This window comes from Brevundimonas sp. GW822-FHT03E11, assembly GCF_058801445.1.
This window is the reverse complement of sequence record NZ_JBXANG010000007.1, coordinates 108,597-152,483: the sequence shown is the minus strand read 5'-3', so window position 1 is coordinate 152,483 and position 43,887 is coordinate 108,597. Positions and strand designations below refer to the sequence as shown.

The 43,887-nt window shown below is 67.8% G+C and carries 40 protein-coding genes, 1 tRNA gene and 1 riboswitch (1 of these 42 cut by a window edge); of the genes, 14 read left to right on the top strand and 27 right to left on the bottom strand.

The annotated features are described in order from the left end of the window. Window positions 1-109: 109 nt before the first annotated feature. The 5 genes from ruvC to AC1RKE_RS12610 form a co-directional block, all read right to left on the bottom strand. Window positions 110-628: a crossover junction endodeoxyribonuclease RuvC gene (gene ruvC, locus AC1RKE_RS12630; protein ID WP_191555016.1), complete on the bottom strand. Its 519-nt coding sequence runs from the start codon at window positions 626-628 to the stop codon at window positions 110-112. A gap of 80 nt (window positions 629-708) precedes the next feature. Next, window positions 709-1,284, bottom strand: coding sequence for a hemerythrin domain-containing protein (locus AC1RKE_RS12625; protein WP_348683857.1), 576 nt, complete (start codon window positions 1,282-1,284; stop codon window positions 709-711). A gap of 38 nt (window positions 1,285-1,322) precedes the next feature. Beyond that, entirely contained in the window at window positions 1,323-2,018 is a 696-nt protein-coding gene (locus tag AC1RKE_RS12620; RefSeq protein ID WP_054766826.1) for an MgtC/SapB family protein, read from the bottom strand. Between the two features lie 58 nt (window positions 2,019-2,076). Next, on the bottom strand, window positions 2,077-3,429 hold the full coding sequence (locus AC1RKE_RS12615) for a hypothetical protein (RefSeq protein WP_348683859.1): 1,353 nt from the start codon (window positions 3,427-3,429) through the stop codon (window positions 2,077-2,079). A 123-nt stretch (window positions 3,430-3,552) separates the two neighbouring features. Continuing rightward, window positions 3,553-4,326 (bottom strand): YebC/PmpR family DNA-binding transcriptional regulator, encoded by a 774-nt coding sequence (locus tag AC1RKE_RS12610; RefSeq protein ID WP_182714877.1) that lies wholly within the window; start codon window positions 4,324-4,326, stop codon window positions 3,553-3,555. Window positions 4,327-4,472: 146 nt separating this feature from the next. On the opposite strand from AC1RKE_RS12610, the gene AC1RKE_RS12605 reads away from it, so the two are divergent. Beyond that, window positions 4,473-4,670 carry a hypothetical protein gene (locus tag AC1RKE_RS12605; RefSeq protein WP_054764699.1) on the top strand — a complete coding sequence of 66 codons (198 nt, stop codon included), beginning with the start codon at window positions 4,473-4,475 and terminating at the stop codon, window positions 4,668-4,670. Between the two features lie 85 nt (window positions 4,671-4,755). On the opposite strand, the gene AC1RKE_RS12600 is transcribed toward AC1RKE_RS12605, so the two are convergent. Continuing rightward, on the bottom strand, window positions 4,756-6,132 hold the full coding sequence (locus AC1RKE_RS12600) for an aminotransferase-like domain-containing protein (RefSeq protein ID WP_348683862.1): 1,377 nt from the start codon (window positions 6,130-6,132) through the stop codon (window positions 4,756-4,758). Between the two features lie 124 nt (window positions 6,133-6,256). Here AC1RKE_RS12600 and AC1RKE_RS12595 point away from each other — a divergent pair, with 124 nt between their 5' ends. Continuing rightward, window positions 6,257-7,117 (top strand): DMT family transporter, encoded by an 861-nt coding sequence (locus AC1RKE_RS12595; RefSeq protein ID WP_348683864.1) that lies wholly within the window; start codon window positions 6,257-6,259, stop codon window positions 7,115-7,117. Between the two features lie 41 nt (window positions 7,118-7,158). On the opposite strand, the gene AC1RKE_RS12590 is transcribed toward AC1RKE_RS12595, so the two are convergent. Next, the gene (locus AC1RKE_RS12590) at window positions 7,159-7,593 is read right to left on the bottom strand and encodes an acyl-CoA thioesterase (RefSeq protein ID WP_348683866.1); all 435 of its coding nucleotides are present in this window, start codon (window positions 7,591-7,593) and stop codon (window positions 7,159-7,161) included. A gap of 156 nt (window positions 7,594-7,749) precedes the next feature. On the opposite strand from AC1RKE_RS12590, the gene AC1RKE_RS12585 reads away from it, so the two are divergent. Together AC1RKE_RS12585 and AC1RKE_RS12580 are read left to right on the top strand one after the other, a co-directional pair. Next, window positions 7,750-8,880, top strand: a complete 1,131-nt coding sequence (locus AC1RKE_RS12585; RefSeq protein ID WP_348683868.1) for a zinc-dependent alcohol dehydrogenase family protein — start codon at window positions 7,750-7,752, stop codon at window positions 8,878-8,880. Window positions 8,881-8,958: 78 nt separating this feature from the next. Then, window positions 8,959-9,579: a hypothetical protein gene (locus AC1RKE_RS12580; protein WP_191558743.1), complete on the top strand. Its 621-nt coding sequence runs from the start codon at window positions 8,959-8,961 to the stop codon at window positions 9,577-9,579. 4 nt (window positions 9,580-9,583) lie between these two features. Here AC1RKE_RS12580 and AC1RKE_RS12575 read toward each other — a convergent pair whose 3' ends face one another. The 3 genes from AC1RKE_RS12575 to AC1RKE_RS12565 all read right to left on the bottom strand — a co-directional run bounded on the left by AC1RKE_RS12575 (window position 9,584) and on the right by AC1RKE_RS12565 (window position 13,981). Beyond that, window positions 9,584-12,046, bottom strand: a complete 2,463-nt coding sequence (locus tag AC1RKE_RS12575) for a S9 family peptidase (RefSeq protein ID WP_348683870.1) — start codon at window positions 12,044-12,046, stop codon at window positions 9,584-9,586. A gap of 127 nt (window positions 12,047-12,173) precedes the next feature. Next, the gene (locus AC1RKE_RS12570; protein WP_348685261.1) at window positions 12,174-13,019 is read right to left on the bottom strand and encodes a ribokinase; all 846 of its coding nucleotides are present in this window, start codon (window positions 13,017-13,019) and stop codon (window positions 12,174-12,176) included. Beyond that, window positions 13,016-13,981, bottom strand: a complete 966-nt coding sequence (locus AC1RKE_RS12565; protein WP_348685262.1) for a nucleoside hydrolase — start codon at window positions 13,979-13,981, stop codon at window positions 13,016-13,018. The genes AC1RKE_RS12570 and AC1RKE_RS12565 overlap by 4 nt, the downstream gene beginning before the upstream one ends. Before the next feature lie 127 nt (window positions 13,982-14,108). After that, window positions 14,109-14,218, top strand: a riboswitch (TPP riboswitch). 74 nt (window positions 14,219-14,292) lie between these two features. Between AC1RKE_RS12565 and thiC the strand changes: the two genes are divergently transcribed. Then, the gene (thiC, locus tag AC1RKE_RS12560; protein WP_492897178.1) at window positions 14,293-16,311 is read left to right on the top strand and encodes a phosphomethylpyrimidine synthase ThiC; all 2,019 of its coding nucleotides are present in this window, start codon (window positions 14,293-14,295) and stop codon (window positions 16,309-16,311) included. A 25-nt stretch (window positions 16,312-16,336) separates the two neighbouring features. Here the strand turns inward: thiC and AC1RKE_RS12555 are convergent, their stop codons facing one another. After that, window positions 16,337-17,608, bottom strand: coding sequence for a hypothetical protein (locus AC1RKE_RS12555; protein ID WP_395942297.1), 1,272 nt, complete (start codon window positions 17,606-17,608; stop codon window positions 16,337-16,339). A 443-nt stretch (window positions 17,609-18,051) separates the two neighbouring features. Here AC1RKE_RS12555 and AC1RKE_RS12550 point away from each other — a divergent pair, with 443 nt between their 5' ends. The 4 genes from AC1RKE_RS12550 (at window position 18,052) to AC1RKE_RS12535 (ending at window position 21,129) form a co-directional block, all read left to right on the top strand. Further along, a complete protein-coding gene (locus AC1RKE_RS12550; RefSeq protein ID WP_348685522.1) occupies window positions 18,052-18,231 on the top strand; it encodes a hypothetical protein in 180 nt (59 codons plus the stop codon). A 153-nt stretch (window positions 18,232-18,384) separates the two neighbouring features. Further along, entirely contained in the window at window positions 18,385-19,275 is an 891-nt protein-coding gene (locus tag AC1RKE_RS12545; protein WP_348685520.1) for a hypothetical protein, read from the top strand. A gap of 59 nt (window positions 19,276-19,334) precedes the next feature. Beyond that, window positions 19,335-20,765 carry a metalloprotease TldD gene (tldD, locus tag AC1RKE_RS12540; protein WP_152949466.1) on the top strand — a complete coding sequence of 477 codons (1,431 nt, stop codon included), beginning with the start codon at window positions 19,335-19,337 and terminating at the stop codon, window positions 20,763-20,765. A 61-nt stretch (window positions 20,766-20,826) separates the two neighbouring features. Beyond that, window positions 20,827-21,129, top strand: coding sequence for a hypothetical protein (locus tag AC1RKE_RS12535; RefSeq protein WP_182714927.1), 303 nt, complete (start codon window positions 20,827-20,829; stop codon window positions 21,127-21,129). Window positions 21,130-21,143: 14 nt separating this feature from the next. Here AC1RKE_RS12535 and AC1RKE_RS12530 read toward each other — a convergent pair whose 3' ends face one another. Beyond that, on the bottom strand, window positions 21,144-22,115 hold the full coding sequence (locus AC1RKE_RS12530) for a TraB/GumN family protein (protein ID WP_395942298.1): 972 nt from the start codon (window positions 22,113-22,115) through the stop codon (window positions 21,144-21,146). 144 nt (window positions 22,116-22,259) lie between these two features. On the opposite strand from AC1RKE_RS12530, the gene AC1RKE_RS12525 reads away from it, so the two are divergent. Continuing rightward, on the top strand, window positions 22,260-24,332 hold the full coding sequence (locus tag AC1RKE_RS12525) for a TonB-dependent receptor plug domain-containing protein (RefSeq protein WP_492897174.1): 2,073 nt from the start codon (window positions 22,260-22,262) through the stop codon (window positions 24,330-24,332). A gap of 70 nt (window positions 24,333-24,402) precedes the next feature. Here AC1RKE_RS12525 and AC1RKE_RS12520 read toward each other — a convergent pair whose 3' ends face one another. Next, complete coding sequence (locus AC1RKE_RS12520) at window positions 24,403-26,166, bottom strand: peptide MFS transporter (RefSeq protein ID WP_054764683.1); 1,764 nt, start codon at window positions 26,164-26,166, stop codon at window positions 24,403-24,405. Between the two features lie 271 nt (window positions 26,167-26,437). Here AC1RKE_RS12520 and AC1RKE_RS12515 point away from each other — a divergent pair, with 271 nt between their 5' ends. Next, window positions 26,438-27,574 carry a GNAT family N-acetyltransferase gene (locus AC1RKE_RS12515; protein WP_054764682.1) on the top strand — a complete coding sequence of 379 codons (1,137 nt, stop codon included), beginning with the start codon at window positions 26,438-26,440 and terminating at the stop codon, window positions 27,572-27,574. 457 nt (window positions 27,575-28,031) lie between these two features. Here the strand turns inward: AC1RKE_RS12515 and mscL are convergent, their stop codons facing one another. From mscL to aroA, 7 genes are all read right to left on the bottom strand, one after another. After that, window positions 28,032-28,448: a large-conductance mechanosensitive channel protein MscL gene (gene mscL / locus AC1RKE_RS12510; RefSeq protein ID WP_152949462.1), complete on the bottom strand. Its 417-nt coding sequence runs from the start codon at window positions 28,446-28,448 to the stop codon at window positions 28,032-28,034. A 23-nt stretch (window positions 28,449-28,471) separates the two neighbouring features. Further along, window positions 28,472-28,762 (bottom strand): integration host factor subunit beta, encoded by a 291-nt coding sequence (locus AC1RKE_RS12505; RefSeq protein ID WP_054766822.1) that lies wholly within the window; start codon window positions 28,760-28,762, stop codon window positions 28,472-28,474. Between the two features lie 359 nt (window positions 28,763-29,121). Then, entirely contained in the window at window positions 29,122-30,825 is a 1,704-nt protein-coding gene (gene rpsA / locus AC1RKE_RS12500; RefSeq protein WP_348685072.1) for a 30S ribosomal protein S1, read from the bottom strand. Between the two features lie 160 nt (window positions 30,826-30,985). Then, on the bottom strand, window positions 30,986-31,630 hold the full coding sequence (gene cmk / locus AC1RKE_RS12495) for a (d)CMP kinase (protein ID WP_395942300.1): 645 nt from the start codon (window positions 31,628-31,630) through the stop codon (window positions 30,986-30,988). Continuing rightward, window positions 31,630-31,938: an addiction module antidote protein gene (locus AC1RKE_RS12490; RefSeq protein WP_348684418.1), complete on the bottom strand. Its 309-nt coding sequence runs from the start codon at window positions 31,936-31,938 to the stop codon at window positions 31,630-31,632. The genes cmk and AC1RKE_RS12490 overlap by 1 nt, the downstream gene beginning before the upstream one ends. Beyond that, window positions 31,928-32,254, bottom strand: a complete 327-nt coding sequence (locus AC1RKE_RS12485) for a type II toxin-antitoxin system RelE/ParE family toxin (RefSeq protein WP_182714920.1) — start codon at window positions 32,252-32,254, stop codon at window positions 31,928-31,930. The genes AC1RKE_RS12490 and AC1RKE_RS12485 overlap by 11 nt, the downstream gene beginning before the upstream one ends. Window positions 32,255-32,258: 4 nt before the next feature. Beyond that, on the bottom strand, window positions 32,259-33,578 hold the full coding sequence (aroA, locus tag AC1RKE_RS12480) for a 3-phosphoshikimate 1-carboxyvinyltransferase (RefSeq protein ID WP_348684417.1): 1,320 nt from the start codon (window positions 33,576-33,578) through the stop codon (window positions 32,259-32,261). A gap of 124 nt (window positions 33,579-33,702) precedes the next feature. Here aroA and AC1RKE_RS12475 point away from each other — a divergent pair, with 124 nt between their 5' ends. From AC1RKE_RS12475 to AC1RKE_RS12465, 3 genes are all read left to right on the top strand, one after another. Continuing rightward, a complete protein-coding gene (locus AC1RKE_RS12475) occupies window positions 33,703-34,164 on the top strand; it encodes a TIGR02300 family protein (RefSeq protein ID WP_054766821.1) in 462 nt (153 codons plus the stop codon). A gap of 221 nt (window positions 34,165-34,385) precedes the next feature. Continuing rightward, window positions 34,386-34,461: transfer RNA gene (locus AC1RKE_RS12470), tRNA-Ala, on the top strand. A gap of 147 nt (window positions 34,462-34,608) precedes the next feature. Next, window positions 34,609-36,366 carry a hypothetical protein gene (locus AC1RKE_RS12465; protein ID WP_152949455.1) on the top strand — a complete coding sequence of 586 codons (1,758 nt, stop codon included), beginning with the start codon at window positions 34,609-34,611 and terminating at the stop codon, window positions 36,364-36,366. A gap of 89 nt (window positions 36,367-36,455) precedes the next feature. Here the strand turns inward: AC1RKE_RS12465 and AC1RKE_RS12460 are convergent, their stop codons facing one another. The 7 genes from AC1RKE_RS12460 to AC1RKE_RS12430 all read right to left on the bottom strand — a co-directional run. Beyond that, window positions 36,456-37,532 carry a protein-glutamate methylesterase/protein-glutamine glutaminase gene (locus tag AC1RKE_RS12460; RefSeq protein WP_054764674.1) on the bottom strand — a complete coding sequence of 359 codons (1,077 nt, stop codon included), beginning with the start codon at window positions 37,530-37,532 and terminating at the stop codon, window positions 36,456-36,458. A gap of 4 nt (window positions 37,533-37,536) precedes the next feature. Continuing rightward, on the bottom strand, window positions 37,537-38,391 hold the full coding sequence (locus tag AC1RKE_RS12455) for a CheR family methyltransferase (RefSeq protein WP_152949454.1): 855 nt from the start codon (window positions 38,389-38,391) through the stop codon (window positions 37,537-37,539). Window positions 38,392-38,431: 40 nt separating this feature from the next. After that, complete coding sequence (locus AC1RKE_RS12450) at window positions 38,432-38,944, bottom strand: chemotaxis protein CheW (protein WP_336969196.1); 513 nt, start codon at window positions 38,942-38,944, stop codon at window positions 38,432-38,434. After that, window positions 38,944-40,779, bottom strand: a complete 1,836-nt coding sequence (locus AC1RKE_RS12445; RefSeq protein WP_492897167.1) for a methyl-accepting chemotaxis protein — start codon at window positions 40,777-40,779, stop codon at window positions 38,944-38,946. Before AC1RKE_RS12445 ends, AC1RKE_RS12450 begins: the two co-directional genes overlap by 1 nt. Window positions 40,780-40,878: 99 nt before the next feature. Further along, window positions 40,879-42,936, bottom strand: coding sequence for a HAMP domain-containing methyl-accepting chemotaxis protein (locus AC1RKE_RS12440; protein ID WP_395941891.1), 2,058 nt, complete (start codon window positions 42,934-42,936; stop codon window positions 40,879-40,881). Window positions 42,937-42,959: 23 nt separating this feature from the next. Further along, window positions 42,960-43,472 carry a chemotaxis protein CheW gene (locus AC1RKE_RS12435; protein WP_182715202.1) on the bottom strand — a complete coding sequence of 171 codons (513 nt, stop codon included), beginning with the start codon at window positions 43,470-43,472 and terminating at the stop codon, window positions 42,960-42,962. Next, window positions 43,469-43,887, bottom strand: the end of a protein-coding gene (locus AC1RKE_RS12430; protein WP_395941892.1) for a chemotaxis protein CheA. The gene runs 1,627 nt beyond the window's last position; the window shows 419 of its 2,046 coding nt (coding positions 1,628-2,046); its start codon lies beyond the right edge, outside the window; it ends in the stop codon at window positions 43,469-43,471. Before AC1RKE_RS12430 ends, AC1RKE_RS12435 begins: the two co-directional genes overlap by 4 nt.

Sequence of the window (43,887 nt, the reverse complement as noted above, 5' to 3'; positions counted from 1 at the left end):
CCCGAAGGGTGGTGGAGGGGGCCTGCCGCGAACAGGGTGTCTGGGGCAAGCCCCCTCCACCGCTTCGCGGTCCCCCTCCCCCAAGGGGGGAGGATTTCAATGTCGCGCCTCACGCCGCCCCCCGGTGCATGGCTTCCAGCAAGGACCGTTTCCTCAGTTGCGCATGGGTGATCGCCACGGCCAGGGCGTCGGCGGCGTCCGCCTTCACATCCCCGGCTGTCGGCAGCAGTCGTTTGACCATGAAGCCGATCTGGCCCTTGTCGGCGTGGCCGGCGCCCACCACGGCCTTCTTGATCAGGTTCGGCGAATATTCAGCGACCCTTAAGCCCCTTTGGGCCGGCGCCAGCATGACCGCCGCCCGGGCATGGCCCAGCTTCAGGGTCGAGGACGGGTTGACGTTGACGAACACCTCTTCCACCGCCGCCTCCTCGCAGCCGTGGTCGGCCAAGATGGTCCCCAGCGCTTCGAACAGGAACAGCAGACGTTCGGAAAAGGGCGCGGCCTCGGGCGGGGCCACCACCCCGTGCGCCACCCAGCGCAGGCGCGCGCCGTCGGCTGTGATCACGCCCCAGCCGGTGCGTCGCAGACCGGGGTCCAGGCCGATGATTCTGACTGTTTCGTTCGCCATCCGTTCCCCTCATGCCGCAAAGAGGGTTAGCGGGCAATGAACAGCTTGATCTGCGGGTCAGAAACCCGGCCCCATCGACCTCAGCCGTGGGCCTCCACATAGGTTTCCGGGTCCTTGTTGACCGGCTTCACCCCGGTGATGTGTTCGGCCTCAAAGGCGGCGAACCTGACCGCCAGGTCGTGGCGGAGGTCAAGGTCGGCGTTCAGGCGGAAGTCGGTCAGCCCCTGCCGCTCCTCCTCGCCCATATGTTTGGAGTTGACCACATTGGCCCGGCCCACCGCGTCGAACCAGGCCGGGCTGCCGACCGGATGCTGTTCCACCGCCTTGACCGCATCGCGCAGCTTGTTGTGGTCTTCGATGGCGTCTTCGGTCTCGCCCTCTGCCGTGCCGTCGTCGGCGTCATTGGCCCCTTCGCCCAGCTTGATCAGGTCGGGATAGAAGAACCGCTCCTCGGCCTCGGCATGGACGTCCAGAAAGGCCGACAGCCTCAGCCAGACCGCGCTCAGGGCGTCCACGTCGGTCGGGTCGATCTGTTCGATGATCGAGAACAGGCGGCGCTGTTCGGCGTGGTCGTCCAGGATCAGCTGGGTGATGTCCATCGGGGTCTGCATCCTTCGACCGGACCGGCGCCGGGCGTGGCGGGTCTGACGGTCCACCCGCTAATCCGCGCGGCCCGCGACGGTTCCCGCCCCGCTCAGCCGTCGCGCGGATTCAACCGATAGGCGGCGACGCCCGGCGCGGCGCACAACAGGGCGGCCAGCCGCTCCAGCTCATCGTCCGTCGCCGCCTTCAGCCGCCAGGATCGCCGGATTCGGCGCCCGTCATGGATCAGCTCCAGCCGCCCGGAATGGGCCTGGGGGTCGATGGCGCGAATGGCGGCCTGGACCTGATCCTCCGGCGACGGCGCCGCCCGGTCCCAGGCCACGACCACATCCACCACCTTGCGGTCGGGCAGGCGCAGGTCGATCAGCCGCAGCCCGCCCAGGATCAGGGCCGTCACCCCGGTCCCCAGGGCGCCCAGGCCGTAAAGCCCCGCCCCGAACAGCAGCCCTATGGCCGAGGTGATCCACAGGGAGGCGGCCGTGGTCAGGCCGTGCACTGAAAATCCGGTGCGGAAGATCACCCCGGCGCACAGAAAGCCGATGCCGGTCAGCACCCCATGGGCCATCCGCGTCGGATCGGTGACGATGTTCTCATCCGGCAGGGCGCGGAACGCCCAGTCGGCCTGGCGCATGGCCGCCAGCATCAGAAGGGCCGAGGCCAGACTGACCAGGATGTGGGTTCTGAACCCGGCCGCGCGGCCGCGCCATTCGCGCTCCAGCCCGATCGTCCCGCCGGCAACGACCGCCCCGAGGATCGGCCAGAGCGCGCCGTTCAACAGGTCGCTCATCATGCCGATCAAGCGACGGGAGCGCCCGAACGTTCCGGGCGCGTCCTATTTCGGACGATCAGCCGACGATGGCCTGAAGCTGGGCGGCGGCGTCGGCGATGCTGGGACGGCCGCCCCGGCCCCGACGGGCGGCGTCCAGGGCGGCGGCCGACATGGCGGCCTCGGCCCGCACGCTTTCCAGATCTTCGCGCAGGGCGCTGATCTGCTGGTTCAGGGTCTGGACGCGCTTCTCATGCTCGTCCTGGGCCGCGCTCAGCTTGGCCTGCAGCTTGACCATCCGGTCCTCGGCCCGGGCGATGGCCTTGTCGTGGCCGGCGGCCGCCTTGGCCAGGGCGTCGGCGCGGTCCACGGCCGCCACGCGGGCGACCTCCATGGCGGCCTGACGCTGACGCGCCTCCTCGATCTCGCTCTCCAGGGCGCGCACCCGCTCCACGGCGCGGTCCAGATTGATCTGCAGCGTGTCCGCCCGGCGCTCGGCCGCATGGCCCCCGGTCTGAAGTTCGCCCAGCCGCGAGGTCAGTTCGCTGTTCAGCACCTCCAGGCCGTTGGCCCGGGCCGTGGCCGTGTCCAGGCGCGCGGTCAGGGAGGCGGCCTCGGCGCGGGCGGCCTCGACCTGGCTTTCCAGAGTGCGGATGGCGCGGGCGGCCTCGGCCTGTTCGGAGGCGGCGCGGGCGCGTTCGGTCGCCAGCTGGCCCTCGCCGGTCGCTGCGGCCCGCGCCAGGGCGGCTACCTCGGTCCCCACCTCGTCCACGCGGCGGCGCAGCACGGTGTTCTCTTCCAGCACCAGGGCGTGGTCGCGCTGGATCTGGGCGCGGGCGGCCTCCAGCTCGGACCGCGCCGTCTCGGCCTGGGTCAGCTGTATGCGCAGCGACTCCTGGTCCTGCTCCAGTTCGCGGATGCGCTGGACGGCGGCGCGATCGACCGCCTCGAACCCTTCGATCCGGGTGGCAGACTGGGCCAGGTCGGCGCGCAGCCGGCCGATCTCGACCCGGGCCTCCTGCAGATTGGCCGCGCTCTCGGCGCCGCGCGCCTCCAGATCGTCCACCTTGGCCTCGGCCTCCGCCAGGGCCTCGGACAGGCGGCGCACCTCGGCGTTGGCCAGACCCAGCTGCCGGGCCGCCTCGTCATGGGCGTTGCGCAGATTGACCAGTTCGACGTGGTTGTCGCGTCGCGACCGGAACTCGGCCTCCAGCGGATCGCGCAGCTGGCCCAGCAGGGTCTCGAAGGTCCCGAACCGCTGGGCCATTTCGGCCAGCTGATCCAGACTGTCCTGGATGGTTTCGAACCGTTCGCCGATCAGGCCGGCGACGTCCTGCTCCTCCGCCCGCGAAGCGGGGGCGGCGGCCGGGGCCTCATTGCCCTGGGCCTTGCCGCTGCGGGACAGAACCCGGTCTATTCTGGTCAGCTTCATGATCGCGCCCCTCGTCCTCGCCCCAGAGCGGCGACGCGACCTCAGGTCGAATCAGCCGCTCCCCAAACGTTGACGAAAGGTTAATCCGAGGGAGCCGTCCAAGTCGAGACCCGCGTTCGCCGATCAGCCGGCGTATTTCGCCGCATCCTCGTCGGAAATATCCTCATTGGAATAGACGGCGGACACGTCGTCCTCGGCGTCCAGGGCGTCCAGCAGTTTGAACAGGGTTCCGACCGCCTCGCCCGTCACCGTCACTTCCGACTGGGGCTTCCAGACGATGGCGGTGGACTTGGGGTCGCCCAGCACCTTGGACATGGCCTCGGCCACCTCGTTCAGGTCCTCATAGGCGGTCCAGATGGTGTGGCCCGGCGCGTCCTCATAGATGTCCGGCTTGACCAGATCGCTCTCGACGTCCTGGGCGCCCGCCTCGATGGCGGCCTCCATCACGGCGTCCTCTGTGCCGGCCTCGGCCGGATAGACGATCTTGCCCACCTTGTCCCACATGAAGGCGACCGAGTTCATCTCGCCCAGGGCGCCGCCGTTCTTCTTGAAGGCCGTGCCGATGTTGGAGGCCGCGCGGTTGCGGTTGTCGGTCAGGGCCTCGACGATGATGCCGACGCCGCCGGGGCCCCGGCCCTCGTAGCGGACCTCTTCCATCGTATCCACGTCGCCGCCCGAGGCCTTGTTGATCGCCCGCTGGATCACGTCCTTGGGCAGGCTTTCGGCCTTGGCGTTGTTGATGGCCAGGCGCAGGCGCGGATTGGCGGCCGGGTCCGGCAGGCCCGACTTGGCCGCCACGGTGATGTCGCGCGACAATTTGGAGAACAGTTTGGAGCGCTGCGCGTCCGCGCGCCCCTTGCGGTGCATGATGTTCTTGAATTTCGAGTGGCCGGCCATGGGGATCGTCTTCGACAGTCTGAAACCTGAGCCGCGCTCCCTAGCCGATGCGCGGCAGGCTGTCACGCCGCCGCGACGGCGTCGAAGCGCAGTGGAACCTCAACCATTTGGGGGTATTGATCCCTGAAGCCGATAAGGAGCCCCCGATGAACGCGACCGACATCTATGAAGCCGAGGGCCGCGCCGACGACGACCTGCACGAGGCCGACATCGTCGAATGGTACGAGGCCCGCCCCGTCACCGTCCCCGCCGCCGTCGCCGCCGGCTCCATCATCGCCGCCTTCACCCTGGGCGCCCTGACGGCGGTGGGCGTGCTGTTCCTGACGGGACAGCTGGACGACTGAAGTCCTCCTCCGCTCATCCCGGCGACAGCCCGCCCCCTTCTCCTTGAGCGCGCCGCACGGAGGTCTGGTCGACAGGCTCGGCCCCTCACCCGGCCATGGCGCGACGAAGCGTGTCGAAGATCCGCGCGTCGCCCATATGCGCCACATTGAAGCGGAGGAAGCCGGCCGCCGACTGGGACACGCTGAAGGTGTCGCCCGGCGCCAGCATGACGCCTTCGGCCAGGCACCGGCGCGCTATGAGGCCCGAATCCTGCCCCTCGGGCAGGCGGCACCATAGGTAAAAGCCGCCCCGCGGCCTGACCCAGGGCTGAAGGCCCAGCGGCACCAGTCGCGCGATCGCCTCTGTCCGGGCGCGAACCAGACGGCGGCGCACCTCGTCCATATGTTTGCGATAACCGCCGCCGCCCAGGACGGCCGCGACCAGTTCCGCAGCGAGCGGGCTCGGACCGCCGAAATTCGTCGCGATCTGCAGATCGACAAGTCGCTCGATCAAATCCGGCCTGGCGGCCACATAGCCGCAGCGCACCGAGGCCGACAATGTCTTGGAGAAGCTGCCGATCCTGATCACGCGGTCCAGCCCGTCCAGAACGGCCAGGCGCGGCGACGGCGTGGGCTCGAAATCGGCGAAGATGTCGTCCTCGACGATTGTCAGCCCGTGGGCTGCGGCGGCGCGCAGCACCTGATGCGCGACCTGGGGGGACAGGCTGGCCCCCGTCGGATTATGCAGGGCGGAATTGGTGATGTAGAGCTGGGGCCTGTGCTCGACCATCCTCTGCTCGAACACGGCGACGTCGGGGCCTGCGGCCGTATAGGGAACGCCGACGACCTGAACGTCGTGAGCCTGCAGAAGCGCGCGAAAGTTGAAGTAGCAGGGGTCGTCGACCAGGACGACCGCGCCGGGCCGCACCAGCAGGCGACAGATCATGTCGATGGCCTGGGTGCCCGAACCGGTGAGCAGAAACTGGTCAAGGCCGGCGGCCACCCCCTCGTCGGCCAGCCGGGCCTGCAGCAGCCGCCGCAAGGCCACGGCCCCGCGCGTGGACCCATACTGGGTCAGGACCCGTTCAGGAGCGCGGCTCAGTCCCCTCAACCCCCGCCTCAGCGCCAGATGCGGCATCCAGTCGGACGGAAGCCATCCGCAACCCGGCGCAGCGAGCGACGGATCGGCGTCGAGCGACTGTTTCGAAATCCAGAACGGATCGAGGTCGCGCTCGCGCGTCTCCTCTATGGGCGCGATGACCAGGGGCTGGGCGTCCGCTCGCGCGACATAGAAGCCGGACCCCCGGCGCCCCTGGATGACGCCCTCGGCCTCCAGCCGGTCATAGGCTTCGACCACGGTGGAGGGGGACACGCCCAGGGACCGCGCGCAGCCTCGGATCGAAGGCGCCCTGTCCCCGACCCCTAAAGCCCCGCTGGCGATCTTGGCGCGGATCGCCCCCATCACCGCCTCCGTGCGTGTCATTGCTTTGCACCCCGAAACTGTCTGGCCACACAGCCCCATACAGTTTGGTCGAATTGTACTGGGCTGTATATGGGCGCGACCGCCGCGCCGCCCTAGTCAGGAGGCGATACGGAGGCGGAACGTCATGGAACAGAAATCAGCGGGCTGGGGCTCCGGCCTCTTGGGGGTGATCATCTTCAGCGGCTCCCTGCCGGCCACGCGCGTGGCCGTCGCGGACTTTTCCCCTCTCTTTCTGACCTCGGCCCGCGCCGTCCTGGCTGCGCTGCTCGCCCTGGCCCTTCTGGCCGGCTGGCGCCAGAGACGCCCGGGCCTTTCCGACATGCCTCGCCTCGGCGCCGTCGCCCTGGGCGTGGTCGTCGGTTTTCCGCTTCTGACCGCCCTGGCGCTGCAACATATGACGGCGGCGCGTTCGATTGTCTTCATCGGACTGCTGCCGCTCGCAACCGCCCTGTTCGGCGTCTTGCGTGGGGGCGAACGCCCGAAGGTGGTCTTCTGGCTGTTCGCCGTCCTGGGCGCCGCGACCGTCGCCGCCTTCGCCCTGTTTCAGAGCGAGGCCGGATCCCTGGCGGGCGATCTTCTGATGGTCGCCGCCGTCGCCGTCTGCGGCATGGGCTATGCCGAAGGGGCGACCCTGTCGCGTCAGCTGGGCGGCTGGCAGGTCATATCCTGGGCGCTGGTGCTGTCGCTTGCGCCGATGACGGTCCTGGCGGTCTTCACCCGCCCGTCCGTCTGGAGCCACATCCACCTCTCGGCCTGGATCGGCCTGGCCTATGTCTCCATCTTCAGCATGTTGGTGGGGTTCGTCTTCTGGTATCGCGGCCTCGCCCTCGGCGGCATCGCCAAGGTCGGACAGTTGCAGCTGCTCCAGCCCTTTTTCGGCCTGTTGCTGGCCGGCGCCCTGCTGCACGAACCGATCCGCTGGACCATGATTGCAGCCGCGCTCATCGTCGTGCTTTGCGTCGCCGGCTCGAAGAGATTCGGCTGAACCGACCCAATCCCCCGGGAAAGGCCCTCAGCCGCCGCCCCTCACCCCGCCTTCAGATTCTCCACCACCGCCCTCAGCTTGGCGGGCAGGGGCTTCGGCCGGCGGGTTTCGGCGTCGACATAGACGTGGACGAAATGGCCGACGGCGGCGGGGATGTCGACGCTGCGCTTGAACACCGCAAAGCCGTAGGTGACGCTGGAGGTGCCGATCCGGTCGACCTTGATCCCGACCTCGATCACATCGGGGAACTTCAGGGCCGAGGTGTATCGGCAGCCGCTGTCCACCACCAGGCCGATGGACTCGTTCAGGGCGTCGGCGATCAGCAGATGGGCGTTCACCGCCGAGTCCACGAACTCGTAGAATTTGGCGTTGTTGATATGGCCGTACTGGTCGTTGTCGGCCCAGCGGGTCGAGACCATGTGAAAGGCGCGATAGGTCGCGCGTTCGGCCAGGGGGCCCAGGTCCTGTTTCGGCATCGTCGTCATCCTCCCCGGCGATCGTCCGTGTCGCCGTCCAGGTGACGCTCGGGCTTGGACGACGTGGCGTCAAGCGCCTATCGGTAGGCGGACGATCACAAGCGCTCAAGCGGCTGACGACCGCGTCCTCGGCGATAGCGCAAGGAGAAGCTTACTATGAGCATCACGACCCGCGCGGCCGTTTTGTCGAGGAGCGGCGCCGCCCTTCCCTACGCCGACAGCCGACCCCTGTCGCTCGAGACGGTGACGCTCGACCCGCCCGGCCCCGGCGAGGTGCGGGTCGCCGTCAAGGCCGCCGGCCTGTGCCACTCGGACCTCAGCGTCATCAACGGCGAGCGTCCCCGCCCCCTGCCCATGGCCCTGGGGCATGAGGCCGCAGGCGTGGTCGAGGCCCTGGGCGAAGGGGTGACGGATCTCGCCGTCGGCGATCATGTCGTCATGGTCTTCATGCCGTCCTGCGGCCATTGCGACCCGTGCGCCGGCGGCCGTCCCGCCCTGTGCGAGCCGGGCGCCGCCGCCAACGGCCGGGGCGAGCTTCTGTCCGGCGCCCGGCGCCTCTTTCGCGAGGGCGAGCCGGTCAACCACCACCTGGGCTGTTCCGCCTTCGCCGAGCGGGCCGTGGTCTCGCGCCGGTCCCTGGTCAAGATCGACCCGGAGCTGTCGTTCGAAGAGGCGGCCCTGTTCGGCTGCGCCGTCCTGACCGGCGTCGGGGCCGTGGTGAACACCGCCGGGGTCAAGGCGGGCCAGAGCGTCGTGGTCATCGGCCTGGGCGGCGTGGGCCTGGCCAGCGTCCTGGGCGCCCTGGCCTGCGGCGCCTCGCCCGTCGTCGCCGTGGATCTGTCGGAAGAGAAACTGGCCCTGGCCCGCACCCTGGGGCCCGTCCACACCGTCCAAGCCGCCGATCCCGGCGCCGTCGACCAGGTCCGCGCCCTGACCCACGGCGGCGCCGACTTCGCCTTCGAAATGGCCGGCTCGGCCCGCGCCCTGGAGAACGCCTGGAAGATGACCCGGCGCGGCGGAACCACCGTCACCGCCGGCCTGCCCCCGCCCGAGGCGGCGCTCGCCGTCAACATCGTCTCCCTGGTCGGGGAGGAACGCACCCTGAAGGGCTCCTACATCGGAACCTGCGTCCCCAGCCGCGACATCCCCCGCTACGTCGCCCTGTACCGCCAGGGCCGCCTGCCGGTGGACCGTCTGATGAGCGGCGTCATCCCCCTGGACGAGATCAACGCCGGCTTCGACCGGCTTCACGCCGGGGAGGTGGTGCGGCTGATCGTTCGCCCGTGAAGAGACGGTAATTCCGGCGCCCGTTTTCCGCCGCAAAGCCGAGCGCCAATCCCGGCCCAAGCTTCAGCGGAGATTACCATGCGCCTGTCCCGCCCGTCCTTGGCCGCCGCCATGTCGGCCGTCGTCCTCGCCTTCGCCGCCCCGGCCTTCGCCCAGGACGCCCCATCCGACAACGCCCGGGGGCAGGACAATGCCGAAATGGCGGCCATCTTCGCCGCCGACCAGGCCGTCCGCCAGAACATCGACCCCCAGAAGTTTCGCGACCGCGCCTTCGTCGAGCAGATGCACGCCGCCGACGCCGCCCGGCGCGTTCAGACCCGCGCCCTGCTGGACGCCGGGGCGCTGAAGACCGGCGCCGACTATCGCGCCGCCGCCTTCGTCTTCCAGCACGGCTCGACGCCCGAGGACTATCTGCTGGCCCACAGCCTGGCCGTCGCAGCGGTGGCCAAGGGCGATGCGGACGCCGCCTGGATCGCCGCCGCCACCCTGGACCGCTATCTGCAGATGACGGACAAGCCCCAGATCTACGGCACCCAGACCCGCAAGACCCGCGACGCCCCGGCGACCCTCGAACCCTACGACCGCGCCCTTGTCCCCGACAGCCTACGCGCGGTCTTCGGCGTCCCGCCCCAGGCGGAACAGGACGCCCGGCTCGCCGCCGTCAACGCCGCGACCGAAGCCGCGACGCCAAAGCCCTGATCGCTCAGTTCGCCGCCGGTTTCGGCGGCGCGTTCTTCACATACTGGTCCAGCCAGCGGGTCATCTCCCACAGCGTATGGCCCACCGATTCCCGCGCCCGGTATCCGTGCGCCTCCAGCGGCAGGGTGACGTAACGCGCCGTCGCCCCCAGCCCCTTCAGCGCCGCATAGAAACGCTCGGACTGGACCGGGAAGGTGCCGGAGTTGTCGTCCGCCTCGCCGTGGATCAGCAGGATCGGCTCAGTCATCCGGTCGGCGTAGGTGAAGGGCGACATCTCCGTATAGACCTCGGTCGCCTCCCAATAGTTGCGCTGTTCCGACTGGAAGCCGAACGGGGTCAGGGTGCGGTTATAGGCGCCCGACCGCGCGATCCCGGTCCGGAACAGGTCCGAATGGACCAAGAGGTTCGCCGTCATGAAGGCGCCGTAACTGTGGCCGCCGACGGCGATCCGGTCGCGATCCGCCACCCCCATGCCGACCACCGCATCGACCGCAGCCTTCGCGTCGGCGACCAGTTGTTCGACATAGGTGTCGTTCGGCTCGGCCCCGTCCTTGCCGATGATGGGCATGGAGGGATTGTCGAAGATGGCATAGCCTTGCGTCAGCAGGAACAGATGGCTGGACCCGCCCGGCCGCACGAACCGGTTCTGCACATCCACCGTCTGGCCCGCCACCGCCGCATCGGTGAACTCGGCCGGATAGGCCCACATCAGCATGGGCAAGGGCCCGTCGCGGTCCTTGTCATAGCCGGCCGGCAGATACAGGGTTCCCGACAGCTTGACCCCGTCGGCCCGCTCATAGGTCACCAGCTGGCGCGTCGCCCCGGCCAGCTGCGGCGCCGGATCGGGGAAGTTGGTCAGGGCCGTGGTCTGGCCCGTCGTCAGGTCGCGGATCTGCAGGTTCGGCGGGTCCAGCCGCGTCTCGCGCTGGGTCACCACCCGCTTGCCGTCCGCGTCCAGGAAGCCGACCACAAATTCGTAATCGCCCTGGGCCGAGGTCCACAGGCGCTGGCTCTGTCCCGTCGCGGGGTCCAGGGCGGCCAGGAAGGGGAATTCGCCCTGGGGCGTGGCGCCGGCCCCCTGCATCAGGATCTTGCCGTCGGGGGTGAAGCGGATCACCGGACGTCCCGCCGCATTGGGCTGGGTCACCGGCTGGCCCGGATTGTCGTAGCGGGCCTGATAGTTCCGCTCCAGCAGCAGCCGGCCCTCGCCGGGCTTGGACGGATCGACCACGAAGCGGCTCTCATGCCGGGTGTTGAACCAGCGGCTGTTGACGACGGCCAGGTCATCCTTGCCCCAGACGATGCCGGCGTACCGCTCCTTCAGGTCGATCAGCTTGACCGGCTCGGCCGTGAAGGGGGCGGCCTGCATGAAGACCCGGTCGCGGAACTCGGCCTGATTGCGGATGTCCCCGCCGTCCAGGGCCTCGACCCAGGTCAGGGTCGCCGGCGCATCGGCCCGCCAGCCCACGGACCGCGGCCCCGGCGCCACGGCGTCGAAGGCGGTCGGCACATCGTCCCTCAGCGGCAGGTCGGCGACGGTCCGCACCACCCGCCCGGCCATGTCCGTCACCACGATCTCGGTCGGGAACAGGCCCGCCGGCACGGCGTAGGAATAGGGCCGTTTGGCGATCTCGTGCAGAATGTATTTCCCGTCGGGCGACAGCGAGGCGTCCAGATAGACGGCCGGGGCGCGGATCGTCCGTGCACGGCCGTTCAGCGGAACCAGGGTCAGCTGGCTGGTGAAATAGTGGTCGAACAGGGCCTCGTCGCCCGGATTGGACAAGAGGTCCTGATAGGTCCGGACCGGCGCGGCGCGCCCGGCCGTCTCCTCGATGTTCGGCCCGGTCGGCGCCGCCGTCACGTCCGGCGCAGCCCCCCGCCCGGCCGGAACCGCCTCGACCAGCAGGCCCGAACTGTCCGGCAGCCAGTCATAGCCGGCCCCGCCCGTCATATTGACCACCGGCTCGGTCAGCTTGCGCGCCTGCGCGCTCGCCACGTCCACGACCCACAGCTCCAGCCCCGTCGGCCGGTCCATGACGAAGGCCAGGTGTTTCGCATCGGGCGAGAAGCGGGCCCCCGTGAACCGCGCCCCGGCCGGCAGGGCCACGACCCGGGGCGATCCTCCATCCACGGCCTGAAGCGTCAGCCCCGTCAGCCACGAGACCCGGCTCTCGGCCGGCCCGTTGTTGCGCGGATTGATCCGCGACCCCGCCAGCCGCAGCATCGGCTCGGCCAGGGCCTGGATGCTGGGCAGGTTCGACCGGTCCATCAGGACCAGGGTCTTGCGGTCCGGGCTCAGCATCGACGACGGCGTAGGCTTGGCGTCCAGAATGTCCGCGATCGGCTGGGGCGGTTGCTGATAGGTCGTCTGACCGGGCGCCGCGGACTGGGCCAGGGCCCCGCTCGCCGTCGTGGCCAGCAACACCGCCGCCAGCGCAAGGCCGGAACCGCGAACACGCATCATCATCGTCTGAAGTCCCCACTGATTTAAGTGTCAGACTAACGACAGCCGCAACACGGCGGCAACCCCAATCCTCCCCCCTTGGGGGAGGTGGCTCTGAGCGCAGCGAAGAGACGGAGGGGGCCCGCCCCCCTCACCCTCCCAGCAGCGCCTCGACCTGATCCCGTTCCGGCGCCGACGGCTGGGCCCCCGGCCGCGTCGCCGCAAAGGCCCCGGCCGCGCAGGCGAAGCGCAGCGCCTGCGCGGGCTCCATCCCCTCCAGCAGGGCCACGGTGATCGCCGCCACGAAGGCGTCGCCGGCGCCGGTCGCATCCACAGCCTCGACGGCGGGCGGCCTGGCCGATGCCGTCTCCACCCCGCGCTGATACATCACCGCCCCGCGAGCGCCCTGGGTCACCACCACCCGGCCGCCGCCCCGATGCAGGGCCTCGCCATAGAAGGCGGCCTCGGTCTCATTGACCACGATCAGGTCGGCGCGACGCAGCAGGGCCTCCGACACCGGGGCGGCCGGCGCCAGATTGGCGCAGACGAAGCCCGTGGCCCGACCGACCGCCGCCTCCACCGTCTCGATCGGCAGCTCCAGCTGCACGATCAGGGCGCCCTCAATCCGCTGGGGCAGCTGTTCGGGCGTGACCAGATGATTGGCCCCGGCCGCCACCACGATCTGGTTCTCGCCGGTCGGATCGACGGCGATCAGGGCGACGCCCGTGGGCGCCGCCACATCGACCTCCACCCCCGCCAGATCGACGCCAAGCTCGGACATCAGGGCCAAGGCCTCGCCCGCCATGGCGTCGTTTCCGACCCGGCCGATCAGGCTGACCTCGGCGCCCAGTTTCTCGGCCGCATAGGCCTGGTTGGCGCCCTTGCCGCCGGGATAGCGGGCGAGCGCCGCCCCCGTCACCGTCTCGCCCGGCGCCGGCAGCCGGGGCGCCGTCGCCACCAGGTCCAGATTGATCGAGCCGACGACGGTGATCCTCATCCCCCGCGCGCCCTTTCAGCGCCCTTCAGGGTTTCGGCGATCAGGTCGAACACCCCTTGAGCGTCCGCCGCGACCGCCCAGCGATGGCGGGCCGTCTCCGGATCGACCCGGAACTCCACCGCCGTATGGCCGCGGGTCAGGTCCGATCCCGTCTCGACCTCGATCCGGCAGGGCTTCAGGCTGAACAGGTCGGGCTTCATCAGCCAGGCGATCGGACAGGGGTCGTGCAGGGGGGCGCCCCAGTCCGGGCTGGGCCAGCCGACCAGGGTCCGTTCAGTCCTCTGGGAAAAGCGCAGCAGGGCGGCCATGGTGCGGGCCGGTTCGGTGCGGATCGTCTCTATGGCGCGGATGCGGGCCTCGGTGGCCCGCACCTGATGCGTCGCGTCCAGGCCGAAGGCGATCACCTGACAGCCCGAGCCGAAGACCACGGCCGCCGCATCCGGGTCGGCCCAAATGTTGAACTCGGCGGAAGCCGTGATGTTGCCGCCCTCCGACCGCGCCCCGCCCATGACCACGACCGGGCCCAGGTGTTCGGCCAGCCGCCGTTCGCGCTTCATCGCCAGGGCCAGATTGGTCATCGGCCCCAGGACGGCGATCGCCACCGATCCGGCCGGGCGCTTCATCACCAGGTCGACGATGGCGTTGGCCGCCGGGCCGTCGCCGATGATGCCGTGAGGCTCGAACGGCTCCAGGTCGCCCAGCCCCTCCGCCCCGTGGAACTCGCCGGCGCCGGCGGGCGGGCGTTTCAGCGGCCGTTCGGCCCCGCCGAAGACGGGCACGTCCTCGCGGCCGGCGATCTGGCGGATCATCCGCGCATTGCGCTGGGTCAGGGCGCCGGGGACGTTGCCGCCGACGGTGGTGACGGCCAGCAGCTCCAGCTCGGGGGCGGCGAAGGCCAGGAAGAGCGCTGCGGCGTCATCCACGCCGGGGTCGCAGTCGATGATCAGGGATTGGACAGTCACCCCCGTGGTTTGGCCGTCCCGACGCCGGGGGGCAAGTCCGTTTCATGGCTAAGCCTGTGGGAAGGGGCGCCTTTTTCCGGCCCCGCCCGCCCGGCTTGACGTCCGCCTCCCCCGGCGTCACCCTGAGCCTCGTTCTCCGGGGGGTCGCAATCGAGCGGCTGAGATAGAGGTTCCTCCTCTGACCCGTCGAACCTGATCCGGGTCATGCCGGCGAAGGGATGAGAGTCGTCATTCCCGCGAAGGCGGGAACGGTCCGCGCCACAGGACCCTCGCGCCCGACGTCGGCGGACCTCAAACCGTTTGAGGCCGCCATGAACATCCAAGTCACCCCGCCCGTCCTGCCCGAAGAGCCCAATGTGGATCTGGCCCTGGCCGAGGCGCGCAAGGCGGTCGAGGCTGAGACCGGCCGTATCCCGACCGGCGAACGGGCCGGCAGCCGCAAGGTCTATGTCCAGGGCGTCCTCTATCCCGACATCCGCGTCCCCTTCCGCGAGATCGCCCTGCATCCGTCGGCGAACGAGCCGCCGGTGACGGTCTATGACTCCTCGGGCCCCTATACCGACCCGAACGTCACGATCGACATCAAGAAGGGCCTGCCGCATGTGAAGACCAGCTGGCAGCTGGACCGCGGCGACATCGCCCCCGTCCTGAACCCGCGCGAGGTCAAGCCCGAGGACAACGGCCATGCCTCGGGCCGCCACCTGGCCCCCCGCTTCGACACCTCCAACCACCGCGTCTTCAAGGGCGTGGAGGGCCGCCCGGTGACGCAGTACGAATACGCCAAGGCCGGGATCATCACGCCCGAGATGGAATATGTGGCGATCCGGGAGAATCTGCGGCGGGAGGCAGTGGCGAGTGGCGAGTGGCGAGTGGCGAGTGACGTCGCCTCCACCATCACCCTAGCCGACGGCACGACGGTCCCTGTCCCCTCTTCCTCCTCGCCACTCGCCACTCGCCACTCGCCACTGGAGCGCGACGGCGAATCCTTCGGCGCCTCGATCCCCGACTTCGTGACGCCCGAGTTCGTGCGCTCCGAGATCGCCCGCGGCCGGGCCATCATCCCGCACAACATCAACCACCCGGAGGTCGAGCCGATGATCATCGGCCGGAACTTCCTGGTGAAGATCAATGCTAACATCGGCAACAGCGCGGTCCTGTCCAGCGTGGACGACGAGGTCGACAAGCTGGTCTGGGCCACCCGCTGGGGCGCCGACAACGTCATGGACCTGTCGACGGGCAGGAACATCCACAACATCCGCGACTGGATCATCAGGAACTCGTCCGTCCCGATCGGCACCGTCCCCATCTATCAGGCGCTGGAGAAGGTGGGCGGCATAGCCGAGGATCTGACCTGGGAGGTGTTCCGCGACACCTTGATCGAACAGGCGGAACAGGGCGTCGACTATTTCACCATCCACGCCGGAGTGCGCCTGCCCTTCGTGCCGATGACGGCGAAACGCGTCACCGGCATCGTCAGCCGGGGCGGCTCCATCATGGCCAAATGGTGCCTGGCCCATCACAGGGAGAGCTTCCTGTATGAGCATTTCGAAGACATCTGCGACATCATGCGGGCCTATGACGTGTCGTTCAGCCTGGGCGACGGCCTGCGCCCCGGCTCGATCGCCGACGCCAATGACGAGGCCCAGTTCGCCGAGCTGCGGACGCTGGGCGAACTGACCAAGATCGCCTGGTCCAAGGGCTGCCAGGTCATGATCGAAGGCCCCGGCCATGTGCCGATGCACAAGATCAAACAGAATATGGACGAGCAGCTGAAGCACTGCCACGAGGCGCCCTTCTATACGCTGGGGCCGCTGACCACCGACATCGCGCCGGGCTATGACCACATCACCAGCGCGATCGGGGCGGCCATGATCGGCTGGTTCGGCACGGCCATGCTCTGCTACGTCACGCCCAAGGAGCATCTGGGCCTGCCGGATCGTCAGGACGTCAAGGACGGCGTCATCACCTATAAGATCGCCGCCCACGCCGCCGACCTGGCCAAGGGCCACCCCGCCGCCCGCCTGCATGACGACGCCCTGTCACGCGCCCGGTTCGAGTTCCGCTGGGAGGACCAGTTCAACCTGGGTCTGGACCCCGAAACCGCCCGCAAATACCACGACGCCACCCTGCCCAAGGAGGCCCACAAGACCGCCCACTTCTGCTCCATGTGCGGCCCGAAATTCTGCAGCATGAAGATCAGCCAGGACATCCGCCGCGATGCGATGGCGCAGAATGATGCGGGGGCCTCGCTGGCGGAGGCGGAGGCCGGGATGGCGGAGATGAGCGCGAAGTTCCGCGCCGGGGGCGGGGTGGTGGAGGTGAAGGTGTAGTACGCGCCCCAATCATGCCAGCCGATTACAGCGTCCAAATCTTTGCGTTTTGGTACCAGTCCGGCTCCTCGAAAGAGGCCGCGCCAGGCATGCTAGACAACATCAGCCGGATAATTCTGACAGCTTGGAAAATTCGCTTCATTAGCTCGCGCTGCTCTTTGATGTAATCCAAGTCAAATTCGTCTACGCTGACTGAGTGAGCGGGCCTTTGCCTTAATTTGCGGACGTCTTTTAAAACTTTCAGCGCTTGATCGACTTCCTCCTTGGTCTTCGGCGACGGAGAGAAGTTTCTCTCTATCCAATCACTGAAAATCGCCAAGGTCCCTCTTGGTATTTTAACGACTGTGCCGTCATCCTTGGTTGCTCTTTCTGCAATAGTCACTTCATCACGAAAAAATTTTACATTAATGTCGTCTGACAGAAGTTTGTCGACCATGTGCACAAAGCCGTCAAACTCTCGTCTGGTTGGCCGTATAAGAAACGACAACTCTCGAGGTCGGTTACTGTCCGTGTAATCAGTTCGGAAGAAAGGCGGCCGCCCCAGAATGACTGATAGCTCGTTTATCATTCGCCTCTCTTGCAGAACGGCGTCATATAAAGACAGGCCCTCGGACCAGTGACCGGCTACGTTAGCGGCGAAATCAGGATGAAGATAAAATTTTCCGGGAAGCTCGTGCTGCTTCCACCACACCTGTTGCTGCGCCGAAAGCTTGTGCAAATCCCAGTTACTAACCGCCACAGCCGGATGTAGTTCATCGTCGAAAGAAACTCCGAACCGAGGCAACGATAAACTATCGATTCCTTCAGAATTTGAGTCCCAACTATCATCCTTCACATAAATTTGCCCCCTAACACCATCCATGTTGTAGTAAAATCGAGGGTCATTTCGATACCATTCAAGAGTAGTTAGGCTGAAGTGGCGGAATGTTAGCTGCTCTTCGCCCTGAGCAAGATCGACGTCGAAAGGCTTTCCGTTGTATTTATCCGGCACCGACCGAATTTGCAGCGCTTCTTTTGTCGGATAAAGGCAAGAGTGACCCAATCCGTGCTGCTCAATCTTCGCAATTTGATCTTCGATGGGATCAACCGGCAAGGCCTTGATGTGAGGATTTGGATGTCTGTCGCCCCTCACCACATCAATGTGGCGGGCGCGCACTGCGGCAATGACTATGGGGACTAGATCGCTAGATTCAGCCTCGATCCGATAGACAGGAAGCCCGTTGAAATCAGCCGAACTCCAGTAAAATTCGACAACTTCTTCTGTCAGAGATTCAATGGTGAGGGTGGACGAGGACATTAGCGAGCTCAACCTTGACTAGAGTCCCAGCCTATAACTGCCCGACATCTGGGTGCCTAGAGGGAGCGACAGCGGGGTGCCGGAAGGCTCATTTCATATTAGCCTGTGACCATGCCCACGCTCGTTCTCCTCGCCGGGCCGAACGGCGCCGGCAAGACCACCTTCATCAACCGCTTCCTGCGCCAGCGGGCGGAGGCGTTTCGGTTCGTGAATCCGGACGCGGCCAGCTGATCCCCTCCCTTTCGTCATCCTCCGGCAAGCCGCGGCTTCGCGGCGCAGACCGGGGGACCCAGCGGCGCGCGTGAGCGTGAACCTGTCGCGGACGGGGTGTTCGAGATCCGTGCGGCGGACGGATTTCGCCTTCGGTGCCGCTGGGTCCCCCGGTTCCGCTGCGCGGCCCGGAGGATGACGAAAGGAAGGGAACTGTTAGATTGGGGACCGAAATGAGCAGCATCTTCGACCGCGAAACCACCCTGAAGGCCCTACGCGACGCCGCCCGGATCGCGCGCGAAGGCACGCGCGAGGAGAAGTCCGGCAAGTTCCTGCCGCCGCCCGGCTGGAAGGGGCATCTGGTCACGGCCGCCGACGCTCCGCCCGCGCCCCGGAAGAAGAAGACGGCCTAGGCTTCCCTCGCCCCTGCCCCCACCCCTTCCCCCACACCGCCCTCTGATTCCCCACGGCTTTTCCCGCCTTCCCGACAATCGACCCATCACCCCTTTCCCCCGACCCCATACTGAGGCCGCTCCGCATCGGGGCGGATTGGTTGGGAGGGACGGATGGACGCGACGGCAGGCGGCTGGAACGAGGACGGGGACGGGGATTGGGGCGCGGAGGGGATGGCGGAGACGGGCGCCGAACGGGCCTGGGACGATGACCCCCTGAACGACCGGCCCCTGTATGACGGGCGGCGGGTGCGCGATCCCTATCAGAGGGGCGGGGGTTACAGCCGGATATCGGAGGACCGGTGGGATGCGATCCAGCGGGCCTATGCGGCGGGCGAGCCGGGGGCCTCGGTCTGTCGGCGGTTCGGCCTGGCGCGGTCGACCCTTTACGCCCGCGCCCGCGACGAGGGCTGGCTGCGCCAAGATCAGGATCAGACCGAACCTCTGGATTATGGCTTCGAGGCGGACGGGGCGGACGAGCCCGTGGACCTGGAGGCCGAGACGGCGGCGGGCCTGTGCGACTACGGCCTGTTGGCGGGTCACGCCCGGGTGCGGATGCAGCGGGCGATCCTGGCGGGCCGAGGGGTGGAGGCCGGGCGCTGGATGCGGCTGCACGCCCAGCTGACGGCCATGGCCCAGGCGGAAGAGGCGATGAAGGCGGCGGCGAAGGCGCAGGCTGAGGCCCAGACTCTGAGTCCGCCGTCGGCCGAGGCCGCGCCCCGACCGCCTGCGGCCCAACCGCCTGCGGCCAAGCGCCGCTCCGGCCCCAAACCCCTGTCGGACTGCGATCGGTTTGAGGTGCTGGAACGCCAGATGAAGGCCCTGACGGACCTGGAGCGGTCCTTCGCCGGCCTGGACCTGAGCAATCCCGTCTATCGCCGCCTGCTGGAAAAGGCGGTGAAGGCGGTCGTCCTGATGGGGCCCGATCCGGTCGATCCGGCGCCGGACCAACCGGACACATCGGACACATCGGACAGTGTTTTTTCCACGCCCGTCCCCTCCTGACGGTTCCGATCCGGTCCTGAACAGGTGACGAGGGGCGCTTCAGCCCCTACCTAGGCGTCATGACCCTTCATGCCGCCCCGCCGCCCCTCCTCGACGCCGCCGGCGTTTCGACCGACGACGCCCTGTCGATCCTGAAGTCCGCCTTAGCCGGGGCGGACGACGGGGAGCTGTTTCTGGAACGCTCCGAGAGCGAGAGCCTGGTGTTCGACGACGGGCGGCTGAAATCGGCCGCCTATGACGCCACCGAGGGGTTCGGCCTGCGCGTCGTGGCGGGCGAGACCGCCGGCTACGCCCACGCCAATGAGATTTCGGCCGCCGCCCTGGGCCGCGCCGCCGACAGCGCCGCCCTGGCCAAGGCGGGGCATGAGGCCCGCGTCGCCGAGGGGCCGCGCGCCACCAATCAGAAACTGTATGCCGAGGTCGATCCCCTGGCCTCGCCCGCCTTTTCCGACAAGATCGCCCTGTTGGCCGAGATCGACGCCTGGGCCCGGGCCCGCGATCCGCGCGTGGTCCAGGTCTCGGCCTCCCTGGTCGGCGAGCGGCGCGCGATCGAGATCCTGAGGGCCGACGACCGGGCGGTGCGCGACGTGCGGCCCCTGGTGCGGCTGAACGTCTCGGTCACGGTCGAGCAGAACGGCCGGCGCGAGAGCGCCTCCTCCGGCGCCGGGGGCCGGGCGGGCTTCGAGGCCTGGGTGGCGCCCGAACGCTGGCAGGCCCAGGTGGACGAGGCCCTGCGCCAGGCCCTGGTCAATCTGGAGGCCGTCGATTGTCCGGCGGGCGAGATGGACGTGGTCCTGGGGGCCGGCTGGCCCGGCGTCCTGCTGCACGAGGCCATCGGCCATGGGTTCGAGGGCGATTTTCACAGGAAGGGCTCATCCGTCTTCAACGGCATGATGGGCAAGCGGGTGGCGGCGCCGGGCGTGACCGTGGTCGATGACGGCTCCATCGCCGGGCGGCGCGGCTCCCTGTCGGTCGATGACGAGGGCACGCCCACGGGCCGCACCGTCCTGATCGAGGACGGGATCATGGTCGGGCTGATGCACGACCGGCTGTCGGCGCGTCAGCTGGGGGTCGCCGCCACCGGCAACGGCCGTCGCCAGTCCTTCGCCCACATGCCCATGCCGCGCATGACCAACACCTTCATGGAGGGGGGGCGGGATTCCAAGGCCGACATGATCGCCAATACGAAGCGCGGCCTCTACGCCGCCAACTTCTCGGGAGGCCAGGTCGACATCACCAACGGCAAGTTCGTCTTCCAGTGCAATGAGGCCTATCTGATCGAGGACGGGGTGATCACCGCCCCCGTGCGCGGCGCCACATTGATCGGCGACGGGGCCACGGCCCTGACGAAGATCCAGATGATCGGCGACGACTTCGCCTTCGACCCCGGCGTCGGCGTCTGCGGCAAGGCCGGACAGGGCGTGCCCGTCGGCATCGGCCAGCCCAGCCTCAAGATCGGCGGCCTGACCGTCGGCGGAACGGCGGTCTAGGGGAAAGGAACCGGATCGGACGAACGGGTGTTTCCCCGCCACACAGGAGAGGAGACTTACCGTGGCAACCGAACGCACCATCAAACACCCCGACGGCCGGGTCGAGCGCGTCAGCGAAAACTCGACCGGCCCGACCATCGTCGAGCAGCGCCGCAGCGGCGGCGGAATGGGCGGGGTCATCGCCCTGATCGTCGGCCTGGCCCTGGTCCTGATCATCGGCTGGTTCCTGATGAACATGAACCGCAATGAGGCGATCGAGTCCAACGCCGTAGCCGGCGCGGCCGAAAGCGTCGGCAACGCCGCCGACACCGTCGGCGAGGCCGCCCGCGACGCCGTGCCCGAGCGCGCGACGCCTGCCAATTAACCCATTGATAATACTTACGAAATAGGCGCGTCGCCGGGGACCTCGGCCGGCGGCTGCGGCCGCCAGTCGGGGCCCAGAGGCTCCAGCCCCTGGGCCTCCAGCCGGTCCAGCAGGCCGCCCGGCTGGGCCAGCAGGCGAAGCGGGGCGATGGCGACCGTCGTCCCGCCCTCGGCCAGGGCCTGGTCCACCGCCTGGCCCCACAGGGCCTCCAGCGCCGGCCCCTGGCCCATCACCACCCAGTAGGAGCAGGCGCTGACGGCCTGATCCAGGGGCGAGGCGAGCACCTCGGCGACGCGGCGCCGGCGCCAGGCCTCGGCCCGCCGCTCGCCCTCCGCCTCGCCCAGCTCGGCCGCCGTCACCGCCCGCTCCATGCAATCTAGGTACCGCTCGGGCGGGGTGGTCAGCACCCGATCGATGATCTCGTCCCCCCGCAGGGTGCCGACCGGCTCGGCCGGCTTGCGGCTGGTCCGCGCCGCCCGCCGCACCACGTCCGAGACCGGCCGCTCGCGCCGGGCGTAGCCGCCCCGCTCCATCAGCTCGGCTGACAGCAGCAGCAGGCTGGTGCGGCTGGGCCCCTCGCCCGTGACCCGCTCCAGCCGCGCCTCCAGCTCCGGCGGCAGATAGTCGGCCGTGGTCCGGCCCTCGGGCAGGCGGGTCAGGGTCCGCGCCCGCCAGATGACTCGCCCCAGATCGGCCAGGGACGCCCGCCCCTGCACCGGGAACAGCACCCGATCCGCCCGCTCCACCGCCGTCGTCAGGGCCTCGGTCCGCCAATCCATGTCGCGCGACAGGCCGTCGATCGACCCGACCAGGATCAGGGTCGCGTCCCCGCGCCGGATCTCCCACATCGGCCCCTCGATCCGACGGGCGGTGACGACGATGTCCTCCACCGCATCGGCCGGCGGGTCCGCCTCCTGGGCTGTCGCCCGCCAGCCTGCGCTTGCGGCAAGCAGAATAGAACAGAGAAGAGCGGGGATACGGTTCATGACTTCACTGTATTCGCGCGCCTTTCATTTTCGTAATGAAATGTCTGTAATGATGGCGGCGATTTAATCCACCTTTCCGCCTTGTAACTGGAGATGAACGTCCGCTGACGGCACATCCCTCGACAACATTCGAGGGGAAGACCGATGACGAAGACCTTGCTGCTGGCCAGCACCGCCCTGTTCCTGTCGGCCGCATCGGCCTTCGCGGGGGACGAGCCCCAGGTGGCCCAGGCGCCGGTTCCGACCGGCCCGGCGGGCCAGGCGCCCCTGGCCGACGCGACCCAGCGCGGCGTTCTGGTCTTCACGCCCGACTTCTTCGCGGCCCAGCGCCCCAATACGGCGCTCGACATGGTCAATCGCGTGCCGGGCTTCGAGGTCGACGACGGTTCCGGGGCGCGCGGCTTTGAAGGGGCGGTCGGCAATGTGCTGATCAACAACGCCCGTCCGGCCTCCAAGAACGACGGCGGCTCCAATGTGCTGAGCCGCACCCCGGCGCGTCAGGTGGAACGGATCGAGCTGATCCGCGGCGGCGCGCCCGGCATCGACATGCAGGGCTTCTCGGTGGTGGTGAACGTCATCCTGAAGACCGAGGCCAGCCGCCAGTCGATCCTGACGTGGAACACGACCCAGTTCGAAGGCGCGGGCCAGGATCTCTACGGCGGCAGCTATCAGTTCACCGCCCGAGACGGCGACCGCAGCTGGGGCGTGACCCTGTCCGACGGCATCAGCATGAGCGATTCGAACGGCCCCGGCCGGACGATCCGCCGTGACGTGGCAGGCAATGTGCTGCGCGACGAGGTTACCGACACCGACGGCTACGGCGGCGGCAATTCGATCCGCGGGACCTATGCGGGTCCGATCGCCGGCGGCAAGGTCGACCTGACCGCCCGCTATGGGATCAACGACTGGAACGGCTACTACAACAGCCGGTCGGCGACCGCCTTCCGCGAAAGCCTCGACCAGGAGGACAACAAGAGCGGCGAGTTCGGCGTCACCTGGGAGCGGCCGCTGAACGACCGGTTCAAGCTGGAAACCCGGCTGATGCATGAGTTCGGCAGCTGGGACGGGGTCTCGACCTACAACGTCCTCAGCAACGGTCTGGACGCCCCGGAAGAGCGGTTCGTCTATTCGGGCAAACGGTCCGAGACCATCCTGCGCGCCCTGATCCGTCACGAGCGGTCGCCCAAGCTGACGATCGAGACCGGCGGCGAGGTGGCCTACAACATGCGCCAGACCGATCAGGCCTATAGCGTGGGCGGCGCCCCGGTGGCCCTGCCCAGCGCCTCGGTCAAGGTGGAGGAGACGCGGGGCGAGGCCTTCTCCAAGGGCACCTGGCGGCTGCACCCGGACCTGACGCTGGAGGCGGGGCTGCGCCTGGAGGCCTCGACCATCAGCCAGTCGGGCGACGCCGATCAGGAGAAGAGCTTCTTCTTCGCCAAGCCCCGCTTCATGGCCACCTGGACGCCGATGCCGAACAACCAGCTGCGCTTCCGCTTCGAGCGCGAACTGGGCCAGCTCGACTTCTCCGACTTCGCCGCCTCGGCCGACCTGGAGGAACAGAACGTCTACGGCGGCAACGTCGATCTGGAGCCCGAGCAGCGCTGGATCTCCGAGCTGACCTATGAGCGCCGCTTCTGGGGCGAGGGCGTGGTCTCCATCGGCTATCGCCACGACGAGATCATCGACGCCATCGACCGCATCCCCCTGGCCGGCGGCCTGTCGGCGGTGGGCAATATCGGCGAGGGGACGCTGGACCGGCTGTCGCTGAACGTGACCGTGCCGCTGGACAAGCTGGGCGTCACGGGCGCCCGCTTCACCTTCAGGAACGACTGGAACAAGACCGAGGTCACCGATCCGACCACGGGCGAGAAGCGGCCGATCTCCGGCGTTCGTCCGACCCAGGCCAATGTCGGCATCGAGCAGGACATCACGCGCCTGAAGCTGCAATGGGGGGTGAACTGGCTGCCCTATCTAGGCCAGCCCAGCTATTCGCCCGATCAGGTCTCGCGCTGGCGCGGAACCGACTATTTCGAGCTGTTCGCCGAATACAAGCCCAGCCCGACCCTGGCGATCCGGGCCCAGCTGAACCTGTGGGACGACTTCACCCAAAGCCGCACCGTCTTCGCCGACCGCGACACCCGCGCGGTGGCCTTCGTCGAGGACAGCGTCGTCGACCCGCGCACCTTCGCCTCCATCCGGGTCCGCAAGACCTTCTGAGGCGGCTGACGCCAACGAAAAGCCCCGGCGGATCGCTCCGCCGGGGCTTCTTGCGTCGAACAGGCAGACTTTAGTGGATCCCGGCCATGCCCTTCTTGAGCAGGGGCGACATCAGCAGCAGGAAGACGCCGACGCCGACGCCCGTCCAGCCGATGGTGCCGAAGATCGACCCATAGGTCTGAAGCGCCAGCTCGGGGCTGGTGACGACGCCGGCGACGGTGTCGGTCGCCGTCGCCTTGGCGATGATGCCGGCGACGATATGGGCGACAGAGCTGGACAGGAACCAGACGCCCATCATCATCCCGACCACCCGCGCCACCGACAATTTGGTGATCATCGACAGGCCGACCGGCGACAGGCACAGCTCGCCGATCGTGTGGAAGAAGTAGGTCAGGAACAGGAAGATCAGCGGCACCCGGAAGGCGTCGTTGGCCTGGGTCGCGGCAGCCCAGGTCAGCACCAGGAAGCCCAGACCGACGAAGACCAGGCCGAAGGAGAATTTGACCGGGGTCGAAGGCTCCAGCTTGCGCTTGGCCAGCCAGACCCAGAGGGCGGCGATGATCGGCCCGCCCAGCACGATGATGCCGGGGTTGAAGGTCTGGGTCATGGCGGCGTTGAACCATGACGGCATCTGGGTGGACTGGTCTGCGAACAGGGTCAGGGACGACCCTGCCTGTTCGAACAGGGCCCAGAACAGGACCGAGAAGAAGATCAGCACCTGGGCGACCAGCATGCGCGACCGCTCGGCGCCCTTGAGCCGGAAGACCGTGAAGCCCACCACGGCGGCGAAGATGACGCCCGCGATCCACGGCAGGGCCGTCTCGATGATCTCGTGGCGCTGCATCAGCAGCCAGGTCGGGATGACGGCGACGATGCCGGCGATCCAGAAGAAAGGCACCAGCGGCACGCCCAGGATGGAACGGCCCTGAACGGGGACCGGCGGCGCGCCGCGGCCTTCGAGCCAGGACTGGCCCAGGACGAAGGTCAGCAGGCCGAACAGCATGCCGATGCCGGCCAGGCCGAAGCCGTAGGCCCAGCCGTATTTGATGCCCAGATAGGAGCAGGCGATGGTCGCCAGGAAGGAACCGAGGTTGATCCCCACGTAGAAGATGGTGAAGCCGCCGTCGCGCCGGGGGTCGTTCTCTTCATAGAGAGCGCCGACGACGGTTGAGATGTTGGCTTTCAGGAAGCCGACGCCCACGATGATCAGGGACAGGGCCAGGAAAAGAACCGGCTCGCCGAGCGCCAGATCCCGCGTGGTCTCCAGCGTATAGGCGCCGGTCGCGGTGAAGGCGGGGAAGCCGGCCTTGGCGGCGGCCTCGGGCGCGGCTGCGGTCGCCGGATCCAGCGCTCCGGTCGGCTGGGCGTTGATCGCCGCTCCCGTGGCGACGGCCGCCACATCGGAGGCGTTGGCGGCGGAGGGCTCGGCGCCCACGGCGGAGACGCCTTCGGGCGATATGGCGACCTGGACCCGTTCATCGCCGTTGACGGCGAAGATGCGGCGGTTCTGGTCGCGGCCCTCGACCTGCAGCTCATAGGTGGTGTCACCGATGGTCAGGCGCTCGCGACCGCCCGTGCCTTCGAAGGCCATGGTGAAGTGCCCCAGGACCAGCAGAACGGCGCCGATGATGACGGCCTTGCGCGATCCGAGATAGCGGTCGGCGATCAGGCCGCCGAGGACCGGCATCAGATAAACGAGGGCGGCGTAGGCGGCGTAGATGCCTTGAGCCTCGGCCGGGCCGAACAGGAAGTGCTGGGTCAGATAGAGGACCAGCAGGGCCCGCATGCCATAGTAGGAAAAACGCTCCCACATTTCCGTGAAGAACAGGATCACCAGCCCCCGCGGGTGCCCCAGGAAAGTCTTACGAGGCGCGAGCGCCCCCCCATCCGTCACTGTCAACGGCTCACTCCCAACTGCCGCGCCTCAACGGGGCGCGCGAAAGGCGCATACCCAGCACAGGGAGCAAACCCGAACAAGAGTTAAGGTTATGCGCCCCCTCGCCGCACCCGGTGATGCGCCGAACTGGCGCCCGATATGCAGAGGTCCCCGCATCCCGCCGCCGGGGCGCCAATATGGCCCGGTCGAGGACGGGAGGGAGTGTTGAATGGCTGTGCGGCCGATCCGCCGATCCGACTATGCGGCGCTGAACGCCCTGCACCGCCAGGTCGGCTGGCCCGAGCGGTCCGAGGCGGGGTGGCGGTGGCTGGAGGCCAATCCGGCGCGACGGGACCTGGACGCCCCGACCGGCTGGGTCGTCGTCGATGAGGCCGATGCGCCCCAGGCCATGCTGGGCAATCTGGTCCAGAGGTTTCGGCGCGGCCCCGAGGTTCTTTACGCCGCCACCGGTTTTTCCATCATCGTTCCGCCCGAACGACGGGGCGCCAGCCGGCCCCTGATCAAGGCCATATTGGCCCAGTCGGGCCTGTTCGCCTGCTACACCCTGAACGCCAACGCCCGGTCGGCGCCGCTCTATCCCCTGTTCGGCTTCAAGCCGGCGCCGGCCCAGACCCACGCCCTGAAGCTGGCCTGGAGGGTCGATCCCCTGACCTGTGCGAAGGGCCGGCTGCTGCGCGGACTGCTGGGCGGAGTGTCGGCGGAGACGGCCCGGCGGTTGGGCGACCGGCTGATGAACCGCCGCCTGTTCAAACCCCGCCGCCTGAAGCTGCCGGACGGGGTCCGGGTGCTGACCGACCTGGGCGAGGGTTCGCCCTATGCCGACTTCTGGCGGGCCCTGGTCGCCGAGGGCCGGCTGATCGCCGACCGCAGCCCCGAGATCATGGCCTGGCGCATGAGCGACCCCGACATGACCCTGGCGCCTGTGGTTCTGGGCCTTTTTCACCGGGACCGGCTGCAAGGCGTCGCCCTGGCCCACATGAACAAGACCCGTCTGATCGATCCGCCCTGTCTGGACATCCTGGATCTGGCGGCGCTGGACGGGGCGGACGACGCGATCGAAATCCTGGCCCGGACCCTGATCGACAATGCGCGGGGCCTGGGCGCGGCCAAGGTCAGGCTGCAGGTGACGACGCCCCTGATGCTGGAGCGTCTGGGGCCGCTGGCCGCAAAGGCCCGGCGCGAGGGCGGATGGGGCCACGGCCACGCCGTCTTCCGCGATCCCGTCTCCGCCGAGGAATGGAGCCCCACCCCGTTCGACGGGGACTACGCCGTCTGCCTGCGCCCCGTGCCGGCGCCCCGCCGGTCGTCGATCAGGCGCGAAATCGAGCGAGACGCCGCCGTCTGAGCCGACCGGTCTTGCTCCGGGGCGGGCCGGCGATCGGACACGAAAAAAGGTGTCCGATGTGTCCGATCTGTCCGACGCCCTTTGATTTTGCTGAAGAATAGTCCGCCGTGGACCGGACAGTCCGTCGGCGAACGGTCGCGCCGTCCTTTGCGATGTCGAATACCGAAACGCCAGTCTAGGCGCTGCGGAAGGACCGACGGCCGATTGGGCGGCTCGATCCGCAAGGCGTTGAAAAATCGATCTCTTTACGCCCTGACCTATAGGGACGTCGGCGCGAAGGCGAGGCGCGGACCGGGTCGCGGCGTCGTTCAGCGATCAGGCTCTAGAGCATGATCGTTTCGGACGGAACCGCTTCGCGGTTCCGACAGAAGCGTGAATCATGCTCTCGCTTTAATCTGGAGCCTGATTCACGGCTTCAGCGGAATCGCGAAGCGATTCCACTTCAACCGATCAGGCTCTAGGGTCGGGCCTTCAGCGTGTCGCGGATCTCGGTCAGCAGGGCCTCGGTCGGGGTCGGGGCCGAGGGCGCCGGATCCGGCTTGGCCGCTTCCTGGCGGCGCAGGCTGTTGATCCCCTTGACCAGCAGGAAGACGACGAAGGCCACGATCAGGAACTGGATCACGGTGTTGGCGAAGGCGCCGTACTGGATCGCCACCTTCTCGACCTCTTCGGTCGCCGGATTTTCGGGCCGCAGCACCCATTCCAGTTCGGAAAAATCCACCCCGCCGGTCAGAAGGCCGATCGGGGGCATCACCACCTGATCCACCAGGCTTTTGACGATGCCGTTGAAGGCGGCGCCGATGATGACGCCGACCGCCAGATCGACGACGTTACCCTTGATCGCGAATTCGCGGAACTCGGACAGAAGGCTCATGCGGGGTCTTTCGGTCGTTAGGCTTAGGCGTCCCCAGAAGCGTTCAGACGTTCGCGCAGTTCCTTGCCGCTCTTGAAGAAGGGCACGGCCTTGGCGGGAACGTCCACGGTCTCGCCGGTGCGGGGATTGCGACCGACGCGGGCCGGTCGCGAACGGACGGAAAAGGCCCCGAAGCCGCGCAGTTCGACCCGGCCGCCGTCGGCCAGGGCGCCGGTCATTTCGCCCAGGATGACATTGACCAGCCGCTCCACCTCCGCATGGGTCAGGTGGGTGTTTTCCGCCGCAAGCTTCTCGATCAGCTCGGATTTGATCATCAGGGCCCCTGCCAGCTCATGATCGGCAGGCCGCGCCCGCCGATGATCCACTGTACGGCACCCTAACCGCCGCCCGCCCCTCTAAAAAGCCCCTATCGGGCCGCGAGCCCTCGGATTTGCATGAATTATGTCCGGTTCCGGTCATTGGCCGCCGCCACACAGGAAAAAGGCGGCGGGATCGCTCCCGCCGCCTTGGTCTTTTTTGGTCGCTATCGCGAAGCGCGCGGCGCTCCGCTGCTTGAGCGAGGTCCGCTATCGCGAAGCGCGCGGCGCTCCGCTGCTTGAGCGAGGTTCGCTATCGCGAAGCGCGCGGCGCTTCGCTGCTTGAGCGAAGCGCCTGACGCCTTGCGGCGAGCGCCTTACTCCTTGGAGCCGGCGTTCTTCAGCGCGGCGCCCAGGATGTCGCCCAGGGAAGCGCCCGAGTCGGACGAGCCGAACTGTTCGATGGCTTCCTGTTCGTCCTTCATTTCCAGCGCCTTGATCGAGACCGAGATGCGGCGCGAGGCCTTGTCCACGGCGGTGATCATGGCGTCGGCGCGGTCGCCGACGGCGAAGCGTTCCGGACGTTGCTCATTGCGGTCGCGCGACAGGTCCGACTTGCGGATGAAGGCGGTGACCGGGGCGTCGTCTTCACCGAACTTGACCTCGATGCCGCCCGACTCGATCGCCGTCACGGTGACGGTGATCTGCTGGCCGCGACGGTAGGTGTCGCCCTCGCCGATCGGATCGCCGCCCAGCTGCTTGATGCCCAGCGAGACGCGTTCCTTCTCGACGTCGACGTCCAGGACCTTGGCCTTGACCATCTCGCCCTTGCGGTAACGCTGGATGGCTTCTTCACCCGAGACCGACCAGTCGAGGTCGGACAGGTGGACCATGCCGTCGATGTCGTTGTCCAGGCCGATGAACAGGCCGAATTCGGTGGCGTTCTTGACCTCGCCCTCGACGGTCGAGCCGATCGGGTGAGCGGCGACGAAGGCGTCCCAAGGATTGTCCTGGGCCTGCTTCAGGCCCAGCGAGATGCGGCGCTTGGAGGCGTCGACGTCCAGGACGACCACGTCCACTTCCTGAGAGGTGGAGACGATCTTGCCCGGATGGACGTTCTTCTTGGTCCAGGACATTTCCGAGACGTGGACCAGGCCCTCGACCCCGGCTTCCAGCTCCACGAAGGCGCCGTAGTCGGTGATGTTGGTGATGCGGCCCGTGTATTTGGCGCCGACCGGGTACTTGGCTTCCACGCCGTCCCACGGGTCCGACTGCAGCTGCTTCATGCCCAGCGAGATACGTTGGGTGTCCGGATTGATCTTGACGATCTGGACCTTGACGGTGTCGCCGACGGCGAGAACCTGCGACGGGTGCGAGACGCGCTTCCACGACATGTCGGTGACGTGCAGCAGGCCGTCGATGCCGCCCAGGTCCACGAAGGCGCCGTAGTCGGTGATGTTCTTGACGACGCCGTCGCGGACTTCGCCCTCTTGCAGCTGGCCGACCAGCTCGGTGCGCTGTTCGGCGCGGGCTTCTTCCAGGATGGCGCGACGCGAGACGACGATGTTGCCGCGCGGACGGTCCATCTTCAGGATCTGGAACGGCTGTTCCTTGCCCATCAGCGGGCCGACGTCGCGGACCGGACGGATGTCGACCTGCGAGCCCGGCAGGAAGGCCGAGGCGCCGCCCAGGTCGACGGTGAAGCCGCCCTTGACGCGGCCGACGATGGCGCCGTTGACCGGATGACCTTCGGCGAACACGGCTTCCAGACGGGTCCAGGCTTCTTCGCGGCGGGCCTTGTCACGGCTGATGACCGCCTCGCCCAGGGCGTTTTCGACGCGCTCCAGATAGACTTCGACATTGTCGCCGACCTTGGGCAGGGCGCCGTCTTCGCCCTGGCCGAATTCGCGCATGGCGATGCGGCCTTCGGTCTTCAGACCGACGTCGATGATGACGATGTCTTTTTCGATGCCGACGACGCGGCCGTGAACGACCTGGCCTTCGCCGAAGTCGCGGCCCGACAGTTGTTCGTCGAGCAGGGCGGCGAAATCGTCGCGGGTGGGGGTGAGGGTGTCAGTCATGGAGCTGAAAAGCGTTCCGTAGGGGCTGTGGCGCGCGACCGAACGGCCCCGCGCGAGGTGGACGTCAAAAAGGATAGGCAGGTCGTCAGGATGCGAGGCCGGATCGGTCAGAACGCCCGCGGAAGCCGAGGGTGGCGCGTTGGATTTGCGAGGGAGAGGTCTAAAGACCCCGTTTCGCGCGCGCCGCCTCGACGATACGGCGGGCCGCATCGAAGGCGGCCTCTATATCCATATCGGTCGTGTCCAGCAAGACCGCGTCTTCGGCCTGGACCATGGGGGCCGCGCCCCGGCCGGCGTCGCGCGCGTCCCGGCGCTGGATATCGGCCAGCATCTCTTCGAAGGCGATGTCGAAGCCGCGCGCCGTCAGCTGTTTCCAGCGGCGCGTCGCGCGCACCTGCGGCGTCGCGGTGACGAACAGTTTGGCGGGGGCGTGGGGCGCAATGACCGTGCCGATGTCGCGCCCGTCCAGAACCGCCCCGCCCGCCTGGGCCGCAAAGGCCTGCTGCAGGTCCAACAGGGCGGCGCGGACGCCGGGATGGCCCGCCACGCGGCTGGCCGCCTCGCCCGCCTCGCCGGTCGTCAGGCGGGGATCGTCGGACAGGGCGGCGACGTCCAGGGACCGCGCGGCCTCGGTCGCGGCCGCCTCGTCATCGAGAGACCGGCCGGCTTCCAGCAGTCTGACGCCGACGGCCCGGTACAGCAGGCCGGTGTCCAGATGCGGCAGGCCATAGGTCCGCGCCAGTCGCGCGGCGATGGTGCCCTTGCCCGAGGCGGCCGGGCCGTCGACGGCGATGATCAGGGACATCAGGCGGCGGAGTCCACGCGAACAGGGGCGAGGCGAAGACCCAGGGCCTGCATCACCTTGAAGATGGTCGAAAGCTCAGGCCGCCCGTCTTCGCTGAGCGCGCGATAGAGGGCGGTGCGCGACAGTTCGGCGTCGCGCGCCATCTGGGTCATGCCCTTGGCGCGGGCGACCACGCCGAGCGCATTTGTGATCAGGCGCGGATCGCCCAGTTCGGCGGCGGATTCAAACGACGCCACCAGAAACTCTTCAACCGCCTCCGGCGTGTCGAGAAAGTCGGCGGCGTCGAAGGGGACAGTCTCAATCGGCATTTCTCAACTCTCTCGCCAGAAGCAAGGCCGCCTCTATGTCCCGCCTTTGGGACGACTTGTCGCCTCCGCCAAGCACGACGACCCAGGTGCGGTTCCGTTGGAACGCGTACACGCGGTAGCCGGGACCGACGTCGATCCGCAGTTCGCTGACGCCCTCCCCGATGGGTTTGACGTCGCCCCAGTGCCCGAACTGAAGCCTTGTCAGCCGATCGGCGATCTTCGCCAACGCCCGTGCGTCCCGCAGCCTAGCGCGCCAAGCGACGAACTGCGGCGTCAGTTCAATCTCAACATCCCCACTGTCGTCTATAGGCGACATTTCGTCAAGCGATCCGCCCGCCCAGCCCGTTCATCATCTCGACAAAGCCAGGGAAGCTGGTGGCGATCATGCCGGGCTCATCGACCGAGACGGGCTGATCCGAAGCCAAGCCCAGGATCAGATGGCTCATGGCGATGCGGTGGTCGTGGGCGGTGTGGACAAGGCCGCCGCCGCGCACCGACCCGCCCTCCCCGGCGCCCGTGACGATGAAGCCCTCCGGCTCCTCCTCCACCTGGACGCCGCAGGCGCGCAGGCCCTCGACCATCAGCGAGATCCGGTCGCTTTCCTTGACCCGCATTTCGCCCACCCCGCGCATCACGGTGACGCCTTCCGCAAACGCGGCCGTGGCGGCCAGGATCGGATATTCGTCGATCATGGAGGCGGCGCGGTCTTCGGGCACGACCACGCCCTTGAGCGTCGAATGCCGGGCGGTGACGTCGCCGACCGCTTCCCCGCCGGCCTCGCGCCGGTTCGATATCGTCAGGTCGGCGCCCATGTCGCGCCAGGCAGCGAACAGGCCGGTGCGAAGCGGGTTCAGCATGACCCCCTCGACCGTCACCGCCGAACCCGGAACGATCAGGCCGGCGGCCAGGGGGAAGGCGGCGGACGACGGATCGCCCGGCACGGCGACGAAGGTTCCGGTCAGGGGTTGTCCCCCCTTCAAAGAGACGACCCAGCCCTGGCCCATCTCTTCGACACCTACCTCGGCGCCGAAGGCGCGCAGCATCCGCTCGGTGTGGTCGCGGCTCTTTTCCGGCTCGGTCACCGAGGTGACGCCCTGGGCGTTCAGCCCGGCCAGCAGTATGGCCGACTTGATCTGGGCCGAGGCCACGGTCTGCACATAGTCGATCGCCGTCAGAGCCCCGCCGGTGAGGGCGACCGGCAGCCGATCCTCGGCGGCCCGCCAGTCGAACCGGGCGCCCATGTCGGCGAGAGGACCGGTGACGCGCTTCATCGGCCGCCTTCTCAGGGAGGCGTCGCCGTCGAAGGTCGCCGTCAGCGGATAGCCCGCCGCCGCCCCCATCAGCAGGCGAACCCCGGTGCCGGCGTTGCCGCAGTCGATCACCGAGGCGGGCGTCTTGAAGCCCCCCGCCCCTTCGATCCGCCAGCGCCCCTCGCCGATCCGTTCGACCTTGGCGCCGAAGGCCTGGACCGCCCGAGCGGTGGCCAGGACGTCGTCGCCCTCCAGAAGGCCCTCGACCTCGGTCACGCCCGACGCCATGCCGCCCAGGATCATCGAACGGTGGGACATGGACTTGTCGCCCGGCGCCCGCACCGTTCCGGCGAGAGCGTTCGAACGGCTGGCGGTCAGTTGGGACGGCATTTTCACCCGCTTCAGGCTGGCTTGTCGAAAGGGCCGCGCGGGCGGCGCGAAAGACAGCTTTTGACAGCGGCTCCGAGGGGTGGCAAGGGACCGCCCCGAATTCAACCCGTTGAAGGTTCCAAACGTGGCCAATCCCGAACTGGGCGCCAAACAGGTTTGCCCGAACTGCCAGGCTAAGTTCTACGACCTGAACCGCCGCCCCGCCCACTGCCCCAAATGCGGCACGGACTTCGATCCCGAAGAAGCCCTGAAGCTGCGCAGCCGCCGCGCCCGTCCCGGCTATCCGACCGACGACGAGGACGCCGAAGATCAGGTCAAGGACAAGGCGGCCGACGGCGAAGAGGACGAGGACGAAGAGATCCGCGCCCCGGAAATCGACGAGGAAGGCCACGAGCCGATCCTGACGCCTGACGACGACGACGATTCCCCCGCCGACGCCGCGGACGAGCCGGGCATGGGTTCGACCGACGGCGACGATGACGACCTGGGCGACGATGACGACGACTCGGTGCCCTTCATCGAGGACGAAGACGACGACGACCTGGACGACGAAATCGCCAAGCCGTCGCGCGACGACGACGACTGATCTTTTTTGTTGCGCCCGCCGTATTTCCCTTTAGGGAGACGCGGCGGGCGGACAGGCTTTCGGACCCTTGCGGTTTGAAATCCCTGCCCTTTTTCACACCTGGAACCGATGTGAAAATAAATGTCGAAACGGGCTTGATCCTAAAAAAGCTCTGACATAGGTTCCGCCGCCTCGCCGGGGGCCATCGCAAGATGAACCGGGCGAACCAGACCGCAAGGTCCGGGGCTTTAGCTCAGTTGGTAGAGCGCTTGCATGGCATGCAAGAGGTCAGCGGTTCGACTCCGCTAAGCTCCACCAGTTTCCAAGGGGCCGGCTGCGACGCAGCCGGCCCCTTTTAATTTTCCGGACCCTGATCGACTCCGCCCGCCGCCGCAAAGGCGTTTACCCTCAGTTGGTAAGTTGCGGCCTATGTTTCACCGAACGACGCTCAGAACGAGACGGTTAGTGAACATCCAGCATCATGATTTCGCCGTCACGGCCGGTCTCCCCGTCCAGCCGACAGCCATCATCGACCAGCTCGAAACAGCGCGTGCGCTGATCGAAAGCCGTTTCTCCGACGCCGGGGGCCGGCTGGCGGGGTCGTTGGAAATGGTGGGACGACTGATCGAATCCCTGGATCGGCTTGAGGTCACCCTGGACGCCAAATCCGTGTCGGACACGACCCAGGACCTGTTGTCCACGGCCGAGGGACTGAACGCCCTGCCGGAGGCCCAGCAGGACCGGATCGCCTATTTCGCCAACATCAAGGTCGCCGGCGCCCAGCTTCAGGCCAATATCGAGTCGATGCGCACAACGCTGCGCTACCTCCGGGCCTTTGCGCTGAACGTCAAGATAACGGCCGGGTCCACCATCCGCGCGTCGGACGAGTTCGCCGGCTTCGCCGAGCGCATGTGCAGCCAGCTGGACCTGGGCGTCGGCCAGCTGGACGAACTGGCCGATCAGCTGACGGATCTGTCGACCCGCCTGCAACAGGCCCTGGAGTTCGAACAGACCCTGAGCGGCAAATACGCCGCCCTGATCCCCGCCGTGCCGGACCGGCTGGCGGTCGACGCCCGCGCCATTCAGGAACAGCATACCCAGATCGCCGACGTCGCCCGTTCGATCGCGGCCATCGCCCGCGACATCCAGACCAAGGTCAGCAAGGCCCTGATGGCGCTTCAGATCGGCGACATCACCCGTCAGCGCATCGAACACGTCCAGCTGGGCCTGCGCGTCGCCAGCCGCCTGGCGGCCCAGTCGGACTTGGCCGAGGAGGCGCGCGACCGGGCCGAACGTCGGCTGCTGCACATGCTGGCGGCCCAGATGTCCGATATCGCGGCCGATTTCGAGGCGGAAGCGGTCAAGGTGACCCAGAGCCTGAACGGCATGGCGGCGGACACGGCCCAGATCCTGGCGGTCAACGCCCTGGGCGGCCGGGGCGGCAAGGGCGGATTGCGCGAACTGGAAGAGAGCCTGGGACACGCGGGCCTTCTCGTCGGCGACGTGACTGCGGCCATGGCCAACGCCCACAGGATCAGCAACGAAACCGTCTCGGCGGTCGAGGCCCTGTCGCGCCGGGTCGGCGCCATCCAGGGCGTCAAGCGCGACATCCAGCAGATGGCCATCAACAGCAGCCTGCGCTCCAACCGCCTGGGCGACATCGGCAAGCCTTTGAGCGTGATCGCCATCGAGCTGAGCAGCCACGCCGGCCAGCTGGAGGAAGAGGCCGATCTGACGCTCAGCTCCCTGAACGCCCTGGCGGGCGTCGCCAATGACAGGCCGGCGGGCGGCGATCAGGACGGGCGGGTGGACGCCGGTCGTCTGAACGGGGTGCGCAGCCGTCTGCGCCAGGCCGCCGACGTGGTCGAGCACGACCTGAGCGGCCTCAGCGACCAGGGCGCCGCCACGGCGCGGTCCCTGACCGTCGCCGCCGAACAGCTGGGGCTGAAGGCCGACATGGGCGACGCCCTTCACGCCGCCGCCGCCGCTCTGGTCGAGGCCGCAGGGCCCGAGGTGGACGACCTGTCCCAGATCGAGGCCGCCCTGGACGAGGCGATGAACGAGATCGGGCGCTGCTATACGATGGCGCGCGAACGGCTGATCCATGCCGAATACGCCGTTCCCAAGGACGCTGCGCCGGAAGGCGAAGAGGCTCAGGCCGAGACGGCGGCCGTCGAAGCGGCGCCGGCCGAGGCGGACGAGTTCGCCGACCTGCTGTTCTGAAGATCACGCAGCCCTGAAATGAGAACGCCGCGCCGACGTCTCCGTCGGCGCGGCGTCAACTGTCGAACAGGCCGAAGACCAGGCCTGGTTCAGCGCGACCGATCGACCGCCATGATTTCGCGCGCGATATGTTCCAGCGCCATGATCTTTTGGGCGGCGCCCCGGGCGATGGCCTCCTTGGGCATGCCGAAGACGATCGAGCTGGCCTCGTCCTGGGCCACGGTCACGGCGCCGGCCTCCTTCATCTCCAGCAGGCCGCGCGCCCCGTCGTCGCCCATGCCGGTCATGATGACCCCCATGGCGTTGCGGCCGGCGGCGCGGGCTGCCGAGCGGAACAGGACGTCCACCGAGGGCCGGTGACGCGACACGGGCGGACCGTCCTTGATCGCCACCTGATAGCGGGCGCCCTGGCGTTCCAGCAGCATGTGTTTGTCGCCCGGCGCGATCAGGACGTGGCCGCGCAGGACGGGATCGCCGTGCTGGGCCTCCTTGACCTCGACCTCGCACAGGCTGTTCAGCCGTTTGGAGAAGGCGGCGGTGAAACCGGCCGGCATGTGCTGGACGATGACGATCCCCGGCGCATTGGCCGGCAGGGCCTGCAGGACTTCGCGGAGGGCTTCGGTGCCGCCGGTCGAGGCGCCCAGACAGGCGACCATTTCGGTGGTGCGGGCCATGGCCGCGCCGCTGGGCGGCGGCAGCATGGCGTCGGCCGTCAGCTTGGTGCCGGGATCCAGCGTCCGGGCGGTCGGGCGGCGGGCGCCGACGCGGGCGCGGGCGGCGGCCTTGACCACGTCGCGGATGCGGTCGCCGCTCTCGGCCAGATGGTCCGCCGCCCCGATCCGCGGCTTCAGGATGATGTCGACGGCGCCGGCTTCGAGCGCCTGCATCAGGGTCTCGGAGCCCGCCTCGGTCAGGGAGGAGCACATGACCACCGGGATCGGGCGCTGAGACATCAGTTTCCGAAGGAAGGTGATGCCGTCCATGCGCGGCATTTCCACATCCAGGGTGATGACGTCGGGCACGTCCTCGGCGATGCGGCGGGCGGCGACGAAGGGATCGGACGCCACCCCCATGACTTCGATCTGCGGATCCGCCGACAGCACGTCCACCAGGGTCTGGCGCACGCTGGCGGAATCGTCGATCACCAGAACACGAACCTTGGGCATGAGGTCAGGTCTTCCGGAAGATGGTGTTGGCGACGGTGACCAGCGGCAGTTCGATGCCGGTGATGCTTTCCGAATGGCCGATGAACAGATAGCCGCCGGGCCGCAGACGGGCGCACAGACGGTTCAGAACCTTGGCCTGGGTCTGTTTGTCGAAATAGATCATGACGTTGCGGCACATGATCATGTCGAAAGGATCGCCGACCGAATAGGCCTCGTCCATCAGGTTCAGCCGCGCCAGCGACAGCTTGGACCGCAGGGACGGATGAATGCGGCTTTCGCGGCGGCTGGCGTCGCGCGCCCTCATCACCCAGCGCTTCATGTCCGCCGGCACGGGCGTCAGCATTTCGTCGGGATAGACGCCGCGCAGGGCCGTCTCCAACACCTCGGTCGACAGATCGGTGCCCAGGATCTGATAGTCCGGCCCGCCCTCTTCGTCGGCGAACTTCTGCAGGACCATGGCCATCGTATAGGGCTCGGCGCCCGTGGAACAGGCCGCGCTCCAGGCGCGGATGCGACGCTGCCCGGCGGCCTTGAACTCGGGCAGGACGTGGCTGGCCATATAGTCGAAATGGCGCGGCTCGCGGAAGAAGTCGGTCTTGTTGGTCGTGACCGCGTCGATCAGGAAGACGGACTCGGTCTCCAGCCCGCCGTCCTTGAACAGATAGTCGCAATAGCGGTCGAAGGTCTCATGGCCGGTGACGCGCAGCCGGCGACGCAGCCGTCCCTCCAGCATGGTGCGCTTGGACGAGGGCATCTTGATGCCGCTGTAGTCATAGATGTAGCGCGCCAACCGTTCGAAGTTGCGGGCGCTGATCTGATCAAGCGTGGGGGCGGACCGTTCTAGCGCCGCTTGGGACAAGGCGTTTCTCTCTTCTTTTTATGGGCCGTTCGCGCCGCCCTCAGGCGGCGCGTTCGACAGGGGCGAAGGCGGCGAGATCGGCCGCATCGCCGGTGGTGGACAGGAGGCGAGGCAGGTCGATCAGGACGACGAAGCCGTCGTCGCGCCGCACCACGCCGGAGATGTAGTCCGAGCGCCATTTGATGCCGATGTCGGGCGAGGGCTCGATCTGGTCGGCGGCAAAGCTGGTCACCTCGAACACCCGGTCGGCGACCAGACCCAGGCTCAGGGTCCGGTCCTCCAGCGGGATGTCCAGGACCAGGATCCGGGTGTTCAGGGTCGGTTCGACCGGCGCCATCCCCAGGCGGATCCGCAGATCCGCCGTGGGAACGCCCTGGCCGCGCACATCGGTCAGACCCATCAGATAGGCGGGGCTGTTGGGGATGCGCGACGGGGCCTGATAGGTCAGGATCTCCCGCACCAGCCCGACCGGGGCGGCGAAGACCTCCTCGCCCAGGCCGAAGCTGACGTATTGACCTTCAGCCGCACCCGCTTTTTCCACGGGGCCGGACATCAGGCGCTCTCCCGGAAGTCCATGTCCTCGGCGTCGGCGCCGCCGCTGGTCAGGTCCAGGGCGAAGCCCTGGGCCCGGGCCTGCTGGGCGTGGACCGGAGACTTGGCGAAAGACTGGGCCGGGGCAGCCGCCTTGGCGACCGGACGGGCGGCGGGCTTGGGCGGCGACTTGAAGGTCGAGGCGCGGGCGGGAGCCCGGGCCGGAGCCCGTCCGCTGCGGCCGCCGGCTGAGTCGGTGCGGAAGAAGGCGATGGAGGCCTGAAGCTCTTCGGCCTGGGCCGCCAGCTCTTCCGAGGTCGCCGACATCTCTTCCGAGGCGCCGGCGTTCTGTTGCGTCACCTTGTCGAGCTGCTGAATGGCCTCGTTGATCTGGTTGGCGCCGACGTCCTGCTCACGGCAGGCGGCGGAGATTTCCGAGACCAGTTCGGCGGTCTTGCGGATGTCCGGCACCAGGCGCTGCAGCATGTCGCCGGCCTCTTGAGCGGCCTTGACCGTGTCGCCCGAGACCGCGCTGATTTCGGCCGCAGCCGTCTGGCTGCGTTCGGCCAGTTTGCGCACTTCCGAAGCCACGACCGCGAAGCCCTTGCCGTGCTCCCCGGCGCGGGCGGCCTCGACCGCGGCGTTCAGGGCCAGCAGATCGGTCTGACGCGCGATCTCCTGCACGATGCCGATCTTGTCGGCGATGGTGCGCATGGCGTCCACCGCGCGGGTCACGGCCTCGCCGCTCAGTTCGGCGTCCTTGGCCGACTGACGCGAGATCTTCTCGGTCTGGGCCGCGTTGTCGGCGTTCTGTTTGATGTTGGCGGCCATCTCCTCCATCGAGGCCGAGGCCTGTTCGGCGGCGGCGGCCTGTTCGGTGGCGCCCTGGCTCATCTGCTCGGACGTGGCCGACAGTTCCTGGCTGCCGGAAGAGACGTTGTCGGCGGCCGACAGGGCGTCGGCGACGACGCCGCGCAGGCGCTCGACCATCGACTGCAGCGACAGGCCCAGGGTGTCCTTGTCCGACAGGGGCTTGGGCTGGACCGTCAGATCGCCCTGAGCGATCTCGTCGGCCATGGCGGCGGTGGCGCGCAGATTGGCCGTCATGCGATCGACCGTATCGACCAGATCCTTGATCTCGTCATTGGTCGTGACCTTGATGTCCTGATCCAGGTCGCCGATGGCGACCGCCTCGATGGCCGTGGAGACCTTGCGCAGGCCCAGGGTGACGGTGCGCGAAATCCACAGGGCGGCGACCACGCCGATCACCAGTCCGGCGACCACCAGGGCGATGAACATCGTCCGGGCTTCGGCGAAGACCTTGTCGCCTTCGACGCTGGCGGCCTTGCCGCCGTCGACGTTCAGGTTCACGAGCTTCAGCAGGTCGGCCGACAGGTCGTCATACAACGGCTTGCTGGAAAGCATGGCCTGGGCGGCGGCCTCGTTCTGATTGACGCGCGAGAAGGTCAGCATCCGCTCGCCGTCCCGCAGATAGTTTTCGAACTTGCCGGCGAACTGATTGTAGAGCGCCCGCTCGTCGTCCGAGGAGATGAGGGTCTCATACTTCGCCCGTTCGCTCTTGATCGTGTCGAGCGTGGCGGCGATGTCCTTTTCGACCTCGGCCATGCGCGCCGGATCGGTCGAGGTGATGTGGGCGTACTGCTGGGCCCGCAGGTCCGAAGTCGCCGTATTGATGCTGTGGATGGCGTCGATGCTCGGCATCCAGTTTTCGGTGATGACGGTCGATTGATCGTTGACGCTGCTCATCTTCATGACGCCGACGACGCCGAGAATCATGGCGATCGCCAGGACGGCGGCGAAGGCGCCCGCCAGCTTTGTTTTAATCGTTAAGCGCATTTCAGAGCCCCTTTTCTGAAGTCAGGTCGGCGAATGGCGGACGCGGGTTACTGAGGACGGTACTGGGTCGGCGATGTTGGAGGACGGAGATTCCGGACATCAGGCGCTCTCCCGAAAGTCCATGTCCTCGGCGTCGGCGCCGCCGCTGGTCAGGTCCAAGGCGAAGCCCTGGGCCCGGGCCTGCTGAGCGTGGACCGGGGATTTCGCGGGGGACGCCGACTTGCCGACCGGACGGGCGGCGGACTTGGCGGGCGCCTTGAAGGTCGAGGTGCGGGCGGGGGCGCGGGCCGGAGCCCGTCCGCCGCGACCGCCGGCCGAGTCGGTGCGGAAGAAGGCGATCGAGGTCTGAAGCTCTTCGGCCTGGGCCGCCAGTTCTTCCGAGGTGGCCGACATCTCTTCCGAGGCGCCCGCGTTCTGTTGCGTCACCTTGTCCAGCTGCTGGATGGCCTCGTTGATCTGGCTGGCGCCGACGTCCTGTTCACGGCAGGCGGCGCTGATTTCCGAGACCAGTTCGGCCGTCTTGCGGATGTCCGGCACCAGACGTTGCAGCATCTCGCCCGCTTCCTGGGCGGCCTTGACCGTGTCGCCCGAGACCGCGCTGATTTCGGCGGCGGCCGTCTGGCTGCGTTCGGCCAGTTTGCGGACTTCCGAAGCGACCACCGCGAAGCCCTTGCCGTGTTCCCCGGCGCGGGCGGCCTCGACCGCCGCGTTCAGGGCCAGCAGATCGGTTTGACGCGCGATCTCCTGCACGATGCCGATCTTGTCGGCGATGGTGCGCATGGCGTCCACGGCGCGGTTGACCGCCTCGCCGCTGGCCTCAGCGTCCCTCGACGACTGACGCGAGATCTTCTCGGTCTGGGCCGCGTTGTCGGCGTTCTGTTTGATGTTGGCGGCCATCTCCTCCATCGAGGCCGAGGCCTGTTCGGCGGCGGCGGCCTGTTCGGTGGCGCCCTGGCTCATCTGTTCGGAGGTGGCCGACAGCTCCTGGCTGCCCGAGGAGACGTTGTCGGCGGCCGACAGGGCGTCGGCGACCACGCCGCGCAGACGCTCCACCATCGACTGCAGCGACAGGCCCAGGGTGTCCTTGTCCGACAAGGGCTTGGGCTGGACCGTCAGATCGCCCTGGGCGATCTCGTCGGCGATGGCCGCCGTCGTGCGCAGGTTCAGCGTCATCCGTTGCAGGGCCTGGCCCAGGATGTCCTTGTCCGACAGGGGCTTGGGCTCGACGCTCAGGTCGCCCACGGCGATCTGATCGGCCATGGCGGCGGTGGCGCGCAGGTTCCGGGTCATGCCTTGCAGCGACAGACCCAGGGTGTCCTTGTCCGACAGGGGCTTGGGCTCGACGCTCAGGTCGCCCATGGCGATCTGGTCGGCCATGGCGGCCGTGGCCCGCAGATTGTCGGTCATGGTGTTGAACACCTCGACCAGATCCTTGATCTCATCGTTCGACTTAATTTCGATCCGCTGATCCAGATCGCCGATGGCGACGGCGTCGGCGACCGTCATCAGACGGCTGAGGCCGGCGCTGACGCCCAGGGCGATCCACAGGGCGAAGGCGACGGCCATGGCCAGGGCCGCGATCGTCAGACCGATGACCAGGTTGCGGGTTTCGGCGTATTGCGCCTTGGCGTCCTCGTCCGCCTTGACCATGGCGGCCTCATTGCGCGTGACGATCTTGTCGAAAATTTCGCTCATCTCGACCGCGATCTCGCGGCCTTCACCATTGGACAGGGCCACGGCCTGGCTGTTCTGGCCGGCGCGGACCAGATCGGCCATGCGGCCTTCCATAGCGCCCATTTGCGCCAAAAGAGTTTTCAGCCTCTGCCAATCGGGCTTGTTGGCCTCAGCCGCCTTTTCCTCGCCGACGGCGAGAAGCTCGGCCATCGACTTGCGCGCCGCATCGCCCGCCTCGACATGCCGGCGCATCTCTTCCGTGGTTGTGGAAAGGATCAGGTTCTTTTCGGCCCGGATCGATTCCAGCAGACGGATATTGGCCGACTGCGACGTCTCCAGCCGTTTGGCCGGACCCGAGATCACCTCATGCATCGTCTCATCGAGCCGCCCCAGGCTGTGCATCCCCAGAACGGCCACGCCGATAAGCAGGGCGATCATCAGTCCGAAGCCGGCGGCCAGTTTGGCCTTGATGGTGAAGCGCATGGCGGGAGTCCTTTCTGGACCGGTCAATGACGGGTGGCGGACGCGGTCGACTGGCGAGCGTCGTGCTGTTGGTTGAAGAGGGTCTGGAGGGCGGGAACGACGATGAATTCGCCGTCGCGCTTGACCAGGCATTGGATGAACTCGGGCCGCCAGCGCATGCCGACGCTGGGCGGGGCCTCGGCGTCGGCGCGGGCCAGGGTGGTGACCTCATGGACCTTGTCGGTGCGCAGGCCGACCAGGGTCGGCTCTCCGTCCAGATCGATCTCGATGACCACGATGCGGCTGTCGATGGTGGGCTCGCCCCGCTCCATGGCGAAGGCGACGCGCAGATCCGACAAGGGAATGACCTTGCCGCGGAAGTTGATCACGGCGCCGGCGAAGGCGCCGGCCCCCGGCACCACCGTCTCGGGCGCCAGGTCCATGATCTCCTGCACCGCGACGGCCTCCAGGGCGAACAGTTCGCCGTTCAGCTCGAAGGTCAGGACCTCCATCTGCTCCGCGCCGGTCCAGCCGGTGGTTTCAGCCGTCTCGCTCATACCGCCTCACGCATCTGCGCCTCCTGCTGCTGGCCCTTGGCGACCAGGTGGCCCACGTCCAGGATCAGGGCGACGCCGCCGTCGCCCAGGATGGTGGCCCCCGAGAAGGTCGGCAGGCCCGAATGAAGCTTGGACATCGACTTGATCACCGTCTGGTGGTCGCCGATGATCTGATCGACGACCAGGCCGATCCGCTCGGCGCCGGTCGAGACGACCACCACCTTCTGATGCAGTTCGGGCGGGGTGCCGGTGTCGAACATCTCGCGCAGGCGCAGGAAGGGCACCAGGCTGTTGCGCAGGGAGATGAAGCTGCGGCCGCGCGAACGCAGATCCTCGTCCAGCGACAGCTCCAGACACTCCTCGACCGCGTCCAGCGGAATGACGTAGCGGCCGTGGCCGACGCGAACCAGAAGGC

Coding starts and splice junctions, on each gene's coding strand:
- AC1RKE_RS12620 (WP_054766826.1), bottom strand. CDS start 2,018: ATGAGCGACCTGTTGAACGGCGCGCTCTGGCCGATCCTCGGGGCGGTC.
- AC1RKE_RS12450 (WP_336969196.1), bottom strand. CDS start 38,944: ATGTCCGGCCCCGTGGAAAAAGCGGGTGCGGCTGAAGGTCAATACGTC.
- tldD (WP_152949466.1), top strand. CDS start 19,335: ATGACCCTTCATGCCGCCCCGCCGCCCCTCCTCGACGCCGCCGGCGTT.
- AC1RKE_RS12440 (WP_395941891.1), bottom strand. CDS start 42,936: ATGCGCTTCACCATCAAGGCCAAACTGGCCGCCGGCTTCGGACTGATG.
- AC1RKE_RS12570 (WP_348685261.1), bottom strand. CDS start 13,019: ATGAGGATCACCGTCGTCGGCTCGATCAATCTGGACCTGGTGGCGACG.
- AC1RKE_RS12555 (WP_395942297.1), bottom strand. CDS start 17,608: ATGTCCTCGTCCACCCTCACCATTGAATCTCTGACAGAAGAAGTTGTC.
- ruvC (WP_191555016.1), bottom strand. CDS start 628: ATGGCGAACGAAACAGTCAGAATCATCGGCCTGGACCCCGGTCTGCGA.
- AC1RKE_RS12515 (WP_054764682.1), top strand. CDS start 26,438: ATGGCTGTGCGGCCGATCCGCCGATCCGACTATGCGGCGCTGAACGCC.
- AC1RKE_RS12445 (WP_492897167.1), bottom strand. CDS start 40,779: ATGCGCTTAACGATTAAAACAAAGCTGGCGGGCGCCTTCGCCGCCGTC.
- AC1RKE_RS12590 (WP_348683866.1), bottom strand. CDS start 7,593: ATGCCGAAACAGGACCTGGGCCCCCTGGCCGAACGCGCGACCTATCGC.
- AC1RKE_RS12575 (WP_348683870.1), bottom strand. CDS start 12,046: ATGATGATGCGTGTTCGCGGTTCCGGCCTTGCGCTGGCGGCGGTGTTG.
- rpsA (WP_348685072.1), bottom strand. CDS start 30,825: ATGACTGACACCCTCACCCCCACCCGCGACGATTTCGCCGCCCTGCTC.
- AC1RKE_RS12460 (WP_054764674.1), bottom strand. CDS start 37,532: ATGCCCAAGGTTCGTGTTCTGGTGATCGACGATTCCGCCAGCGTGCGC.
- AC1RKE_RS12610 (WP_182714877.1), bottom strand. CDS start 4,326: ATGGCCGGCCACTCGAAATTCAAGAACATCATGCACCGCAAGGGGCGC.
- AC1RKE_RS12485 (WP_182714920.1), bottom strand. CDS start 32,254: ATGTCGCCTATAGACGACAGTGGGGATGTTGAGATTGAACTGACGCCG.
- AC1RKE_RS12595 (WP_348683864.1), top strand. CDS start 6,257: ATGGAACAGAAATCAGCGGGCTGGGGCTCCGGCCTCTTGGGGGTGATC.
- AC1RKE_RS12550 (WP_348685522.1), top strand. CDS start 18,052: ATGAGCAGCATCTTCGACCGCGAAACCACCCTGAAGGCCCTACGCGAC.
- AC1RKE_RS12615 (WP_348683859.1), bottom strand. CDS start 3,429: ATGAAGCTGACCAGAATAGACCGGGTTCTGTCCCGCAGCGGCAAGGCC.
- AC1RKE_RS12545 (WP_348685520.1), top strand. CDS start 18,385: ATGGACGCGACGGCAGGCGGCTGGAACGAGGACGGGGACGGGGATTGG.
- AC1RKE_RS12600 (WP_348683862.1), bottom strand. CDS start 6,132: ATGACACGCACGGAGGCGGTGATGGGGGCGATCCGCGCCAAGATCGCC.
- AC1RKE_RS12525 (WP_492897174.1), top strand. CDS start 22,260: ATGACGAAGACCTTGCTGCTGGCCAGCACCGCCCTGTTCCTGTCGGCC.
- AC1RKE_RS12435 (WP_182715202.1), bottom strand. CDS start 43,472: ATGAGCGAGACGGCTGAAACCACCGGCTGGACCGGCGCGGAGCAGATG.
- AC1RKE_RS12580 (WP_191558743.1), top strand. CDS start 8,959: ATGCGCCTGTCCCGCCCGTCCTTGGCCGCCGCCATGTCGGCCGTCGTC.
- cmk (WP_395942300.1), bottom strand. CDS start 31,630: ATGTCCCTGATCATCGCCGTCGACGGCCCGGCCGCCTCGGGCAAGGGC.
- AC1RKE_RS12505 (WP_054766822.1), bottom strand. CDS start 28,762: ATGATCAAATCCGAGCTGATCGAGAAGCTTGCGGCGGAAAACACCCAC.
- thiC (WP_492897178.1), top strand. CDS start 14,293: ATGAACATCCAAGTCACCCCGCCCGTCCTGCCCGAAGAGCCCAATGTG.
- mscL (WP_152949462.1), bottom strand. CDS start 28,448: ATGAGCCTTCTGTCCGAGTTCCGCGAATTCGCGATCAAGGGTAACGTC.
- aroA (WP_348684417.1), bottom strand. CDS start 33,578: ATGCCGTCCCAACTGACCGCCAGCCGTTCGAACGCTCTCGCCGGAACG.
- AC1RKE_RS12605 (WP_054764699.1), top strand. CDS start 4,473: ATGAACGCGACCGACATCTATGAAGCCGAGGGCCGCGCCGACGACGAC.
- AC1RKE_RS12490 (WP_348684418.1), bottom strand. CDS start 31,938: ATGCCGATTGAGACTGTCCCCTTCGACGCCGCCGACTTTCTCGACACG.
- AC1RKE_RS12530 (WP_395942298.1), bottom strand. CDS start 22,115: ATGAACCGTATCCCCGCTCTTCTCTGTTCTATTCTGCTTGCCGCAAGC.
- AC1RKE_RS12585 (WP_348683868.1), top strand. CDS start 7,750: ATGAGCATCACGACCCGCGCGGCCGTTTTGTCGAGGAGCGGCGCCGCC.